The sequence below is a fragment of the Streptomyces sp. NPDC048424 genome (assembly GCF_040651555.1).
In the GTDB taxonomy this organism is placed as follows: Bacteria; Actinomycetota; Actinomycetes; order Streptomycetales; family Streptomycetaceae; genus Streptomyces.
This window is the reverse complement of record NZ_JBEZKE010000046.1, coordinates 1-40556: the sequence shown is the minus strand read 5'-3', so window position 1 is coordinate 40556 and position 40556 is coordinate 1. Positions and strand designations below refer to the sequence as shown.

At 69.7% G+C, this 40556-nt stretch carries 42 protein-coding genes and 2 pseudogenes; 19 read left to right on the top strand and 25 right to left on the bottom strand.

The window, feature by feature from the left end; all coding sequences use genetic code 11:
- Positions 1–1402: 1402 nt before the first annotated feature.
- On the bottom strand, positions 1403–1816 hold the full coding sequence (locus AB0D29_RS36130) for a hypothetical protein (protein ID WP_362860092.1): 414 nt from the start codon (positions 1814–1816) through the stop codon (positions 1403–1405).
- A gap of 707 nt (positions 1817–2523) precedes the next feature.
- On the opposite strand from AB0D29_RS36130, the gene AB0D29_RS36125 reads away from it, so the two are divergent.
- The gene (locus tag AB0D29_RS36125) at positions 2524–2886 is read left to right on the top strand and encodes a hypothetical protein (RefSeq protein ID WP_362860091.1); all 363 of its coding nucleotides are present in this window, start codon (positions 2524–2526) and stop codon (positions 2884–2886) included.
- 371 nt (positions 2887–3257) lie between these two features.
- Here the strand turns inward: AB0D29_RS36125 and AB0D29_RS36120 are convergent, their stop codons facing one another.
- Together AB0D29_RS36120 and AB0D29_RS36115 are read right to left on the bottom strand one after the other, a co-directional pair.
- Positions 3258–4436 (bottom strand): serine hydrolase domain-containing protein, encoded by a 1179-nt coding sequence (locus tag AB0D29_RS36120; RefSeq protein ID WP_362860090.1) that lies wholly within the window; start codon positions 4434–4436, stop codon positions 3258–3260.
- Positions 4437–4592: 156 nt separating this feature from the next.
- Positions 4593–4847: pseudogene (locus tag AB0D29_RS36115) on the bottom strand (transposase); the annotation flags it as partial.
- 57 nt (positions 4848–4904) lie between these two features.
- Between AB0D29_RS36115 and AB0D29_RS36110 the strand changes: the two are divergent.
- From AB0D29_RS36110 to AB0D29_RS36090, 5 genes and pseudogenes are all read left to right on the top strand, one after another.
- A pseudogene (locus AB0D29_RS36110) lies at positions 4905–5105 on the top strand (IS5/IS1182 family transposase); the annotation flags it as partial.
- Between the two features lie 432 nt (positions 5106–5537).
- On the top strand, positions 5538–5780 hold the full coding sequence (locus AB0D29_RS36105; protein ID WP_362860089.1) for a hypothetical protein: 243 nt from the start codon (positions 5538–5540) through the stop codon (positions 5778–5780).
- 372 nt (positions 5781–6152) lie between these two features.
- Positions 6153–7049, top strand: a complete 897-nt coding sequence (locus tag AB0D29_RS36100) for a hypothetical protein (protein ID WP_362860088.1) — start codon at positions 6153–6155, stop codon at positions 7047–7049.
- A gap of 73 nt (positions 7050–7122) precedes the next feature.
- Complete coding sequence (locus AB0D29_RS36095; RefSeq protein WP_362860087.1) at positions 7123–7602, top strand: hypothetical protein; 480 nt, start codon at positions 7123–7125, stop codon at positions 7600–7602.
- Positions 7603–7850: 248 nt separating this feature from the next.
- The gene (locus tag AB0D29_RS36090; RefSeq protein ID WP_362860086.1) at positions 7851–12410 is read left to right on the top strand and encodes a hypothetical protein; all 4560 of its coding nucleotides are present in this window, start codon (positions 7851–7853) and stop codon (positions 12408–12410) included.
- 64 nt (positions 12411–12474) lie between these two features.
- Here AB0D29_RS36090 and AB0D29_RS36085 read toward each other — a convergent pair whose 3' ends face one another.
- Together AB0D29_RS36085 and AB0D29_RS36080 are read right to left on the bottom strand one after the other, a co-directional pair.
- Positions 12475–13020: an SMI1/KNR4 family protein gene (locus AB0D29_RS36085; protein WP_362860085.1), complete on the bottom strand. Its 546-nt coding sequence runs from the start codon at positions 13018–13020 to the stop codon at positions 12475–12477.
- A gap of 957 nt (positions 13021–13977) precedes the next feature.
- The gene (locus AB0D29_RS36080) at positions 13978–14346 is read right to left on the bottom strand and encodes a helix-turn-helix domain-containing protein (protein ID WP_362860084.1); all 369 of its coding nucleotides are present in this window, start codon (positions 14344–14346) and stop codon (positions 13978–13980) included.
- Positions 14347–14436: 90 nt separating this feature from the next.
- Here AB0D29_RS36080 and AB0D29_RS36075 point away from each other — a divergent pair, with 90 nt between their 5' ends.
- Together AB0D29_RS36075 and AB0D29_RS36070 are read left to right on the top strand one after the other, a co-directional pair.
- Positions 14437–15276, top strand: coding sequence for an NAD(P)H-binding protein (locus AB0D29_RS36075; RefSeq protein ID WP_362860083.1), 840 nt, complete (start codon positions 14437–14439; stop codon positions 15274–15276).
- A 163-nt stretch (positions 15277–15439) separates the two neighbouring features.
- The gene (locus AB0D29_RS36070) at positions 15440–16198 is read left to right on the top strand and encodes a hypothetical protein (RefSeq protein ID WP_362860082.1); all 759 of its coding nucleotides are present in this window, start codon (positions 15440–15442) and stop codon (positions 16196–16198) included.
- A gap of 223 nt (positions 16199–16421) precedes the next feature.
- On the opposite strand, the gene AB0D29_RS36065 is transcribed toward AB0D29_RS36070, so the two are convergent.
- The 4 genes from AB0D29_RS36065 to AB0D29_RS36050 all read right to left on the bottom strand — a co-directional run bounded on the left by AB0D29_RS36065 (position 16422) and on the right by AB0D29_RS36050 (position 19362).
- A complete protein-coding gene (locus tag AB0D29_RS36065) occupies positions 16422–16994 on the bottom strand; it encodes a snapalysin family zinc-dependent metalloprotease (protein WP_362860081.1) in 573 nt (190 codons plus the stop codon).
- 357 nt (positions 16995–17351) lie between these two features.
- Entirely contained in the window at positions 17352–18233 is an 882-nt protein-coding gene (locus AB0D29_RS36060) for a helix-turn-helix transcriptional regulator (RefSeq protein WP_362860080.1), read from the bottom strand.
- Positions 18234–18302: 69 nt separating this feature from the next.
- Complete coding sequence (locus tag AB0D29_RS36055; protein ID WP_051774845.1) at positions 18303–19097, bottom strand: SDR family oxidoreductase; 795 nt, start codon at positions 19095–19097, stop codon at positions 18303–18305.
- A 43-nt stretch (positions 19098–19140) separates the two neighbouring features.
- Positions 19141–19362: a hypothetical protein gene (locus tag AB0D29_RS36050; RefSeq protein WP_362860079.1), complete on the bottom strand. Its 222-nt coding sequence runs from the start codon at positions 19360–19362 to the stop codon at positions 19141–19143.
- Positions 19363–19471: 109 nt separating this feature from the next.
- Here AB0D29_RS36050 and AB0D29_RS36045 point away from each other — a divergent pair, with 109 nt between their 5' ends.
- Entirely contained in the window at positions 19472–20197 is a 726-nt protein-coding gene (locus AB0D29_RS36045) for a peptidylprolyl isomerase (protein WP_362860078.1), read from the top strand.
- Positions 20198–20957: 760 nt separating this feature from the next.
- On the opposite strand, the gene AB0D29_RS36040 is transcribed toward AB0D29_RS36045, so the two are convergent.
- On the bottom strand, positions 20958–21164 hold the full coding sequence (locus tag AB0D29_RS36040; protein ID WP_362860077.1) for a cold shock domain-containing protein: 207 nt from the start codon (positions 21162–21164) through the stop codon (positions 20958–20960).
- Positions 21165–21452: 288 nt separating this feature from the next.
- Here AB0D29_RS36040 and AB0D29_RS36035 point away from each other — a divergent pair, with 288 nt between their 5' ends.
- Positions 21453–21737 (top strand): hypothetical protein, encoded by a 285-nt coding sequence (locus AB0D29_RS36035; RefSeq protein ID WP_362860075.1) that lies wholly within the window; start codon positions 21453–21455, stop codon positions 21735–21737.
- Positions 21738–22007: 270 nt separating this feature from the next.
- Here AB0D29_RS36035 and AB0D29_RS36030 read toward each other — a convergent pair whose 3' ends face one another.
- The gene (locus tag AB0D29_RS36030; RefSeq protein ID WP_362860073.1) at positions 22008–22358 is read right to left on the bottom strand and encodes a hypothetical protein; all 351 of its coding nucleotides are present in this window, start codon (positions 22356–22358) and stop codon (positions 22008–22010) included.
- Positions 22359–22937: 579 nt separating this feature from the next.
- Between AB0D29_RS36030 and AB0D29_RS36025 the strand changes: the two genes are divergently transcribed.
- The 3 genes from AB0D29_RS36025 to AB0D29_RS36015 all read left to right on the top strand — a co-directional run bounded on the left by AB0D29_RS36025 (position 22938) and on the right by AB0D29_RS36015 (position 24579).
- A complete protein-coding gene (locus AB0D29_RS36025; protein ID WP_362860071.1) occupies positions 22938–23246 on the top strand; it encodes a hypothetical protein in 309 nt (102 codons plus the stop codon).
- Positions 23247–23629: 383 nt separating this feature from the next.
- Positions 23630–23947 (top strand): chitin binding peritrophin-A domain-containing protein, encoded by a 318-nt coding sequence (locus tag AB0D29_RS36020; protein WP_362860069.1) that lies wholly within the window; start codon positions 23630–23632, stop codon positions 23945–23947.
- Between the two features lie 131 nt (positions 23948–24078).
- Positions 24079–24579, top strand: coding sequence for a hypothetical protein (locus AB0D29_RS36015; protein WP_362860067.1), 501 nt, complete (start codon positions 24079–24081; stop codon positions 24577–24579).
- Positions 24580–24678: 99 nt separating this feature from the next.
- Here AB0D29_RS36015 and AB0D29_RS36010 read toward each other — a convergent pair whose 3' ends face one another.
- The 6 genes from AB0D29_RS36010 to AB0D29_RS35985 all read right to left on the bottom strand — a co-directional run bounded on the left by AB0D29_RS36010 (position 24679) and on the right by AB0D29_RS35985 (position 30171).
- Entirely contained in the window at positions 24679–24945 is a 267-nt protein-coding gene (locus tag AB0D29_RS36010; protein WP_362860065.1) for a hypothetical protein, read from the bottom strand.
- A gap of 381 nt (positions 24946–25326) precedes the next feature.
- A complete protein-coding gene (locus AB0D29_RS36005) occupies positions 25327–25767 on the bottom strand; it encodes a hypothetical protein (RefSeq protein ID WP_030731263.1) in 441 nt (146 codons plus the stop codon).
- Between the two features lie 308 nt (positions 25768–26075).
- Positions 26076–26408, bottom strand: coding sequence for a hypothetical protein (locus tag AB0D29_RS36000; RefSeq protein ID WP_362860063.1), 333 nt, complete (start codon positions 26406–26408; stop codon positions 26076–26078).
- Positions 26409–26461: 53 nt separating this feature from the next.
- A complete protein-coding gene (locus tag AB0D29_RS35995; protein ID WP_362860061.1) occupies positions 26462–26695 on the bottom strand; it encodes a hypothetical protein in 234 nt (77 codons plus the stop codon).
- 86 nt (positions 26696–26781) lie between these two features.
- On the bottom strand, positions 26782–27108 hold the full coding sequence (locus AB0D29_RS35990; RefSeq protein ID WP_362860059.1) for a hypothetical protein: 327 nt from the start codon (positions 27106–27108) through the stop codon (positions 26782–26784).
- A 2115-nt stretch (positions 27109–29223) separates the two neighbouring features.
- Positions 29224–30171 (bottom strand): NmrA/HSCARG family protein, encoded by a 948-nt coding sequence (locus tag AB0D29_RS35985; protein ID WP_362860058.1) that lies wholly within the window; start codon positions 30169–30171, stop codon positions 29224–29226.
- Between the two features lie 480 nt (positions 30172–30651).
- Here AB0D29_RS35985 and AB0D29_RS35980 point away from each other — a divergent pair, with 480 nt between their 5' ends.
- A complete protein-coding gene (locus tag AB0D29_RS35980; RefSeq protein ID WP_362860057.1) occupies positions 30652–31008 on the top strand; it encodes a hypothetical protein in 357 nt (118 codons plus the stop codon).
- Between the two features lie 25 nt (positions 31009–31033).
- Here the strand turns inward: AB0D29_RS35980 and AB0D29_RS35975 are convergent, their stop codons facing one another.
- Both AB0D29_RS35975 and AB0D29_RS35970 read right to left on the bottom strand, forming a co-directional pair.
- Entirely contained in the window at positions 31034–31189 is a 156-nt protein-coding gene (locus AB0D29_RS35975) for a hypothetical protein (RefSeq protein ID WP_362860055.1), read from the bottom strand.
- A 48-nt stretch (positions 31190–31237) separates the two neighbouring features.
- Positions 31238–31363: a hypothetical protein gene (locus tag AB0D29_RS35970; protein WP_362860054.1), complete on the bottom strand. Its 126-nt coding sequence runs from the start codon at positions 31361–31363 to the stop codon at positions 31238–31240.
- Between the two features lie 875 nt (positions 31364–32238).
- Between AB0D29_RS35970 and AB0D29_RS35965 the strand changes: the two genes are divergently transcribed.
- Both AB0D29_RS35965 and AB0D29_RS35960 read left to right on the top strand, forming a co-directional pair.
- On the top strand, positions 32239–32877 hold the full coding sequence (locus AB0D29_RS35965; RefSeq protein WP_362860053.1) for an ATP-dependent Clp protease proteolytic subunit: 639 nt from the start codon (positions 32239–32241) through the stop codon (positions 32875–32877).
- A 1-nt stretch (position 32878) separates the two neighbouring features.
- Entirely contained in the window at positions 32879–33481 is a 603-nt protein-coding gene (locus AB0D29_RS35960; RefSeq protein ID WP_362860052.1) for an ATP-dependent Clp protease proteolytic subunit, read from the top strand.
- A gap of 80 nt (positions 33482–33561) precedes the next feature.
- Here the strand turns inward: AB0D29_RS35960 and AB0D29_RS35955 are convergent, their stop codons facing one another.
- Positions 33562–34011: a helix-turn-helix transcriptional regulator gene (locus tag AB0D29_RS35955; protein WP_362860051.1), complete on the bottom strand. Its 450-nt coding sequence runs from the start codon at positions 34009–34011 to the stop codon at positions 33562–33564.
- Between the two features lie 327 nt (positions 34012–34338).
- Positions 34339–34596, bottom strand: a complete 258-nt coding sequence (locus AB0D29_RS35950; RefSeq protein WP_362860050.1) for a hypothetical protein — start codon at positions 34594–34596, stop codon at positions 34339–34341.
- Between the two features lie 235 nt (positions 34597–34831).
- Here AB0D29_RS35950 and AB0D29_RS35945 point away from each other — a divergent pair, with 235 nt between their 5' ends.
- On the top strand, positions 34832–36100 hold the full coding sequence (locus AB0D29_RS35945) for a hypothetical protein (protein ID WP_362860049.1): 1269 nt from the start codon (positions 34832–34834) through the stop codon (positions 36098–36100).
- A gap of 103 nt (positions 36101–36203) precedes the next feature.
- Here AB0D29_RS35945 and AB0D29_RS35940 read toward each other — a convergent pair whose 3' ends face one another.
- From AB0D29_RS35940 to AB0D29_RS35925, 4 genes are read right to left on the bottom strand one after another with little or no spacing between them, the layout of a single operon-like run.
- Positions 36204–36713, bottom strand: a complete 510-nt coding sequence (locus AB0D29_RS35940; protein WP_362860047.1) for an N-acetyltransferase family protein — start codon at positions 36711–36713, stop codon at positions 36204–36206.
- On the bottom strand, positions 36710–37129 hold the full coding sequence (locus AB0D29_RS35935; protein ID WP_362860046.1) for an arsenate reductase ArsC: 420 nt from the start codon (positions 37127–37129) through the stop codon (positions 36710–36712). Before AB0D29_RS35935 ends, AB0D29_RS35940 begins: the two co-directional genes overlap by 4 nt.
- Entirely contained in the window at positions 37126–37902 is a 777-nt protein-coding gene (locus AB0D29_RS35930; protein WP_362860044.1) for an MIP/aquaporin family protein, read from the bottom strand. The genes AB0D29_RS35935 and AB0D29_RS35930 overlap by 4 nt, the downstream gene beginning before the upstream one ends.
- Entirely contained in the window at positions 37899–38282 is a 384-nt protein-coding gene (locus AB0D29_RS35925; RefSeq protein ID WP_362860043.1) for a metalloregulator ArsR/SmtB family transcription factor, read from the bottom strand. The genes AB0D29_RS35930 and AB0D29_RS35925 overlap by 4 nt, the downstream gene beginning before the upstream one ends.
- Positions 38283–38369: 87 nt before the next feature.
- On the opposite strand from AB0D29_RS35925, the gene AB0D29_RS35920 reads away from it, so the two are divergent.
- Entirely contained in the window at positions 38370–38873 is a 504-nt protein-coding gene (locus AB0D29_RS35920) for an ArsI/CadI family heavy metal resistance metalloenzyme (protein WP_362860042.1), read from the top strand.
- A 240-nt stretch (positions 38874–39113) separates the two neighbouring features.
- Positions 39114–40433 carry an acyltransferase gene (locus AB0D29_RS35915; RefSeq protein WP_362860041.1) on the top strand — a complete coding sequence of 440 codons (1320 nt, stop codon included), beginning with the start codon at positions 39114–39116 and terminating at the stop codon, positions 40431–40433.
- Positions 40434–40556 lie beyond the last annotated feature (123 nt).

The following is a 40556-nucleotide window of genomic DNA, read 5'->3' as shown; positions in this document are numbered from 1 at the left end:
GCCATGAGAATTACTCCAATAAATAGGGGGTGGGGGAAAGAATCGAAGGACAGTGGTGAAATGTCTGTTTTGTCCGTCTGGTTAAAAGACTGACCCCCGCACTTCACGACGCTGTCCGCCGACTGTCACAGGCGCGTGACAGGCCCCACCGCCCGGGCGAACCATGCGAGGACAAGGGCTCTGACCTGCAGCGCTTCGGAGTGCCAGACGACCGGGGCCATGCCCTGTTCCGGCTCCGCCGCGGCGAGCGGCGGGGCGGCGGGAAGGGGCTCGGGCAGTCGGGGAGAGCGGCAGGGCTGTCCCGGTGTCGAGCTGGGCGGGCGCGTGAAGCCGGGTGTGCTTGGCGCTTGCGGGTCAAGCCCCGACTTTCCGTGCCGTGACCCGGGCCCGGTGCGTGGGGCGCAATGGAGTGACGGATGACGCCGAAAGGCGGTGGACGGGCAACCCGCCCCACACACATCCGACCCCCGAAATGTCACGACCGCTCGTGAGGAGCCCTTCTCCATGACCGCCACCAGGACCCGACGCCTCGCCCCGCTCCTGATCGCCACCCTCCTGGCCGGCGGAGGCGCCTCACTCACCTCCACCGCGTTCGCCGCTCCCGCCGAGACAGCGGCAAGTGTCACCACCAACACCGACACCGACAGCCCGCGCCCCGTCAAGAGCATCCGCAAGAAGCCCAGGACCGTGAAGACGATCCACACGTACGCGCAGTCCACCGACAAGCCCACCGGCTTCATCGGTGGGGGTGGGGGCAACGGAGGTGAGGGAGGTTCCGGCGAGCTCGTCGGGGGAGGGGGAGGTTCCGGGGGTGAAGGGGGTTCCCCTCGTACCGTCAAGAGCATCCGCAAGACGCCCAGGACCAGCGGCGGCGTGGGGGGCGGGGGCGTATGGGGGGACCGGATATCGGGGGGATCTTCGAAGGCGGCGCCGGCGGAGAGTCTTACGAGAACGAGTGCATGTGGCGGACGGATCGCGAGATGAACAAGGTCCACAACGAGCTTTGAGCGGCGATGTGACCTCGGCTAAAGCACACCCTGGCGACCCTCGCGGCTTCCAGCGGCGACTTTCGCCCACCGGGCCAGACCGTCCGGGGGCTCGTGACCGGCGGGCACCGGGGCGAAAGGTGACCCAGCGGGCTGGGCCGGGGCAGGGTCTCAGGCCAGGCGGGCGCCGCGGCGGAAACGCATCTCGCCCGCGGCCAGACGACGTGGCGAGACCGCGGCGGGGGCTGTGTCCGTGAAGCGGATCTCGGTGCCGGTGCGCCGGCCGGTCGCGGGTGACGACGTCGCCGATGGACTCGGGTTGCAGTCCGCCGGCCAGGCGCCCACGCATGCGGAATCCGCCAGGGAGCCTCGGGAGCCGGTCGGCGGTCGCTTGGCCGAGCCGCTCCGCGCCGGGCCTACGGGTGCATCTGCCACCAGCGGTCCGCCTCCGCGCGTGCCACTTCGGCGTCGTACCGACTCGCGTCGAAGTGGAGCTCTGCCGGAGGGTAAGGGTCGGGGGCCAGCGGGGACGGCCGCGGCACCTCCCAGTCCGACCATTGGACGATCTCCCCGAACCGCTGCACGACCACGGTCAAGAAGCCGCAGCACCCGCCGGTGCAGTCCGGTTCCCCCAGCTCCAGGCGGCGCGCCTCGGCGGTCGCCCGGAGAGGGCTGGGCCGCCCCGTCGGCAGCACATCGGCGGCGTACGGTCCGCGGCCACCCTCGTAGACCGCCTCTTCGACGATGTCCTCGCCGTTGACCCAGAAGCGCACCTGAGCCGCGAACCGCGGGCCCGGCGCCAACACCCTGATCTCCAAACGATCGAACACCGGACCACCCTACGCGGGCGCGCCGGCGTCAACGCACGGCTCAGCCGGCGCCCACCTCCACCCTGCCCTCGTGAGACAAGGGCAGCTACCAGCGCGTTCGTGCCTACATCCGCAAAGCGCACCTCGCCGCAGCGCCGGCCCGCCCGTAGGGAGGCGGGCCAGGGCGGTGTCCGGGCAGACGTCGCGCGGGCGGTCCATCGGGGGGGGTGGGGCGGCCCGGTACTACTGCAGCCAGAGCGCTCTGGTCACCGGGCCTCGCCCGCGCACGCCCTATCGGCGCGGACTGCGCCCGACCATAGCCGCGGCCGGCCATCGCCCCGCAACAGAAGCTCAACGTTCGGCATCCTGTGTGACGGGTGCGGGCGAGGATTGACCCCCGGCGCTGACACGTCCATTCACGCCGGAGCCCATGACCTTCGCAGGGGAAGAACACTGCGCGCCGCGAGCGGAGCGCCCCCTTCATCGCCTTCTCCGGCGTCGTCGCCAACAACACCTGCGCCCCCGCGATGTCCGTACCCCCTGTACTGGTCCGGCCGCGGCTGCTCATAGGCGTCCACTTCCTCGGCCGCGTCGGCGACGAGGCAACCCTCCTGCCCCTTGGCTGACCGTCGCCCAGACCGACCCGCCACGCCGGCGTGGCACGATCCGGCCACCGGGACCAGCCTGGAGGAGAGACACTCCCCGTAGCCCAGGGAATGGAGACGGCCATGACGGCGACGACGCGGGATGACACACCGGTCGTGATCGAAGGCGGAGGCGTCGAACTGCGTACGCAAGCGATCGGAGAAGACCTCTCCGTGGCCTTCGTCCGGTTTCCGCAGGGCGCCGACATGAGGCCGGCCCTGACCGGCCTGCCCGACGGCCTCTGCGCCTGCCCGCACTGGGGCTACATGCTCAAAGGGCGGCTGAAGATGGTGACGAAGGACGGGGAAGAGATCTACGAAGCGGGCCAAGCCTTCTACTGGCCGCCCGGGCACGCCCCTGTGGCACTCGAGGACTGCGAATACGTGGACTTCTCACCCACCGAAGCCTTCACCACCGTCCTCGACCACATCAAGGCACAGGGCTGACCCGACCCGCTCATGCTCGCGCCTGCCCCGTACGGTCCAGACCCGTGCGCGGTGACACGACGGTGAGCACGTACTCGTCGGCGATTCGATGGCACGGTCCAGCGCGCTGCGCCGGGCCATGGACATGGCCTGTCGCCCCCAGTGCACCCGGGTGCGCTGGTTCACCGAAGAAGCGACACCTCACTGGCGCCCCTCGCCCGGCCCGTCGCGCCCAACGCACACCGGCGATCACCTCAGCTGCACGCCGCGCCGCTCCGGACGGTCTCATCCTTGAGGTCGCTGCACCCGGGCACCATGCCTGACTGCCCACGGCGATGATCGGTCGGAGGCGTCCTGGAGGGCGTAGCGGGCGGCCGGCACCCGCCAGGGGGTCAGCGGCCCTTCAGCAGTGCGCAGACGAAGTCTTCCTGGACCGTGCGGAGCCGGGCGAGGAGGGCGGGTTTGATGCTCTTGTTGGTCTGGGTGTTGATGGAGAACGTGAGGGAACGCGTGCCGTCCGGGGTGGCGGCGGCGAGCTGCGTGTAGCCGGGGAAGTTGCCGGTGTGGCCGTGGAGCACGCCGCAGCGGGTGGTGTACTGGTAGATCGCGAGGCCGGCGGCGTTGGTGCCGGGGCCGGCGGGCTCGGAGGAGTCCCCGGGGCGGAAGGTGAGTTGTTCCTTGCGGGTCTTCTCGGACAGCAGGGTGGGGCCGGCGTACGCCCGGATGAAGGCGCCCAGGTCCCTGGGGGTGGAGACGATGCCCCCGGAGGCCCAGACTCCCGAGGCGCTCAGGGCCTCGCTGATGTCCTCTGGTTCGGCGGGCGGGGTGACGTCGTAGCCGTGCAGGAACGGGTGCGGGAGGCGGTGGCCCAGCGGCAGGCTGGTGCGGCGCAGCCCCAGCGGGCGGTACACGAGCTCCTTGAGGAGGTCCTCGTAGCGGCGGCCTGTCGCAGCCTCGGCCATGAGGGCGACGGCGATGTTGTCGGAGTTGGAGTACTCGTACAGGCTGCCCGGGCTGAAGAGCAGCGACTCGTCCGCGACGTAGTTGAGGAGCGTGCGCGGGTCGAAGACGTGGCGGGGGTCGGCCTGCAGGATGCTCAGGAACTCGGGGTCGGCTGTGTAGTCCGGCAGGCCGCTGGTGTGCTGGAGGAGCTGACGCAGGGTCACCGGGTGCCAGGCAGCGGGCTGGTCGGGCAGCACGCCACCGATGGTGTCGTCGAGGGAGAGGACCCCCTGGTCGACGAGCCGGAGCGCGACGGCCCCGCTGAACGCCTTCGCGATGCTGGCGATGCGCATGTGGTCGTCGGGCTGCGGCGGCCGTCCGGTGGCAAGGTCCCCGACGCCGGCGGTGTACACCTGTGTGCGGTCGCCCCGGGTGAGCACGGCGATCACCCCGGGCGGGCCGTCATCCTGGCCGACGAGCTGTTCGAGCTGCCGCTGGAGCCGTTCGTCGCGGCCGGGGTCGACCCCCGCCGCCTGCGCGGGTGGGGGGAGCGCGCCGAGCGCGGCGGCGGTGAGCGCCGCGACGGACAGTCCGGCGCGCAAACGGTGTGCGGGGGCGCGGGTGGGCACGTATGTCTCCCGGTGTGCGGTAGGACGGCAGTGGAGGTGCCTGCCGGAGCTGTCTGCCTAGCAGCCGGGCAGGCGGCACGGCCCGCGCGGCGCGCTGTCCGGGGCCGGTCGGCGGACACTGGGTCCCCCGCACCGGGGCGTGTCCGGCCCCGGAGCGGCGGCGGCGAGGACGGCATGCAAGATCCTCTCCCCCGTGCCATCGGCTGACCACCTGCGATGCCGGTCATAGGCCGTCGGCCACTTCCCGAAGTGAGGTGGCAGGTCCCGCCGAGGCAGGCCGGTCCGCAGCCGGAAGAGAATTCCATTGATCACGCGCCGGTGGCAGTGCCGACGCCCGCCTCGTCCGACGTTCGTCGGCAAGTGCGGTTCCAGTTGAGCCCACTCGACATCGGAAAGATCACCACGCCGCACACCAAGCGGAACGATCCACCCCTCGGCGAGTCACTGGACCCATCGGACACGGCCTGAGGCTGGCTCATGCTCCACCGCCGCCTGGCCCGCGACTACGAAACCCACCCACACCGCTCCGAAGCCATGATCCACCTCGCCATGACTGACCTCATGGCCCGCCGCCGCACCGGCGAAACACGATCTCCTGGTGCGCAACCCGACACCAGCAAATCAAAGCCGCATCTCGGGATGAAAAAACAGGATGAAACGACCTCTTAAGGCCCCCGCTGACAGGGACTTGTGTTGTCACCCCAACGGAGCTTCGTCGTATCCGGTCACAGCTGCACCAACCTCAACTTCAGGCCAAACGATAGATCTGGAGGCCACTAATCCAGATTCCTCTTCTGGCCAATAATCCGAGGTGAAAGGTGGGTTGAGTCATGCGGCACCCCGGAGCAGGGGCCATGATCAGCCAGAAGCGCCGTCCGCGAGCCGAGAAACCGCTGGTTCCGCGCCAGGCCAGAGTTTAGCCTCGCGTCAGCTCTGTAGGACGTGAGGCATTGGCGGGGTCGGCGGTTCTTGGGGGAGGACACAAGGCGCATGCGCGCCGACCGGCCGTCACCGAGGAAGACGGATTAACGGCGCTCAGCAGCTCGGGGACTCAACGGATGTGCACTCCGACCACATGTCCTGTGCTGCGAAACAAGGCCCGTGCTCTCACTCGATCTATGGGAAGGGAAGGGCTCGCACCTTGAAGAGGATGTTCCGCTTATTGCACCCTCCCTGGCGGCCGCCGTGTTGTTAGGTGTCGCACCCCAAGCGCAGGTGCAGGCCGCTCCAGACTGTCAGGGAATCTGCGTGCTCGGCGTGCGCGCCGCCACTCATCCGGGATTCGACCGCTTCGTGATCGATCTCGGTGATGGAACGATTCCCCAGTGGGTCACGAGCACATAGACGGAACCCCTCACGTGCTGTGGTGACGAAACCAACGAACACGTCGTCCCGATCGAGGGCAAGACGTATCTGAAGATCTACCCGTCTCCGGCGACTTCGTTCGACTTCACGACTCTCACCTCGCTGTACAGGAGCCCGCGTCACGGTCTGTACAACTTTCCAAGTCTCAAGGGGCAGGGGCTGACCGACATCACCGATCCGGAAGCCCGGGCCTGCCGTATCGGACTGGCTCTGGGCCACCACTCCTCGTACCGGATCTTCAAGCTCACCGCACCGAATCGCATCGTGGTCGACATCGACCACTGAACGCCTGTCCGGCCCTTCCTGGGGCGGGTTCACGGCCGATGGATCAGTATCCGAAATGGGGAGATCATGAGGAATTCCGCACGTGCTGTCAAGGTAGTTGTGCCCGCTGGCGTCGCACTGCTGGTCGCGGGAATCGCCGCGGGCGGGTGGAGCCTGCTGGGGCAGAACGACTCCGCCCCGCAGGGTGCCGGGAGCGTCGCCCTGGGGCCGGTCGCGGCGGCCCAGGTGGGCGACCCGGGCAACGTTGCCACGTGGAGGCTGCCACTGGAGGCCTACCAGCCGACGGCCGCGCAGACCCGGACCATTGCATCCGCGCGGGACGGGCTGATCGACCGTTGCATGGCGGACGCCGGTTTCCCGAACTGGACGCCGGCTCCGGATCTGCCCCCGCTGGACGGGGTGTCACCTATGGATTCACGCTACGGGATCCATGACGCGCAGCGCGCGGCGAAGCGTGGGTATCACCCTGACGAGGCGCTGCAGAAGGAATACAGCGCCGCCGTCTCCGCCGGCGCCGTCGACCAGTCCGGGGCGGACGAGAAAGTGCTGCGTAAGTGCGCCGGGCAGATCGGCGCGAAGGCTCCCCAAGCGCAGCGATCCCCGGTAGCGGTCAAGATCGATGCGGATTCCTTTCTCGCTTCGCGGAAGGACCCTGCCGTCCTCGACGTGTTCGCCAAGTGGTCGTCGTGCATGAAGGCCAGGGGCTACGAATACGCGGAGCCCATGGACGCCCGGAACGATGCCCGGTTCCACGATCCGGCCGTGGTAACGGAACTGGAGACCGCCACGGCCACCGCCGACGTCCAGTGTCGGACGGAACACAAGGTGCAGAAGGTCTGGTTCGACGTGGAGACGCGCTTGCAACAGCAGAAGATCAAGGAGAGCCAGCCCGCTCTCGAAAGCGCGAAGCAGACCAACCAGGAGACCTCGAAGAAGGCTTCCGCAGTGCTCGACGCGCAGTAGAGGGGTCACGCAGGCGGAATGCTTTGACGCACTTCGAAGCACTCAGCACATCGTTACGAAAAGGGGTGGGGTAATGATTCGTAAGGTCACCGTATCGGCGATGGTTGGAATCGCACTGCTCTCGTCGGCCGCGCCGGCATGGGCGGACCTGTCCGAGGAACAGCAGGCGTACGCCAACTCTGATCCCAATCTTGCCTGCACGATTCCGCAGGGCAGTAGCTTCAAGTTCGCGATCTATTACAACTCCGGGCTCACGGGTTCATGGAGAATGATCGGCTACAACGTGTACGACTTCGATTGGGTCAGGTACCAACCACATCACTCGGCGCCGCTGACCTTCTGCGGAAGTGGCGCAGGTACTCCGCCGTCGGGATTCGGCAAGAACGTCAAAAACAATGCCGCGACTGGCGACAACTGGCACTACAAGTACTGGGCGAACGTCCACTACTACAGCGGCTACGGCGGCCCCAAGGATTCACTCCCGCCACTCAACGACACGCTCTACCAGTTCGCCTACGTCTACAACGAGAACGCTTCGTTCTCCTGGAGTTAGGCGTCACGGGCTGCTGCCACGACGCGGCATCGACCCCGAAGCCCGGCCCCGTTCACATCAGCAGTACGAGAGGTCCCCGCAGGCGTCAGGTCGTCTGCGGGGATCCGCTGCTTCGGCCTCCGGACCCACGCGGCACCCGCCGCTGCCCCCTTCCGTACGGGCGCTGCCCAGGGTGCCTTGGGCGCCTTGGGCGCCTTGGGCGCTAACAGCCTTCTCTGGGAGAACAGTTGAGATTACGTAAGAAACACATGACAGTCTCGGCAGTGATCGCCTCCGGCGCCCTGATCGCCGGCGTGATCCAGGCTACGGCCTGGGCCGACGAGAAACCCCCGCCCGCATCGACTTCCTCCGAGTCAGCGGAGGTCCCGGCCCGCGACCGCGACCGACTGCTCGGCCGGGACTGGAAGAAGTCCGCAGACATATCCTGGACGACCAGCTCCGACGCGCAGGGCCTCCACATCCTGACGGCACCTGAGAGCGCCGGATACATGTGGAGTACGGTCGCCTCGCTATCTGAGCCGGGCTTCGAAACGGATTCCTGGATCGGCAACACCTGTATCACGGGGTCGGGAAAGCGCGCCGTGGTCGTCTACGCGCCGCGCACCTTCACCAACACCCCGAAGCTGATGGCCCGGGGCGCATTCGCCGCGGTGGTGGAGCTGGACACCGGCCACGTCACCAAGCTCCCGATCCAGGTCTCCCTGTCGTACTACAACCCCGGCTGCGGGACGGGCGAGGAAGCCGTCCTGACGCAGTCCGGAGGCGAGGACAAGGCCTCGACCCGCCTGTTTCGGCTGGACACGGTCACCGGCAAGCTCTCCGAGCCCATCGAGACCTCGGGCCAGGTCACCTCGTCGGTCCCGGCATCCGACGGCTCCGTGCTGGGTGCGGCGGGTGCACAGATCGTCAAGATCGACACCAAGGGCCACAAGACTCCCGTCGTGAACACCGACGCGGTGCCCTACCGCCTGAACCCCGACGGCGACGGCGGCGTCGTCTTCCTGGACCAGTCGTCGACGAAGACCGCCCGCGTCAAACGGGTGGAAGCGAACGGGATCACGAACCCCCAGGCCAAGAAGACGTCGGCGGTGCTGCTCGCGGAGGGCCCGGTGAACGACAGCGGTCTGACGCGGAACGCGGGCACCGTCTATCTGACGGGCAAGGCCAAGCCCGTGTCCGGAAAGAAGCTGCCTCGGACGGTGCGGCACCTGAGCGGTGTGCCCAAGGACGCCACGGTCTCCACCCGGGGCGAGGCCGTGCTGACGGGGACCGCATGGGCCGACGGCCAGGGCGCCCTCGTCCATGGCGCTGATCCGTCCGGGGGCCGTCCCGTTCACGTGCGGATGACCGTCCTTGACAGCGGCGACGCGACCGGCTTCACCGTCGACCCGGTGAAACGGACCAGCCCGCGCATCCAGGAGGGCCGCGAACGCACACCGGCTCTCAGGTCCCCGAAGGCCAAGGCCGACAGCGCCACCGTTGCGAAGGCATCGTCCGCGGAAGCGGGCCCGGACGGCGGGACCGCCGCGAGCGAGGCAGTCGGCGTCACGGTCTCTGCGGCAGCCGGCGGGCGCAACGAGGTCGTCGAATCCGAGCGCGTGTGCTCCGTCCCCCGCAACGACCCGCGCAATCAGGCGATGCAGCCCAAGCCCCGACAGGTCGAGTGGGCCGTCGACCAGGCCATCCGCGGAAAACTCAACACCCACGTCAGCCGCCCCGCCAACTGGAAGAACCTGGGCATGCCGGCCTACCAGCCGCAGACCCTCTTTCCCTACCCCTCGGATCTGCTCGGCGGAGCCACGGTTCCCGCGCAGGTGATGCTCGGCATCACCGCTCAGGAATCCAACATGTGGCAGGCCTCGCGCGTCGCCGTCCCGGGTGTCACGGCGAATCCGCTGATCGGCAACTACTACGGCATCGACCTCTACGACGGCAATCCGCTCAACGACTGGGACGTCAACTGGGCCAAGGCCGACTGCGGCTACGGCATCACCCAGGTGACGGACCACATGCGTCTGGCCGGACGCGAGGACGGGCACGGCGGAGCCGCCTGGGACTACCAGCAGCAGCGTGCGGTGGCCCTGGACTACACCGCCAACGTGGCCGCGGGGCTGCGGATCCTCGCCGAGAAGTGGCAACAGACCAACGGTGCGGGTCTGAAGGTGAACAACGGCAACTCCGCCAAGCTCGAGAACTGGACCTTCGCCCTGTGGGCCTACAACTCGGGCTTCTACCCCGACAAGGGAGACGGCTCGCCCTGGGGCCTGGGATGGGCGAACAACCCCGCCAATCCCGAATGGGACGCCAGCCGGTCCCCCTTCATGGAGGACCCCCTCGGCAACGAGGACCCCGCCGACGCGGCGCGCCCGCAGCACTGGCCCTATCAGGAGAAGGTCCTCGGCTTCGCGGCGCACCCGCCGGCCTTCCTCGAATCCCCGGGCAAGATGGTCCCCGCCTTCATCAACGCCTCCTGGAACGGAACACCGGGTGACGCGACCGTCGCCGGCTCGGCCTTCCAGAACCGGGCCAAGGTCAAGCCGCCGGAGGACCTCTTCTGCACCCCCCTCGACAACAGCTGCGACCCGACGAAGATCAGTGACGGTGCCGCGAACGACACTGGAGCCGGGCCCTGCATGCGCGACGTGGACTACAAGTGCTGGTGGCACAAGTCCGTGCAGTGGAAGGCGGACTGCGACTACTCCTGCGGGATCGACTTCACCCGGTTCCCGGTCACATGGGCCGAGGAAGCCGACGGCACCGCCTACCCGCCGAAGTGCACGACCGACGGCCTGCCCACCGGTGCGCTCATCGTCGACGACGTGCCCCAGGGCACACCGGTCATCCGGTCGGGGTGTTCCAACAGTTCCTGGACCAACCAAGGCGCCTTCACCTTCGACTTCGGCCCCGGAGAGACGAGCTGCTCTCTGTGCTACCAGAGATGGCCGGCCAAGGTCGATCTGCATCAGCTGGGTGCGGGGTTCGGCAGCCACTTCTACTTCGGTCACACCCGGAAGAACGATGCCAAGGGCGAGCGCCTGAAGATAACCGGCAGCTGGCAGCTCGGCCGGACCCTCCCCGAGAAGCAGGCCAAGGTCTTCGTCCACCTTCCGGACCACGGTGCGCAGACGGCCGTGGCTGAATACGAGATCGTCACCTCCTCCGGAGTCAAGAAGAAGAAGGTGAACCAGAAGGGCACCTCGAACCGCTGGGTGGAACTCGGTGTGTACCGATTCAAGGACGTCAACCCCGAGGTCCGGCTGACCACCATCACCTCGGACGGTACCGGGGACCAGGACATCGCCTACGACGCGGTGGCGTTCCTCCCCGGGCAATTCGCCGGGGTGGACATCACCTTGCCGGAGCCGAACGCCGCCGCCCCCAACGTCGACTGGAACAGCATCAACGGCGGCGTCAAGATGAAGCCGCCGGTCGCCGTCCCTGTCGTCCCCAACCTGCCTGGGGGCACCGGCGCACTGCTGTCCGCCCCGCCGGCCCTGCCGGAAGGAAAGAGTGCCGCCCCGAAAACCACTGATCTGAAGTGTTCCGAGCCGAATGCCAAGGGTGTCAAAGCCTGCTCCAGAGTCCTCTCCGGTCAGGAGGCGACGAAGAAGACCGCGGCGGCGGATCCGCCGAAGTTCTCCATGCTTGCCGCCCAGGCCAGCGATCTGCTGAACACGTGTCCGCTCGTCAACGAGCTCAACTCGTACACGCGATTCGAAGCCTGTTTCAGATCGGTCTACGAGTACTTCGCCGTCGGCAGCGACGGAACCTCGTTCGGCGAGGCGCGCTTCGACATGTACCACCAGGTCAAACTGGAGCAGAAGTCAGGGCAGTTCAAGCAGCAGTTGAAGGTCATGGCGATCTCCATCGACCCCCAGCTGGTCAACGTCACCTTGGACGTCGGACTGAATTGCTACGACGCCTGCTCCTCGCAGCCCGAGCAGTGGAGCGCCTCGCTCACGTGGGTTCCCGGCGACGTCCACACTTCCACCGCGACACGGACGCATTCCTGGAACAACGCCTCAACGGTGAACACCTGGGATCCCGTCGCCATCGACTGGAGGTACCAAGGTTTCTCCCCCGTGGCGGGACCCAGCGCGGTCAAGGTGACGGCGGACGACCTGCTGATCCAGTGCGACAACTACGCGATCCAGAACACCTCCGGATGCACCTTCGGCACGTACAGCCCTACGTACCAGTTCAATTCCGCGAAGTACCCCGCGGCGGCCGCGCATGCGTGGCTGGTGCAGGAAATGCTCCCAGGGCACCCCGGCTCCAAGAAGCACGGTAAGCCGATGAACTTCCTGCCCAACACGGACAAGGGTGCTCTCAACCAGTACAAGCGGGACACCGAGGATAACCGAAAGGTCATTTGCCCCAGCTCCTACCAGTACCACCCCAGTACGACGCTGCTGCACGAACTCGTCTCGACGGGGCAGCCCGACGTGATGAGTTGTGACGAGTACGCCTTCGCCGGCACCTACCAGTCGGGCGGCATGCCCGCGGCGATGCAGGGGCGTAACCCCGTCACGTCCGGGGACGAGTGCCTCCAGACGGTGGGCTGGCGTGTCGTCCAGGGCACCTGGAAGCTCTCGGACGACGACCGCGCGGATCTCCCCACCTTCACTGAGAAGTGCGGCCGCTCGTCGATGTCCCAGTGGATCAACGGTGGCTCGATGAATCGCTTCTACGGGTTCGCCCAGCACTTCCGCCTGCAGGACACCGACGAGTACTGGGTGTCCGTTCCCGGCTTCGAGCACTGCAACGTCAGTGCGCCGCTCGTCCAGTGCGCAATGTCCACCCCGTGACCTGAGACGGCCGAAAAAGCAGAAAGAGGGGCTCACGGCCACGTGCCGTGGGCCCCTCGCCCATCTACTCCCAGCTCAGCACGTCATCCTTCAAGATGGGGGTGCGGCGTTGGATCGGCGCGTCGCCCCCTTCGAGGGCGCGGGTCAGCTCCTTGAAGTAGGCGCCCAGGGACGGCCAGATATCGGGACTCGCACCCTCACCGAAGAAACTTCCCACGCTGGCGAACGCGGCGCCTTCGCGGAGGTCGACGAACTCGACGCTCCACGCGTCGTGGTTGGCCGCGAACGGGAACCACTGAGGATGCCACCACGTCCCCAGCACGTCCTCGCCGTCGATCATCCCCGTCAGACGCCCGCCCACCGCCATCGCGTCCTCCAGCGGGAGAAGTCTGCGCTCCGACGGCAGGAACCACCCGGCCTCGGTTGCCTCGGCGCCGTCATGGGCCTGATAGAGACTTACGAGATCTGGCGCCAGTCTCACCCCCAACTCCCTGCCGGCCTGCTCGAGTGCCGGCCTCGCGGCGGGCGGCCGCAGCGCGGCCATGCTCCGCGGCGCCAGAACACTCAGATGATCGGTGAATAAGGACAACTCGGCACTGAAGGAATCCACTCGGTCTCTCCCTGCCCGGAAGCATGCGTCACCTGTACTGCCATCGTAGGGCCGAGGCTCGGCTGCGTAAGTGCGATGGTCACCGCCTGGCCGGCCCTCGCCGGCCAGCCCGGATCAGGCGGCCGACATTGCCCAACCTGACCTTCACACCACCAGGTCGCTGTACGCTGCGCCTCCGCCACATCACGGCGTATTGCGCGTCTTGGGCGAACACGGTTTCGCGGGCGCCTTCCTCGGTGAAGCTCCGCGACAGGCTTGAGGGCGAGCGTGCGATCTCTCGGTTTCATGTCAGTGCGCCGCCTGCACGAATACCGCCCCGTGACAGTGGAGTCACCCCGACCTCTCACATCCATGACAGTGACTCCTCGGCGCTGTTCCGGTCCATCGACCATCACGGCCCCCAGGCCGTCCAGTTCGACCTGTTCGAATACTCCGGACAGTACGTATGCGTCGCCGTACCCCTCGGCATCGGAGGGCAGGCCGGCGCGTCGCTCTGTCCCTCCCCCTCTCACAACGCCACCGGCTGCTGGAGATCGCCCGCGTGCTGAGCGACCAGGCCACCGGACTGCTGCTCTCCCTGCTCCTGGCCTCCGCACCCCCTCTGGTCGAGGCAGGGCGCGCCAGGGCCACCCCGGCACAAGGCCCCGAGTCCTCTCGGGGCCTTCCTGTCGTCTACGGACGAACAGCCGTCGGACGGCCGGTACGGCGTATATGACGGTGCCTCGGGTGGCCTCGGCCCGCGTTTGCGGCGCTGACGACCGTGCCGCTCATCGTGATCGTGCTGTTGGTGCCGTCCTTGCCGCCACTCGCTGTGATCGCCTCGCCGGTGCCGTTGACGGTGTCGGTGTTGCCGCGCCACCGGACGCACCTGGCCGGAGGGCGCTATGGGATCAGGGCGAGGATCCGGCTCAAGCAGGTTGTCCATCGCGTCGTGGATGTGCGCCGGCTTCTCCGGCGCTATTCGCTGCGCGGCGGCAGCCGTTGTGTGATCCGGTCGAACAGCGCTGTCAGCGGTTCGCCGACGTCCTGGCCGAAATCGGTCAGCCCGTAGGTGACCTGGGGCGGCGTCGTCGGCTCGACCTCCCGCCAGACCAGGCCGTCCTGGACCAGCGCGCGCAGGGTCTGGGCGAGCATCTTCTCGCTGATGCCCTGAATGCTGTCACGCAGCTCGTAGAACCGGAGGTCATTGCTTCGCAAGGAGATCAGCACCCACACGCCCCACCTGCTGGTCACGTGGTCGACAACATCGCGCGCGGGGCAGTCGGTGTGAAACACGTCATACCGCTTGGCCGCCTCGGGCTGTCTGTCCTGCGCGCTTCCCGCCATGTCATGAACTTACCTGAGGGTATGTCCTTACCAGAAGTTAGCCCCACTTCTAGCGTGAGGCCACCGAGGACATCTGACGAGGAGTTGCTCATGATCGTGGTGACCGGGGCTACCGGGAACATCGGCCGGCCGTTGACGCAGGAGCTGGTTGAGGTGGGCCAGCAGGTGACGGCCGTGTCGCGGCATACGGCGGCAGTGCCGGACGGGGCCCGCCACGTGGTGGCCGACCTGGCCGAGCCGGCCGGCCTCAGGTCCGCGTTGGCCGGGGCGAAGGCGCTGTTCCTGCTGCTGTCCGGCGACCTTCACGCCGCTGGAGCCAGCCCTGCGGACATCATCGGCGAAGCCGCGGCCAGCGGGGTCCGCAGGGTCGTCCTGCTCTCGACGCTGGGCGTGGTGACCAGGCCCTTCGGCGCGACGCGGATCGCGATGCGTGCGCTGGAGGACACGCTGCGGGAGTCTGGCCTGGAGTGGACCGTCCTGCGGCCGGGCGGTTTCGCCTCCAACGCTCTGTGGTGGGCCGAGTCTGTCCGCGCACAACGGGTCGTCGCTGCGCCCTTCGGCGACGTCGGGGTGCCGATCATCGACCCGGCGGACATCGCTGCGGTCGCGGCGGCCTGCCTGCTGGATGACCGACACACGCACGGCGTCTACGAGCTGACCGGCCCGAAGGTGATCACTCCGCGCCAGCAGGCGGAGGACATCGCCGCCGCGCTGGGCTCTCCCTTGAGGTTTCACGAGCTCACCCGCGGCGAGGCCAAAGCCGCCATGACCCGGAGCATGCCGGCCGAGCTCGCCGACGACACCCTGGACATCCTTGGTTCCCCGAGCCCGGCCGAACTGCGTGTCAGCCCCGACGTCCAGCGGGTCCTCGGCCGCGCACCGCGCCCCTTCGCCGAGTGGGCGACCCGCCACGTCGCCGCGTTCCGCTGAGAGACCAGAAGGCCCGCCGCGACCGGCTCGACGAGGCAAAGGCTCGCCGCCCTCGCCGAGCCGGGCGTGGACTGGGCCGGGTGTGGACTGGGCCGGGTAGTGCGGTCGGGCGGCTGTTCCAGCTGTCCGGTGCGGCACGGGCAGCCGCTCATAGGATCGGCAAATGACCAGACGACCACCGCCGCCTCCCTCCTCCGTGTCCTTCGACGTGCCCGACGGACACGGCGTCATCGAAGTGACAGGCGACGAGGGTGGCAGCCTGCTCCTGCTGGCCGGCGATCCGGTGTTTCTGGAGGCCAACGACGGTTGCGGCAGCGTGGGCTGGCTGGCAGCCCGCGCGGGCACGGACGGCCCCGGGCTCTGCGAGGTCAAGTACCTCACCGAGTGGCTCAGCGCCCCCGGCCTCGTGCCCGATCCGCGCACCGGCCGGGCCGAGCCACCGGATCCGGAATGCCTGCGCCCGCTGCTGTCGCTGCTCGCCTCCGGGCGGTACGTGATGACGGCCGCGGTCGCTCCGCACCACCTGCGGGTGGTGCATCCGCGCGCCCTCCAGGTCCACGGCTGGTACGCCGACGAGGAGCTCGCGCTGGTGACCACCGACGCGTGGCCGCCCCACGACCACAGGGCGGTGCGCCGCTACCGCGACCGGATCCGCGCCGGGGGCGACCTGCCGGCGCTGGTCGTGCTGTTCCCTACCGCCGAAAGCTGGGTGGGTTACCTCCTCGACGGGCACCACAAGCTAGCCGCGTACGAGCAGGCGGGGGTCCCTCCGATGGTCATCAGGCTGACCCCCCAAGTGCCCCGCCCCTTCCGGCGCGACGACCTCGACCGGGCCCGGGCGGCATTCTCCGGCAGGGCGCCCCGGGATCAGGACGCCGCGCTGGGCAGGGTCTTCTCTTGCATGCGGGCGGAATCCGTCTGAGTCGGCAGCGCCCCTGTCCTCACATTGTCCGAGCCACTGACATGGGCACCAGGCCTGACCCGCCTCCGGGGTGCCGCTCCTTGGCCGACGCGGCGTCGTCCGGCATTCCGACACCGGACACGCGGACAACGCCCTGCGCTCGTGCCGGTGGACCGGCGCGGACGCCCTCCGGGAATCCCGTCCCAGCCAGGGCCCCGCACCGGCCCACCCGCCGACTCGCCGGTCAGGGGGCGTCGATGAGTACCCGGCCGTCGGTCGGCACGGTTGCCGCGAGCCCGTTCGCGTACGCGTTCTGCACGCGGGACCGCTCCGTCGCGTTGGGCACGGCGTTGGTGCAGGCCGTCCCGGCGCTGGACCCGGACATCAGCTGGGAGCACGGCCCCGGCTTGGTGTCCGGGAGGCCCAGGCTGTGGCCCAGCTCGTGCGCGGCGATGCGCGTCTTGTCGTAGCCCTGGCTCACGGCCTGCGCGCCGAGTTCGACTCGGACCTGTCGTCCCGGACGGACGGGGCCGAGGGTGGCCTGCGGCCAGCCGGTGGTGGCCACGATGACGATCTCGGCCCGGGCCCCGGGCGCGGCCTCCACCAGCCGTACGTTGCTGACGTTCGCGTTCCAGGAAGCGACTCCGGCCGCGATGGCCGCTTCCCAGCCGCCGGCCCGGCTGTCGTCGTAACGGAGTGTCACTACCGCTGCGGTGGCGTCGGGTACGGGCGCGGGTGCCGCGGTCGCGGCGGTTGCCGCCGCGAGGACCAGCGCGGCGGCGGAGGTGCCGACTTTCAGCCAGGTGCCCAGAGACATGGTCGTCTTCCTTCACGCGTGGGGGGACCGGCCCCTCGGCGGAGCCGGGGCACTGGAGACGCCGCCACCGCCCGCCTGTGGCCCGCGAGTTCGGACAGCCGCACCTCCGGAGCCCTAAGAAGGTAGCCCCGCACGACACCAACCGGTCATGCACCTGCCAGCCAATTCCCGCAGGCACTCCGGCCGATGCCCGGTCAGCGTGCGGCACCATCCAGGGGCTCGCGCGGCCGCGCTCGGCGAACGGGCTACGGACGGCTCAACACCTCGACGTACCCATCGCGGCCGCGAGTGGCCACGCCGGAGACGCACTGACGTGGCTTCAGGACATGGGCGGTGAGGCTCTGACCGCCCGGAAGTTCAGCGCGCGCGGTCGTCGGCCGGCATCGGGGAGGGGGCCTCAGCGGCCCAGGCCAGCAGCATCCGCAGGGCGTCGTGCGAGGGGCTGCCCGGCTCAGCGGCATATGTGATCAAGGCCTGATCGGGGTCGTCCGACGGGCGCATGGTCTCGTAGGCCAGTTCCAAATCGCCTCCCACCGGATGGTGAAATCGCTTGGTTCCCGAGGTCTTGTCCTGCACCGGGTGCTCGGCCCACCAGCGACGGAAGTCCTCGCTCTTCATGGACAGTTCACCGATCAGGCTCGCCAACTGGGGGTCCTCGGGGTGCCGTCCCGCGTCCATGTGGAGGTAGGCCACATTCCCGCGGGCGCAGGATGACCAGTCCGCATACAGTTCCCGGGACGTCGCGTCGAGGAAGGTGATCCGGGCGATGTTGCGCTCGGCTCGGTCCAGGGCCGCGTAGTCGCCGAAGAGGGCGGCCGCTGCCGCATTCCAGGCCAGGATGTCCATGCGCCGGCCCATCACCATCGCCGGCATGTCAACCAGATCGTCCAGCATCCGCTGGAGCATGGGGCGCACGCGTTGCGGCCGGTCCTGGAGCCGGGGAACGTGCCGGGCGGGGGGCTGCGGTCGGGCGAGGCGGTGCAGGTGCCGGGTGGCGGCCCCGTCCAGCCGAAGTGCGCGGGCGAGGGCGTCGAGTACCGCGCCAGAGGGGTTGGGCACGCGACCCTGTTCCATCCGGGTGTAGTAGTCGACGCTCACTCCGGCGAGCTGTGCGATCTCCTCGCGGCGCAGGCCCGCGACCCGGCGCCGGCCTCCGAAGTCCGGCAGGGCGACGTCTTCAGGGTGCAGGAGGGCGCGGCGGGTTCGGAGGAATTCGCCCATGTTGATCGCTGTGCTCATACGACGATTGTGGCTGGTCGTGACGGGTGGTTGCCTGGCCCTGTCGGGGCCAGGCAACCACGTCTGCCGTCAGGAGGCGGGGATCGCGGTCGCCAGGCCCCCGTCGACGGCGATGTCCTGCGCGGTGATGTACGAGGACCGCGGGGAGAGGAGGAAGGCGACGGTCTCGGCGATGTCCTGGGCCTGGCCGAGCCGCCGCAGCGGCACCTGGGAGCGGATGGCATCGTGCGAGGCAGGGTCCGGGTTGGCGGCATCGAACATCTCGGTGACGATGTAGCCCGGGCTGATCGAGTTGACCCGGATAGCCCGCTCGGCGAGATCGCTGCCCAGCGTGCGGGCCAGATTGTGGACGGCGGCCTTGGTAGCCGCGTACACGGGTGCGACGGCCAGGCCCCGGTGCAGTGTCCACGAGGCGTTGATCACGATGGAACCGCCTCCCGCCGCGTCGAGCAGCGGCAGAACCTTCTGGACCGTGAAGAACACCCCCTTGAAGTTGACGTCGACGCTGAGATCGAAGTCCTGCTCCGTGACCTCGCCACTGCGCTGGAACACTCCGACCCCGGCATTGGCGAACACCCCGTCAAGACGTCCGTGGCGTTCACGGATCAGGGCAGCCAAGCGGTCGAGATCGGTGAGGCTGGCGGAGTCGGCCCGGACCGTGAACAGCCGGGCACCCTGGTCGGAGACCTTGGCCAGCTGTTCGGCCGCGCGGTCGAGGCGGGCATCGTCGCGGCCGGTGATGACAATATGGGCGCCGGCTTCCAGGAGCAGACGCGCGGTGGCCAGGCCCATCCCGCTGGTTCCGCCGGTGATCAGGACGACACGGTTGCGGAAGCCGGTCACATCACTGTTGTTGTCGGTCATGACCACAGCCTCGCCACCAGCTTCCAGGCCAACCAGGCCCAGATCAACCTGGGTCTCCCAGGACCTCCCGCAGGGAGCCTCCATCACACCGCCTCCCGAGCGCGGTGGCCACCGCTTCCGCCGACATACCGTCGTCGCGCAGCGCGGCCAACGGCGCGTCCGCGACGGGGGCGGTCAGCTGCCCGGTCATCTCGGCCAGGAGCGAGGGCCAGGCCGCCGGGGCGCTGCCGGGCGGCCGGCCACGAGGTCCGACCGCCGCGGTCATGGACCGGCGCCCCTCGCCGGCCTCCTGTCGTTGGCCATTCCCGCCGACCGCACCACGTTCTAGACTGCGACCGCTCCAAAACCTGGCGATCATCAGGAGGGCGCGCAAGATGAACCGAGCACTGATCAGCGCATTTGCGGCCGTGGCGTTAGTCGTGTCCGGGGGGAGTGTCGCCACCGCTGCCGACGGCGCTCCGCCGCGCACCACGCACGGCCCTTGCCAGTACGTACAGACCCCGGACGAGCCGCCCGCGCGTCATGTTCCGCTGCCGCCTGATCCGCGGCGCACCCCTAGCCGTGGCACGGTTGACATGGCTGTTCCGACCAGCCAGGGTCCGCTCCCGTTGCGTTTGGACCGGGCCAAGGCGCCGTGCACGGTCCAGAGTTTCCTGCACCTGGCACGGCATGGGTTCTACGACAGGACGGTGTGCCACCGTCTGACGGCGTATCCGACGCTGAAGGTCCTGCAGTGCGGCGACCCGACCGGTACCGGTGAGGGAGGTCCCGGGTACAAGTACAAGGACGAGCTGCCGGTGGATCTGCCACCCGCACCGACCGATCCGACCGGCGCGCGCCGCCTGTACGGGCGCGGCCTGCTGGCGATGGCCAACGCCGGTCCGGACACGAACGGTTCACAGTTCTTCGTCGTCTACGGCGACTCCGCGCTGCGACCGAACTACACGGTGTTCGGCACGGTCGGCTCCGACGGCCTGGCAACACTCGACAAAGTCGCCGCCGGAGGAATCGAGCCGACCGTGGAGGACCCGGCACCGGTCGACGGCACACCCGTGCTGCGGACCGAGCTGCTCCGCGTCCGGCCGTCCTGCTGGCATTGATTCCCCGCGGCCCGCGGCCCGTGCCGAAGCCGCGGCCGCGGCCGCTGCGGTGGCGTTTGGTCGGCGGGGTGGGCCAGGAACGGACCCTGGAAGCGGGCAAGGCCAGGACTGCGCGGTCCCGAACGCGAGATACCGGCTGAAGGCCTCGTGGCTGTCGGGGGTGAAGTGCCACTCCAGCAGAGCCGACTGCAGCTCCGGCTCGGTCAGCAGGACGGTGCGCAGCTGACGGACGTGCAGTTCAAGGCAGTGAAGGCCCTGGTGGAGGAGTCGGAGGTGATGGAGCCTCGAGTACGGCGAGTGCGGGTGTGAGGACCCGGCCGAGCTGGAGTGGGGTGTGGAGCCGCGGGTTTGTTTCGAACGCTTACTGCCCGGCGCGGTTCGATGCGCGGTGGGGGTGGGGCTCGGAGGTGACTCGGTATCGTGATCTTGCAGGGTGGGGCTAGGGCGGGGGTACCGGTGGCCAGTACAGCCTGACCGGGTGCAGCAGGCCGAGGTGCGGCTGGAGGCCGCGCGCGGGCAGCTGGCGACCGCGCAGGCCCTGTGCGTCTCCTCGCGGCGCTACGGCGGAGAGACCGTGATGCGCGAGGCTTTGGAGCGGCTGCACACCGCGCACGCCGTCGTTGCGGCCGCGGCTGCAGACCACGCCGCGGAGGAAGCGGTGCGCGCGGAGGAGGAGTCCGTGCCGGACGCTCCGGTCGCCGTGACAACGACGACCGGGGCGAGCGACCGATACTGCTTGGTTGTTCAGGTGTCTGCGCACTCAGCGCGGGGTTACGTTCGTCGCCTGCACGCCGTGCGGGCCCCCTTGCTCGACCTCGTACTCGACCTCCTGGCCCGCGTCCAGGGACCTGAGCCCGTCGGAGTTGATGGCCGAGTAGTGGACGTAGATGTCCTTGCCGGAGCTGTCGCTGATCAGCCCCTGGCCCTTCTCCGTGTCGAACGGCTTCACGGTCCCAATCGCAGGCATGGTGGCTCTCTTTCAACTCGCGCCGGCCGTCTGACCGGTCGCGAGTGGGCCCTACCCATGAGGCCGGAACCTGAGTTCCCCCGGACGAGTGGTTCTGCCGGACCGGCCGAGCCCGTCCCGCCGGCCCGCCCCGACCGACGACTGTCGCGTCGCCGCCCCGGGGTCGGCCCCGACCGCCCTGGCTCGCCCCTCATTCCCGAGGGGGATCAAAACCGAGAAGTTATATAAGTTAAGGGGTGGGGGCGCGGGCCTGATGCGGTCCGCGCACGAGACGAAAGCGACGCCCGCATGACCCCCGCACCCCGCCGGATCCCCAAGGTCTATCCCGCCAGTACCGGCCGGCCCACGGACCGGAAACTCACCGACGAAAAGGTCGTCCGCACAGTGAACGTGTCAGGGACCGTGTGGGACGCGGGCAAGAAACGCGCCGGTCAGGACGAGGTCTCGATCTCCCACGCCGTCGGCCTGTTCCTCGAGGCCTACACCGCCGGCCTCCTCGACCTCGACGCCATCACCGTGCAGCTCGACGCCCTCGCCGCCGGCGAGGACCCCGCAGCCGTCCCCGGCGCGTAGGCGAAGGTCGACGTCCTCTCGCCTTTCGCCCCGCGCCCGGACCGGAGCAGTGCGGACGACGTCCCCGAACGTATTCGACGCCGAGGGCGGGTCCTGACCCGCTCACACCCGTACGCCCCGCCCGGAAATCCGGACGGGGCGTTTGTCGTTCATGAGGGGGCCGTTGTAGGGCCGCGGGTCAGGAGCACCAAGGCGAGTCGGCCTCGTGGAACGACGGAACAGCCGTTTGCGTTAAGCGCCCTTGGGATCCCGAAGAGCTTACGCCGCGCCTCACACGACCACGAAGAGAGTGAGCCGATATTGGATATTCGAATCGAAGGCCACAGCTCCCCTTACACGGCAGCTGGGTACTGAGTCGTTGACATCGAAAGCGATGTTGGCGACTGACAGAGTGGCGATCCCCATGTGTGGGACCAATCCCCCATCTTTGAGCTTCATTTCGGTGATGTGCGCCAGGATCACACTATCTTTGTTGGCGCCGGGAACGTCGACCCAGTGGGTGAAGTGTCCGTGACCGTTGAAGTCGTAACGGACGACGTTGAAAAGCCAACCCCTGGCTTCAATGAAATCAGGTTCGATTCGCTCGCCCGTAGAGACTACGGTCTCGTCTTGGACTGCCATCTGTAGCTCCTCAGTCTGATAGCGAAAGGACTGTCACCCCTTTAGCGTCCTCTCCCTTGGCAGCACAGGCAAAGAATGGCCGCAAGTGACGAGTTGAATGAGAATAGTTGACGGATTGACAGTTGACGTATCGACAAATGAAACTGAAATTAACACAGTTAATGGCTTGTCTGCCGGCGGCGTGCGACGACTCGGTACGCCGGGCCGCAGCCGACGGACACCTGCCCACCGACGGCGCCGACCTGATGACCCAGATCCTCACCGAGCGCAACGACGACCGGGCCCTGGTCGTCATCGGCGCGGCACTCACATCGGTCCACCCCAACGCAGAACCGCCACTGTCGCTCACGCCCCTGACACGAAACCGAGAGAGCGCAGCCGCGACCGGCTCGACCAGGCGCAGCGCGCCGCACTCTAAGTGCCTGTTTCTGAACCCTCGGACTCTGCGGGGCGGTAGCCGTGCAAGCTGGCCGGGATTGGACTATGCCCCCTAAGCGAAGCCCCCGAGGATGGCCGAAAGTCTTCGAGCGGGGGGAACTGATGAGGCGTCCGACGACTGCTGTGGCCGCGGTTGGTCTGTTGCTGGCTCTGACGGCCTGCCAGTCGGGGGCGGCGCCCGGCAAGGTCCAGGGCACCGACGCCGAGTTGGCCTGTGCGGCCGTGAGCCGACTGCCGGAACGGATGCCGGGCACCGACGGCGGGCAGGCCTTCGACATCGTGGTGGCGCGCCTCGTCGGCGCCGAGGAACTGGCCAGGGCGGCTGCCCTGGCGGACGCCAAGTTCCAGCCCCTCGCCGATGCCCTGAGGGAGGCGCAGCAGCTGCTCAACGTGACCTCCGACCCCCAGCAGGCTGAACCCGCAGTCAAGAAGGCCCGGACGTACTGCTGAGTGCCCATTTCTGAGCCCTCGGACTCTGCGGGGTCGGTAGCCTGGTACCAGGTGAGTCGAGAGCCAAGTTGCTGCTGGGCAACTTGAGAACGATCAAGGCTGAGTCGGTCCACCGACCGCGTTCGCCGACCTCCGGGTGAAGGTCTCCCCGAAGACCGCCCCGTGCGTCCCACACACCCCAGCAGTTCCGTTCGGCGAACGCTTCCGCAAACTTCGGATTCCGGGTAATGGCTGGTTGATCTGCGCTCTGGGGTTCAGAAACAGGCGCTCATGGACGGCGGATACCCCGCCCGGCAGGGCAGACCTGCGCCGCAGTCGCCCCGTGTCCACCCAGGAGGCTCTTCGTTGACCGAGTGATCGTTTCCCCGACGACGGAGACCCCCATGAGCCCGCTCATCTCCCGCATCGCCACCTGTACCGCGCTGGTACTCGGCGCCGTCCTCGCCCCCGCCGTGGCACAGACCGCACTCGCCGCGCCCACCGCGCAGGCCACCGCCTGCACCGAAGAGGGCTACTTCCCCCACGAAAGCGACTTCACGAAGTTCTACCGGTGCTACGAGGCGGGCGACAGCCTGCACCGCGCCGACTTCGACTGCCCGCCCGGCACCGTCTACGACACCGACCTCCCCCCAGGCAACTGCAACCACTCCTGGGCCCTCAACCCCTCCAACCCCGCCTACCAGTCCCCCAACAACGACTGACCCCCAAAACAGCGGAGGGCGGCAGGCAGACGATGCCGCGCCGCCCTCCCCCGGTCCAACGGGACACCGGCCGCCCCGCGGCACGCCACCGCGCTCAGCTCTGACCGGAACCCGCGTGAACTGGGTGAACGGTGGACTGGCAGCGCCACTACGCCTATTTCGCCGAGCTCGTCGGCGAAGGCACCCCCCCGGCCGCGATCGTGCCGGGGGATGACCCGACACGGCGAGGACGTCGGCCGGTGGCCGGCCACCCAACGGCGGGGCTGGGACCGGCAGAACGAGGAGCAGCAGCGTCGGCTCGCCACGCTCGGCGTGAAGAAGACCTCACGGGCCCGCAAGGCCCCGGCGATGACGACTGCGGCGTATCCGGGCTGCGGGCCGGCGGCGAAGCCTTCGAGAAAGGCCTCCACGCCCTCCAGCAGTACACCGCACGGGAGGGCGTCCTGCCGGGGCGGGCCGGTGTGCAGGAGATGCCCGATGGGGAGATTCGCTGCGTCGGGGTTCGGCTGGCCCATCAGAAGCAGCGCCGCGACCGGCTCGACCCCGACCAGCCGCCGGCACTCGTCGAACTCGGCGTGTACTGGGCGCAATGGAAGGCTGGTGTTCCTCGCGCTGGCGCTACCGGAGCATGACCGGCCAGCCTGCCCCCATCAGCGTGGCCAGGCCGTCATCACCACAGCGACCACCCCCTCCCTCCTGCAACCGGTACGCCGGGCGCAGGCCGGACTCGGCTACCAGGGCGGCAGCGGCAGCCCCGCCGCGCGCCTCGGCTCCAGGAAGTCCGTGCGGAAGATCTCCAGGGAGGCCCTGAGCAGCGGAATGCCCACCTTCGCGCCGAGGTGGACCAGCGTGGCCGTCTTCTCATCCATCCGGAACTCCAACAAGAGGGCGCCTCGCCCGGCAGCAGTCACCTCCACCACTTCCAGAGCGTCGAAGTCGTCGCTCCCGAGCACTGTGAGGGCGGCGTACTCCCGGCCCTCCACGGAGAAAAACCTCATGCCCGTCCCCCCAACCGTGGCCGAACTCCGTCGGTGCCTCGTCCCCCGGGGATCGTACGGCCTGCTCACCGCCTGCATCCCGCGCCCCTGACAGGGGCGGCCTGCTGCCGTGGTGGTGGAGCGGGAGCGGGCCGCGGCCGGGGAGGCCCACAGCCGGGACGAGGGCGCGGGCGGCGCGGACGGCGGCGGCGTCAGGCAGTGGAGGGGCGCATCCACGAGGCTGCCCACCAGGGCCGTACCCGAGGCCTCCTTCCATGAGGTGTCGGCCGTCAGAGCCCACGATCGGTGGCCTCCCCCGCGCCAGCGGCGCGGGGGGACGGCAGGCGCGGCGGCGGTCAGAGGACCACCATCTCTACGCGAGTGTGTGCGGGTGATCCCCGATCAGCGGCGGCCGGTGGCCAGGATGACGAGGAACTGGCCGCCGCCCGCCTGGATGTCGGCGGTCACCGGCATCCCCGGTACCAGTCGGGAGAACCGGTCCACCAGCCAATCCGCCGTTTCTTGGGCGTCCTTCCTGGTCGGACAGCGGCCCACCATCTCGCGGCCGCCCTTGCGCTCCAGCCTCTCGGCAACGGCGATCAGCGGTGCGGGTTCGACCACGTACAGGCGCTCCGGCCAGGCGATGACCACCTTGACCGCACCCTTGCGGGTGTTGCACCCGCGGTGCGCGAGCCGCTCGGCCACCTTGGCCTTCCGGTCGGCGGTCCGGCTGTCGACACTGGGCCCCCGCGGGTCGTTCACCGACTCGTCGGGGTCGACCGGTTCGTCACACACCCAGCACCGCCAGCCGTCGCGCTCGGCCACATCATCAAGGAGACTCATCCGAGCAAAGTAGCCTGCCCGGCCGCCACCCGCGCACCAGGGCCCTGGCGAGGTCTCAGCACGGGCCGGCCCCCGCTGACCGCTCACCCGGCAGCAGCCGCAGCCGGCCTCCCTTGTACGGAAACGGGGGCGGGCGGCTAGCGGCTCTGCCTCGCCGGGGCGGGGTAGCGCGCCGCTTGCGGATTTCGAGCCCGAGGAACGTGGCTCCCGAGGCGAGGGTCGCGAGGAACGACACCAACATGGCCAGTGGCAGCAAGACGCTGGCGGGTTCCCCAGGCCCAGCGACAGCGCCGCCGTACCCATGGGTGTCAGTCGCGGCCGCGGGTGCCGGCGGCGAGCATGCCCGCCGCCGCGACGATTCCCAGCCCCCACGCGACGGCCGTACCCACGCCGCCCAGGATCACCGGCGTCCCCGCCAGCCAGCCGTACAGCACGGGCGCGTACAGCAGCGGGAGGGCGCTCGGCACTGGCATCACCACGGCGAACACCTCGGTGAAGCCGAACGGTTGGGTGCGGCCGCCGGGGAGGGAAAGGGCCTGCTTCACCGAATGGTGCATGCGGGCCGACGCCCCCAACGCCATCACCGCGATCCCCACGGGATACCACCAGCCCTCGGCCAGCAACGCCGCCAGATAGTCCATCCCCGCATTCTGCCGGGTGCCCGCCGCCAAGCCACTCCTCGATCGGCGTCCGGTCACGGGCGCGGGTAGCCATGGCCCGGGGGCGGGTACTGGCGGCCCGGGAGTTCGGCCACCTTGTGGAGGACGATCCGCTCGAACTCCGACCGCTCCCCCGACAGCCCGTCGTCGGCTGACTCGTCGATCGCCTTCAGCAGGCGCATCGACCGCTCCTGGCCGGCCTCGCCTTCGCCCGCTCCGAGCCGGCGGGGCGCGGCGACGGGCCGGGCGCCGGTGGAGCGGGGTCCCAACGCCTCCTCCGACACGGCCGCGGCCAGGGCCGGCGTGCCGGGAGCCGCGGCAGCGGGAGCGGGGGGGCGGGGCGGCTACTCGCCCGTTAGCCCACCGCGCTCGAGGAGGCATCGATGACCCCGCGCGTCCAGTTCTCCTGCGCGTGCTGGGGGCTCGGCTGCGTGTAGGTTCCGGCTCCGCCGCAGTAGGCCCAGCAGTAACCGCGGTGCTTGGCTCCGCGTCTGTCGTGCGGGCCGCCGGGCCGGGTGGGGTCCGTGTACGAGAGTGTGCCGGCGGAGTGGTGCTCGGCGAGGGCGGTGGGAGCCGTTTCGGGCTTGGTGGCAGCTACGGCCGAGGTAGCGCAGAGGCCGCCGACCGCTACCGCAGCCACGGCGGTGAGGGAGACCAGGTAACGGGTGAGACGGGCGGTCATGGCAACGACCCTCCATGTCGGGAATGGCAGCTCCGGCTGGTCACGGGCCGCCGTCGGTTCCTCCATTACCTCCGACCGGACCCACGGAGGCACGACACGGAATGTCGGGGCTTGACACCCACCGCCACCCCCGAGATCGCAGGGCGCTATCGGCCGTGCCCCGCAGTCATGGAGGGCGCGGTCTGTTCTTGCCGGTGAGCGGGAACCGCAGCCGTGGCCGGGGCCGGCGCACCCGGGGGCCACGGCCGGGATGGCAGAGCGGGAGCGGGCAGCTGTCGGGGAGACCCTGGGCCGGGCCGCGGCCGGCGCGCCGGGCGGGGTGGTCAGGCAGGCGAGGGCCGCGTCCATGAGGCGTCCGACCAGGGCCGTGCCGGTGGCCTCCTGCCAGGAGGTGCCGGCGCTCAGCCGGTTCAGGTGCCGGGCGACGGCGTGGGTGCCGTCGCTCTCCACGAGCTGCTGCATGCGGACGGCCAGCAGCGGCCACTGGCGCGAGCCGATCAACAGGCCCGCTTCCCGCTCCGGCAGGACCTCCCGCACCATCGACAGCATCCGCGAATGCGCAGCCGGCTCCACCTTCAACTACTTCAGGGTTCGCATCCGCACCCGCAGCACAGCAACAGGCGCGCCGGGGGCCGGGGCCGGCCCGGCGGCAGGCGCCGCAGGTGCGGGCGCAACCAGGGTGGGCCCGGCGGCGGAAGCGGGACCGGGAACCGGGGCGGGACCGGGGCGGGGCCAGGGACCCGTCGGGTGGACGTGGCCCACGGGTCGTCAGCCGGCACCCGGGCACCGGCCGCTCGTGCAGCAGCCGGAGCGGCAACGGCGGACACCGCCGGGGCCGGGGCGGGTGCCGTGGTCGCCGCCGGGACCGCGGCAGCGACCGCGCGTGCGGGCGGGAGGCCGCGGCGAGGCGCAACTGCCAGCTGCGCACCACCTCGTCCAACGGGTGAGGCTGAAGGAGTCGCGGGCGTCCTCCAGGGCCTTGGCCCAGTCCCGCTCGAACGCCGGCACCCACATCTCCGCGCGGCGATCGACGCGCAGCAGGGCGCGGAATCCGGCCGCAGCGCCCGGCGCGGGTGGGTACGGCGGGACGGGTACGTGGTCGGCGGGCCCGGCGCTCACGGGCCCCTCCAAGCAGGTCGTACCGCCACGGTACGCGCGCCGGGTCGCCGTGGAAGCGGGCATGGGCAGATCCCCGCCTACCGGGTCGGGGCGAGAACGAGGGCACGCTGACGACGCTGGTGGTGGTCGGCGGAAGCCTGACGGCCGCTCCGGCCGTCAGATCCTTCCAGCCGTGCCCGCAAGACAGAGGCCGATGACCGCGACCACAGCGGCGACAACCCCCCAGGACGCCAGGCTGGTGTGCCTGCCCCGCGCGGCAGCCCGCCCGCGCGGCTTCCGCCGTCCGCCCCCGCTCCCACGCGGCGCAGCCGTCGGGGTGACGGCGGTCTCGGACAGCAGGCGGCGGCAGACCGCGGCCAGCTCCCCACTCCCAGCGCACAGGCGCGCCACCGCCTCCGCGCGAGCGGGGGCCGTCGTACCACCGTCGAGGATCCGCCCGGCCCGCACGAGCACCTCGTCCCGCCCGCCGCCAGGAGCCAGGCTGATCCAGCGCTGGACATGCTCCCCACGTATCACGACACCGCCCGCGTGGTCCCGGTAGACGGTGTGCTCCCGCCAGAGAAGTCCCGCCAACTCCGATGCGGTCTCCCTCAGTTGCCCACTCATCCCGGTACGCCCCCCACTGCTTGCCTTGATCGAACAAACAGCGGATCCTAACGGCCCCCACCGACAGCGGCGTCGGCAGGGCGGGCGCACAACTGAAACCCCGCGGCCACACTCACCGAGCGGGCCGACACCGAGCGGGCGAGATCGGGCCAGAGCGGCTCAAGCCAGGACTCCACCGACGGGGCCATGGGCCGGCCCGCCGGCACCAGGTCGTGCGGGGCCGCGGTCTCTGGTTCGGCATCGTGGTGGACGGCAAGGACCCGCGGTTGAAGACCAGCCACTCCTCCCGGTATCTGGCATCCGGGGGCTACTGGTTCAACGACGAGTGCGCCGACGGACAGGGCAGGAGGGCCCCAACGGCCGCTTGGACACCTGATGGTGCACGCGGCCTCAGCTCCAGTCGAACCTGTCCCGGTGTCCGGCCAGCCAGGTCGCGAAGTCCTGGAGGGCCGGGTTGAGGGCGCGGACGGCGTCCAGGTCGCGGGCTCCGGTGAAGCGGGTCTCGCAGTCGGCGTAGAACTGGAACATGTTGCCGACCTCGTCGGCTCCGGGGAACCCGAGGTCGCGGTAGGCGTCCGGGGTCAGCGGGCGGTAACGCACGGGCCGGCCGAGCGACTCGGCGAGCGCGGCGGCCATGTCGGCGACGGGCAGGTGTTCGCCCGCGATGCTGAGGGTCGCGGCGATGAGATCGGTGCCGCGCTTGAAGATGGCGGCCGCGGTCTTGCCGATGTCCTCCACCCCGATGCCTGACAGCCGGTGCTCGCCCATGGGGAAGATCAGCTCGTACGCGCCGTCCTCGGCGCGCTGCGGGGCGAACGTGCCCAACAGGTTCTCCCAGTAGAAGGTGGTGCGCAGGAAGGTGGTCGGTACGCCGGCGTCCATGAAGTAGTGGTCGGCCTCCGCCTTGCCGTCGAAGTGCGGGACGTTGTACGAGCCCTGCAGCGTGGGCATCCGGTCGTCGTCGAGCGGGATGCAGTCGCGGGCGTCCTCAAGGGTGGACCAGATGGCGTGCTGGACCCCCGCGTGCCCGGCCGCCTGGGCCAGTGCCGCCGCCTGGGCCTTCTCGTGTGCGGCGTTCATGTCCTCCCAGAAGTTGGTCACCAGGTAGGCCCCGTACGCCCCTTCGAAGGCCGGAGCCAGGCTCGCCTCGTCGTCCATGTCGGCCCGGACCACCTCGGCCCCGAGCCGCTCCAGCTCCCGGGCCCGGTCCGAGTCCGGATCGCGTGTGACCGCGCGCACCGAGAAGCCGCTGTCCGGGTCCTCGAGGAGCGCCCGTGCGACCGACCCGCCCTGCTGCCCGGTAGCGCCGAACACCGTCACGGTCCGCTTCTCGGCCATCGCCGCCACCCACTCCCGCACACTGCGCCTCGCACCCACTCGCTCGGGCGCATGTCGCTACGGAACCTACGGCGACGGGCGGAGCCCGACCGGCAGGTACACGCCGACCCCGCCCGTATGGACGTACGCAGGGTCGGGAGGGCTACTACCTGGTGACCCGGATGTTCGTCCTCAACGTGCCGGCCGCCCCGTGGGCAGGGATCCGCGCGCTCCAGGACGCGGCTGCGTTGTCCGCCCCGGCGGCCACGTCGTGGTCACTGCCCACCTGCCACGAGATTGCGCAGCACGAGAACACGCGGCTTGACAGGTGACGACCGGCCTGACGGCGAGGCCATTTCCACCAGCCCGACCAGCCGATATACGAGCAAAGTCCGGACATCGCGGATGTCAAGCCGCGACATCACGGGGCATGACGCGAGGCGTTCCGGCCGGATTCCCTGGGCGCGGGAGAAACAACCGCACGCAGGAGAAGGGAATCCGATGTATATCGCGACCACCATTGCCGCCGCTTTCACTGCGGCCTGTTCCAGCAGCGCCTACATCCGCTACGCCTCGACCGTGAACCCGGATCAACACATTCCCCCGGTGTTCCTCCGCCTCGCGAACGTGCCGTTCTGGGTCGACCTGTTCTGCTCCTCTGCGTGGTGGGCGAGCGCGATGCTGCTCGCCTACACGCTGCCGCTGTGGTTGGGCCTGACCATCTACTTCGCGGCGGCGGTGATGCCCTGGGAGATCATGCGCCGGCGCCACAACCGTCGCCTCGATCCGGCTCTGGCTGCGGATGCGTCGAGGTCGACGGCGAGAACGGCATCCATGAAGGACTGCGGCGGCCGGTAGCCGTGGGCGGTGACGTAATGCGTGATCAGAACGGGGCGGCATAGGCGATGCCGGACCCGCCCGGAATCCGTACCTCTCCGTTCCCTTCCGGAGCCTCGTCCTCGGGAGACAGGTCGCACTCGTGGCCGCCGAGGCTGACGTTCGTCCACTGGACTTCCTGAACAGCCTTCAGCTTCTCCACGAACGCTCTGGGGATGGTCCCCGTCGAGTACGGCTCGCCGGCTTCCAGTCAACCGATGTTCAGACGGGTGTACGCCGGGCGGTACCAGAGCGTGTAGAAGCCCGACTCCCTGTCCGTGAACGCGTCCTCGTCCTCGTCCTGGTGGTCGTACTCGCTGAGATCTTCGCAGAACACCCGCAAGCCGCCGGGCCCGCGGACCGCGCCCGGAACTGAACCTGATCCAGACACGGAACAGGCCCTGGCACTGTCGACACCTCGTTGGCGTAGGTCTCTGGACAGGTGAAACGGTGTGACGGCTCCGGCCGTGCGACACGCGCGCCGATGGCCATTCCAGCCAAGAATTCAGCTGGGCATTGACCGGCCAGTTGTTGGTGAATACCGTCCGAGGCCACTGTCTAGATTGGGGGATCCATGCGAAGGCTCGTGGCAGGATTAGGAGTTGTGGCGGCCTCCCTGGTGGGCGTGGTAGCCATGCCTGCGACCGCGGAGGCCGTCCCGCAGAACTGCATACTCGGAGTCGCCGGCGGCAATTCATACGGGTACCTGCGCTGCACCAGCGGAACAGGGCAGTACGCGGTGTGGGTCGCCTGTACTTATCCGAGCTCCTGGATAACCAACATCTACAGCGGCTGGGTGGGCATCGGAGCCACTGCCACGGCGTGGTGTCCGAGTGGTTCGCGAGTGACTGAGATCGGATACTTCCACAAGTAATCCCACAGGATCTTCGAGGGGACTTGCCCTCGGCTTGTGAAGGGCCCGGACACCAACCTTGTGATGCCGTTGGTCAATCCGGGCTCGGCTGCCTCGCCCTGTCGCCATGCGGCGGGCGAAGCAGACCCGCCATCCGGCCGGTGGGGACTGCGATGTGGGACACCGGGCAGGGCAGCCTTCGACTCCGGCGTGGGTAAGGGGCTGATCAGGTTCGACTACCAGTGCCGTGACGTCGTGTCCGCCCGTGGCGGATCTGCCGGGGGCAGAGGAACGGCGTCCTGGGGGTTCCCGGGGTCAAGAGTGGAGTCGACGGCATCCCGCCTCGACAAGGAGAAGAGATGACTCCCCTCACCATGCTCGCGCCCCGCGCGGAGGAGGGCGACACACTGCCCGGCCACTTCGACGACCACCTCGCGGCAAGGCTGCTCGACCAGCGGATCGTCCTCCTCGGCACCCAGGTCGACGAGGTGTCGGCCAACCGGGTGTGCGCGCAGCTGCTGCTGCTGTCGGCGCAGGACCCGCGCTCCGACATCAGCCTGTACGTCAACAGCCCCGGCGGGTCGGTCACCGCGGGTCTCGCCATCTACGACACGATGCGGCTCATCCCGAACGACGTCTCGACGCTGGCGATGGGCTTCGCCGCCAGCATGGGCCAGTTCCTGCTCACCGTGGGGACGCCCGGCAAGCGGTTCGCGCTGCCGAACGCGCGGATCATGATGCACCAGCCCTCGGCGGGCATCGGCGGTACCGCCGCGGACGTCGAGATCCAGGCGGAGAACCTCCGGTTCACCAAGAAGGCCGTGGAGCGGATCACCGCCCGGCACACCGGGCAGAGCGAGGAGACGATCGCGCGGGACGGCGACCGGGACCGCTGGTTCACGGCCGAACAGGCCAGGGAGTACGGGATGGTGGACCGGGTGGTGGAGTCGCTCGCCGACATCCGCCCGGCCACGCCGCGCCGACGGACGGGGCTGTGACATGGGGTCGTACACGGTTCCCTACGTGATCGAGCGGACCGCGCAGGGCGAGCGGTCCTACGACGTCTTCAGCCGGCTGCTGAACGAGCGGATCATCTTCCTCGGCACCGAGATCGACGACGGGGTCGCCAACGTGGTCATCGCGCAGCTCCTTCACCTGGAGTCGGCGAGCCCGGAGCAGGAGATCTCGATCTATCTCAACTCGCCCGGCGGATCGTTCACTTCGCTGATGGCGATCTACGACACGATGACGTTCGTGCAGGCGCCGATCTCCACCTTCTGCGTCGGTCAGGCGGCGTCGACGGCGGCGGTGCTGCTGGCGGGCGGAGATCCCGGGCGACGGTTCGTACTCCGGCACGCGCGGGTGCTGCTCGGCCAGCCGGCCAGCGGCGGCCGGCAGGGGACCGTCTCCGACCTCAGCCTCGCGGCCAAGGAGATGGTCCGCATCCGCTCGCAGGTGGAGGAGGTCCTGTCCCGGCACACGCACCACGACGTGGCGGCGCTGCGCGCGGACATGGACCGGGAGAAGGTGTTCACCGCCGAGGAGGCCGTGGCCTACGGGCTCGCCGACGAGGTGCTCAGCCGACGGTTCGCGTTCGTCTGAGCCCGCGCGGCCGTGGCCGAGGGCCGGCGAGCCGGCCGGTACGGCGGGGCCGCGCCCCGTCGTACCGGCCGTCGGCCCGGTCAGGCGGCGAGGCAGAGGCCGTCGTACTGCGACGTGGGCGACGTGGGCGACGTGGGCGACGTGCGGCCCCGGACCAGCCGGCTCCGGGCGTGCCGGGCCAGCTCGTCACCGGCGAGCAGGAGCAGGTCGGCGAGGCCGAGCCCGAGGGCCTGGGCGGCGGCCGCGAGTACCTCGGAGGATGCCTCCTTGCGTCCGCGCTCCACCTCCGACAGGTACGGCATCGAGATCCGGGCCGCCTCCGAGACGTCCTTCAGCGTGCGTTCCTGGGCGAGCCGCTCGCGCCGCAGCACGTCGCCGACGAGGTCACGCCACAGCGGCTCCCTCGGCGCGCGCGGCTGTGGACCCCCCACGGGTCGCCGCGGGGCTCCGGCCGCCCCGCCGGAACCAGGCGACGGGGCCTGCGGGCGCAGGGAGATGACGCGGGACTCGTTCGGCGCATGAGTGCTCACCCCCTCACCCTAGGGATCCGGGGCGCGGGGGGAAGGGGGTGGCCTTCTGCCCTGGGTGAAGCCGCGCCGGTGCCTGGGGCGACCGGCACCCGCAGCCGGCCCGCCGCCTGCCCCTCGTCGAAGACCTCACGCACCGAACGCGCCGTGAACCCGGACGATGTTCAGTCGTTCGGCTGTTTCGACGGGGTAGGCCCGGGCATGCGGCGGCGCGGGGCGCCGGTGGTGGCGATCCGCGCTGTTTCTGCTGGTGAGCTGCGGACTTCGTGCCGTGCGCTCGAGGGTGGGGGCGCCGCGTGCAGCGCTCCCTCGGCTTCGTGCCGGGTGTCGTCAACGGCGCCGCAGGAGTACGGCGATGAGGACGGCCGCCAGCGGGGCGGCGACGGCCGCGACGGCCATGACCGGCTTGGCCAGATTCGGGTGCGCGGCGACCACGTACCCGACACCGCCCAGGAACAGGACGACGACAAAGGCCAGGAGCAGCAGGACAAGCGGGTCTGGACCCGGGCCTCCCGCGGGCGGCCGCTGAGCCGGGGCCTCGGGCTCGGGCTGGGTCTGGGGCTGGGGCTGCGGGGTGTTGGCGGGCATAGGGGTCCCTCCCGTGAGGGCCCGCGGGCGGTCCGCGGGCGGCGGCTCGCGGTCGGATCCGCGGCCTGGTTTCAGCCTCAGGGGGGCGGTGATCTTGCGGGAGAGGGAACGGATGTTACATCGCGATCGGCAAGGATCCGGCCGCCTCCGCGAGGCGTTCCAGGGGTGTCACGGCCTGCGTGACAATCGGGCAATCGCGCTGGTGGACAGCGCATTTCCGGAGGAAGGGCAGGCGATGGGCGCACCCGAGGGGACGGACGCGTACACGTACGCGACCGCGCTGCGAAAGGCGTTGGACGGCTACCTCGCCGGGGGCGGAACCCAGGCGGCGATCGCCAAAGCCCTGAGCACATCCACGGCCAGCGTCTCGCGGTACCTGAGCGGGGAACGGATCGCCCCGCGCGAGAAGCTGCATGCCCTCAAGGCCTACCTCGAGGCACAGTCCCTCCCCTTCCCCGACGGGGTCTGGGCCGAGCTGGACGAGCTGTGCGGCAAGGCGCACCTCGCCAGCGGGGCCGCCGCCGTCCAGCGCGACCATCTCAAGGAAGAGCTGGCCCGCGCGTGCGCCGAGCACCAGCGAGCCCAGTGGAGCGCCAAGCAGCAACTGCACGGCCTGGAACAGCGGGCGGACCGCCTCACCGAAGACCTCAGGCAGGCTCTGGCCCGCGCGCAGAGCGCGGAGCGCACACGCCGGATCCTCCAGGAGCGTGTCACGGTGCAGGACCGGAGCCTGCGCAAGGCCGGGGACTACATCCGCAGCATCGAGGGCGAACTCGCACAGCAGAAGGAGCAGACCGGCCCGCTCCTGACGGAAGTCGGCGTCCTGCGCGAGCAGAACCGCCGGCTCGTCGAGGAGAAGCCCGCCGTTGCCGCCCCGGCAACGCAGCTCAGCCACCCGGCCACACCGCAGTACGTCTACGTCACGCTTCCGCCCAGCCCCACCCTCGAAACGGCGGCGGCGACCGCGGAACCCGTCGAAGCGGCGAGCCCTCCGCAGTGGGTCACCCCGCAGGAACGGCCGGACGCCGGGCCGGCGGAGCCGTACGGGACGGCTCCCCTCCCCCAACAAGATCAATGCGACTACGAGCCGTACGGCTACGGCTACTGGACCCCGGACCAGCCCACCTACGACGCACTGTTCGCGGGCACGCAGCCCGCTCCGCACGGCTACCAGGAAGACGCGACCACGGGCACCTACCGCCCACACGATGCGTACGGCTACGCATACGAAGCCTGGGCGGCTGCCCCCTACGACACAGGTGCCTATGGGGCGTGGGGTCTTGAGCAGTGGGCTGCCGGCCCTCTCCCCGCCACGGTGGACGGCGAACCGTCCCTGCACACCCCGGCCGCCCCGCCCGCGCCTCTGCCTCACAGGGAAGACGAGGAGGCGCGGCAGCCGGACCGGGCCGCCCGGCCGGACCGCACGGCTCCCCCGCACGGCAGGGCGGGAGCGCTGCCGACCCTCGCACTTCTCGCCGTTCTCCTCGGCGCCCGCCTCGCGTGAGCTACGGCGCCCGGCCGGCAACAGGCTCGCCGGCGCGGCGGGCAGTCACGTGCGTCTCAGGGCGCGGGGGCGGTCTGCGGTTCCTACTGGTCCTGCGGTCCCTTCAGGTGAGGTCGGGGCTGCGGCGTTCGACGAGGACGACGTCGCGCCACGTGCCGTGGTGGCGGCCGATGCGTTCGCGGGTGCCGACGACGCGGAACCCGGCGCGCTGGTGCAGCGTGAGGCTGGCGGTGTTCTCCGGGAAGATGCCGGACTGCACCGTCCAAATGCCTGCGGTATCGGTGGAGGCGAGCAGGGCGGTCAGCAGGGCCAGGCCCGTGCCGTGGCCGCGGGCGTCGGGGTGGACGTAGACGGAGTGCTCGACGACGCCGGCGTAGGCGCATCGGTCGGAGACCGGCACCACGGCGGCCCATCCGAGGACCCGGTCCTCCTCGTCGAGGGCGACCAGGCGGTGGGGAGACAGTTTGGCGGCGTCGAATGCTTCCCAGGTCGGGGCGGTGGTCTCGAAGGTGGCGTTGCCCTCGTCGATGCCCAGCTGGTAGATCGCCAGGACCTGTTCGGCGTGCTCCGGCCGCATGGGCGCGATGCGGGCCGCGGCCCCGGAGGCCGTCATGCCGTGGGCTCGATGCCGAGGTCGGCGAGCAGGCCGCGGATGCGGCGTTCGATCTCGTCGCGGATCGGCCGGATCGCCGCGGTGCCCTGGCCGGCTGGGTCTTCGAGCTGCCAGTCCAGGTAGCGCTTGCCGGGGAAGTACGGGCAGGCGTCGCCGCAGCCCATGGTGATCACCACGTCCGAGGACTGCACCGCCTCGGTGGTGAGGACCTTGGGGACCTCGACGGAGATGTCGATGCCTGCTTCCCGCATGGCCTCGACCACGGCCGGGTTCACCGTGTCGGCGGGGGCGGATCCGGCGGAGCGGACCTGGACGCGGTCGCCACCGAGACGGGTGAGGAAGGCGGCGGCCATCTGGGAGCGGCCGGCGTTGTGCACGCAGACGAACAGCACGGACGGGGTGGCGGAGGTGCTCATCGGGCGAGGGCGCTTTCTTCGGCGGACGGTGAGGGAGTGGTGGGCGGCTGCCCGCCGGCGGGGGCAATGACCTCGTCGTCGGCTGCGGCAACCGGACGGCCGAAGCAGACGGCGACCAGGCCGAGACCTGCGGCGGCGCCGGCCAGCTGGGCGGCGAGGAAGGGCAGCACGGAGCTGGGGGCGATGCCGGCGAAGGTGTCGGTGAAGGCCCGGCCGATGGTGACGGCCGGGTTCGCGAAGGACGTGGAGGAGGTGAACCAGTACGCCGCCCCGATGTAGGAGGCGACCAGCAGAGGCGCGAGGTGCGCGCGGCGGGCGCGGGCCAGGCCGAAGATGAGCCAGACCAGCCCGGCGGTGGCCACGACCTCGCCCAGCCACAGGTGCCCGGCGGCGCGGTCGTGGGTGGAGAAGTCGACCAGCGGCTTGCCGAACATGGCGTCGGCCAGCACCGCGCCCGTGATCGCCCCGGCGACCTGAGCGGGGACATACGCGGCGACCTCGCGCAGGGCAGGGCCGTCGCCGGTGCGGCGCCCGGTGAACCAGGCGGCGAGGCTGACCGCCGGGTTGAAGTGCGCCCCGGATACCGGGCCGAGCAGGGCGATCAGCACACCGAGCCCGAAGACGGTGGCGAGGGAGTTGGCCAGCAGCTGCGTTCCGACGTCGCGGGTCAGTTCGGTGGCCTGGATCCCGGAGCCGACCACCACCGCGACCAGCGCCGCCGTCCCCAGCCCCTCAACCGCCGCCCGCCGCAGCAGCGGGGCGGGCGCGCTCACACGCCGGCCTTCGCGGACGCAGCCGGGATCTGGAGGAGAGCGGACAACTTCGCCAACGCCTCGGGGAGCACCCAGTAGTACACCCAGGTCCCCCGCCGCTCGGAGCCGACCAGCCCAGCCTCGCGCAGCACCTTCAGGTGGTGGGAGATCGTCGGCTGGGAGACGTCGAACGGGCCGATGAGGTCGCACACGCACGCCTCGCCTCCCTCGTGCGAGGCGATCAGGGACAGCAGTCGCAGCCGGATCGGGTCCGACAGCGCCTTGAACATCCGCGACAGGTCGGCCGCGGCCTCCTCGCCCAGCGGCTCGCGGACCATCGGCGCGCAGCACGCCGCTTCATCGTCCTGTCCGAGCACCGGCAGACCAGCTTGTTTCGACATTCTTCAATATTGACAGGTGTCGATCCCGGTGGCAAGGTCGACTGCATCGACGAATGTCGATACAAGCAGTCCCGATGGGAGACCGCCATGTCCCGTGTCCAGCTCGCCCTGCGCGTCGCCGACCTCGAAGCCTCGATTGCGTTCTACTCCAAGCTGTTCGGCGCCGAGCCGGCCAAGCGCCGCGAGGGTTACGCCAACTTCGCCGTCTCCGAGCCCCCGCTCAAGCTCGTCCTCATCGAGGGCGAAGCCGGCGAGGACACCCGCCTGGACCACCTCGGCGTCGAGGTCGCCTCCACCGAGGACGTCACCGCGGCCACCGTCCGGCTCACGGACGCGGGCCTGGCGACCTTCGAGGAGAACGACACGTCCTGCTGCTACGCCCTCCAGGACAAGGTCTGGGTCACCGGACCCGGCAAGGAGCCCTGGGAGGTGTACGTCGTCAAGGCCGACGCCGACACCCTCGGCAAGAGCGCCGACAGCGCCCCGGATGCGTGCTGCGGTACCGCCGGCGAGCAGGCAGCCGGCCTGGCGCAGGCTCCGGCCGAGGCGAACACGGCCGCAGGATGCGTCTGCGGCAGCCTGCCCGGGTAGTGGGGCGATCGCGGTCGATGTCGACCTGCTTGCCGACACCGCGCTGACGCGCCCGCTCTCCACCTGTCGAGGGCGTGCGCGTCGCGATCCACGGATGCTCCGGGCCAGCAGCGGTGAGGTGTTCAGCGACCTGCCGGGCGGTATCCGGGCGCAGCGGCACCGTGCGGCCGATCGCATCCGAACAGCGGCCGGGCACGTTGTTCGCCTGTGCGGCGGGTTTCGCCATCCGTGGGAGGCAGGATGCCGGGGCGTGCGCGTCGGCACGGCAGTAGCCGGATCAAGATCGGCTGTGGGCTAGCGTGCGCAGCACTTCCGCCCGGGAGGACCCGTGGCGCCCGCACATGGGTCGGTGATCGCAGCAGTTGCCCGCAGCCCGCCACTGTCCCGGCAGCGTACGCCCGCTACAGGAGGGTCGGATCCATGGTCACGTTGCGCACGCCCGCCGTTCCCGATGACTCTTCCGCGGCGCCACCCTCCTTACATCAGGCGGGCAGTCCCCGAAGCCGTCGGCTCCACTCGCTGGACGGGCTGCGTCTGTTGGCCGCGCTCATGGTCACCGCGTTCCACTTCTGCGCGTTCGACAACTGGTCCTCCCACCGATGGGGAGTCGCCACCGCTCAGGTCTTCCCGGTCTTCCAGCCGATCGCCTCGTACGGCTGGCTCGGCGTCGAACTCTTCTTCCTGATCAGCGGATTCGTGATCTGCATGTCGTGCTGGGGGCGGAGCGCCGCGCACTTCGCGGTGGGCCGGCTGATCCGGCTCTACCCCGCCTACTGGTTCGCGGTCGTGTTCACCGCGACGGTCATGTTCTGCACCAGGCACGGGAACAGCGGATTCACCACGCGCCGGATCCTGATCAACCTGACGATGCTCCAACAACCGCTGGGTGTGCGCAACATCGACCCCACCTACTGGACGCTCTGGGCCGAGCTGCGCTTCTACCTGCTGTTCGCCCTCGTCACCGCTGTCGGCCTCACCCACCGCCGGGTCCTCGGGTTCTGCGCGGCATGGCTCCTTGCGTCGGCGGCCGCCCCGTACCTCGGAAACGCCCTGCTGACCTCCCTGGCCATGCCGAGCGCCACGCCCTTCTTCGCCGGGGGGATCCTGCTGTACCTGATGCACCGCGCCGGCCCGACCCCGGCCGTCTGTCTGCTGCTGGCCGCATCGTGGCTGCTGGCCCAGGACCAGCTGCACCTGCTGGTACCCAAGGCCGAGGTCTCGGTCGGCAACCAGTTGTCCTGGCCCGTCTCCCTCACCGTGGTGACCGCCTTCTACCTGATCCTGATGAGCCTGGCACTGAAGGAACCCGCGTTCCTCGACCGGCGGTGGCTCGCCACCGCGGGCTCCCTCACCTTCCCCCTCTACCTCCTGCACGAAAAGCCCGGCTGGGAAGCCATCCGCCTGATCCACCCCTTGATGCCCCCCTGGGCCCTACTGGCCGTCCTCATGGCGACGTTGCTCACGATCTCCTGGCTGGTGCACCACTACGTCGAACAGCCGGCCGCCAGAACCCTCCGGAAGGCATCGGGTGCCTATGGCCGGCCTCGGCCCAGGGGTTGACCGAAGCCGCGGGGGCGCTCCACGACGCCTAGGGCGTTTCTTAGCGATCATCTCGCGGCCCAGATGTGGATGGCCGCGAGGTGGAGGGCTGCCTGGTAGGAGGTGGCGGTCTTGTCGTAGCGA

Bases quoted from the DNA above. Each gene is read 5' to 3' on its own strand.
- AB0D29_RS36125 (WP_362860091.1), top strand. From the start codon at position 2,524: ATGACGGCGACGACGCGGGATGACACACCGGTCGTGATCGAAGGCGGA.
- AB0D29_RS36100 (WP_362860088.1), top strand. From the start codon at position 6,153: ATGAGGAATTCCGCACGTGCTGTCAAGGTAGTTGTGCCCGCTGGCGTC.
- AB0D29_RS36095 (WP_362860087.1), top strand. From the start codon at position 7,123: ATGATTCGTAAGGTCACCGTATCGGCGATGGTTGGAATCGCACTGCTC.
- AB0D29_RS36090 (WP_362860086.1), top strand. From the start codon at position 7,851: ATGACAGTCTCGGCAGTGATCGCCTCCGGCGCCCTGATCGCCGGCGTG.
- AB0D29_RS36080 (WP_362860084.1), bottom strand. From the start codon at position 14,346: ATGGCGGGAAGCGCGCAGGACAGACAGCCCGAGGCGGCCAAGCGGTAT.
- AB0D29_RS36075 (WP_362860083.1), top strand. From the start codon at position 14,437: ATGATCGTGGTGACCGGGGCTACCGGGAACATCGGCCGGCCGTTGACG.
- AB0D29_RS36070 (WP_362860082.1), top strand. From the start codon at position 15,440: ATGACCAGACGACCACCGCCGCCTCCCTCCTCCGTGTCCTTCGACGTG.
- AB0D29_RS36065 (WP_362860081.1), bottom strand. From the start codon at position 16,994: ATGTCTCTGGGCACCTGGCTGAAAGTCGGCACCTCCGCCGCCGCGCTG.
- AB0D29_RS36060 (WP_362860080.1), bottom strand. From the start codon at position 18,233: ATGAGCACAGCGATCAACATGGGCGAATTCCTCCGAACCCGCCGCGCC.
- AB0D29_RS36055 (WP_051774845.1), bottom strand. From the start codon at position 19,097: ATGACCGACAACAACAGTGATGTGACCGGCTTCCGCAACCGTGTCGTC.
- AB0D29_RS36050 (WP_362860079.1), bottom strand. From the start codon at position 19,362: ATGACCGCGGCGGTCGGACCTCGTGGCCGGCCGCCCGGCAGCGCCCCG.
- AB0D29_RS36045 (WP_362860078.1), top strand. From the start codon at position 19,472: ATGAACCGAGCACTGATCAGCGCATTTGCGGCCGTGGCGTTAGTCGTG.
- AB0D29_RS36040 (WP_362860077.1), bottom strand. From the start codon at position 21,164: ATGCCTGCGATTGGGACCGTGAAGCCGTTCGACACGGAGAAGGGCCAG.
- AB0D29_RS36035 (WP_362860075.1), top strand. From the start codon at position 21,453: ATGACCCCCGCACCCCGCCGGATCCCCAAGGTCTATCCCGCCAGTACC.
- AB0D29_RS36030 (WP_362860073.1), bottom strand. From the start codon at position 22,358: ATGGCAGTCCAAGACGAGACCGTAGTCTCTACGGGCGAGCGAATCGAA.
- AB0D29_RS36020 (WP_362860069.1), top strand. From the start codon at position 23,630: ATGAGCCCGCTCATCTCCCGCATCGCCACCTGTACCGCGCTGGTACTC.
- AB0D29_RS36010 (WP_362860065.1), bottom strand. From the start codon at position 24,945: ATGAGGTTTTTCTCCGTGGAGGGCCGGGAGTACGCCGCCCTCACAGTG.
- AB0D29_RS36005 (WP_030731263.1), bottom strand. From the start codon at position 25,767: ATGAGTCTCCTTGATGATGTGGCCGAGCGCGACGGCTGGCGGTGCTGG.
- AB0D29_RS36000 (WP_362860063.1), bottom strand. From the start codon at position 26,408: ATGGACTATCTGGCGGCGTTGCTGGCCGAGGGCTGGTGGTATCCCGTG.
- AB0D29_RS35990 (WP_362860059.1), bottom strand. From the start codon at position 27,108: ATGACCGCCCGTCTCACCCGTTACCTGGTCTCCCTCACCGCCGTGGCT.
- AB0D29_RS35985 (WP_362860058.1), bottom strand. From the start codon at position 30,171: ATGGCCGAGAAGCGGACCGTGACGGTGTTCGGCGCTACCGGGCAGCAG.
- AB0D29_RS35980 (WP_362860057.1), top strand. From the start codon at position 30,652: ATGTATATCGCGACCACCATTGCCGCCGCTTTCACTGCGGCCTGTTCC.
- AB0D29_RS35965 (WP_362860053.1), top strand. From the start codon at position 32,239: ATGACTCCCCTCACCATGCTCGCGCCCCGCGCGGAGGAGGGCGACACA.
- AB0D29_RS35960 (WP_362860052.1), top strand. From the start codon at position 32,879: ATGGGGTCGTACACGGTTCCCTACGTGATCGAGCGGACCGCGCAGGGC.
- AB0D29_RS35950 (WP_362860050.1), bottom strand. From the start codon at position 34,596: ATGCCCGCCAACACCCCGCAGCCCCAGCCCCAGACCCAGCCCGAGCCC.
- AB0D29_RS35945 (WP_362860049.1), top strand. From the start codon at position 34,832: ATGGGCGCACCCGAGGGGACGGACGCGTACACGTACGCGACCGCGCTG.
- AB0D29_RS35940 (WP_362860047.1), bottom strand. From the start codon at position 36,713: ATGACGGCCTCCGGGGCCGCGGCCCGCATCGCGCCCATGCGGCCGGAG.
- AB0D29_RS35935 (WP_362860046.1), bottom strand. From the start codon at position 37,129: ATGAGCACCTCCGCCACCCCGTCCGTGCTGTTCGTCTGCGTGCACAAC.
- AB0D29_RS35925 (WP_362860043.1), bottom strand. From the start codon at position 38,282: ATGTCGAAACAAGCTGGTCTGCCGGTGCTCGGACAGGACGATGAAGCG.
- AB0D29_RS35920 (WP_362860042.1), top strand. From the start codon at position 38,370: ATGTCCCGTGTCCAGCTCGCCCTGCGCGTCGCCGACCTCGAAGCCTCG.
- AB0D29_RS35915 (WP_362860041.1), top strand. From the start codon at position 39,114: ATGCCGGGGCGTGCGCGTCGGCACGGCAGTAGCCGGATCAAGATCGGC.